This is a genomic window from uncultured Clostridium sp. (genome assembly GCF_963527835.1).
In the GTDB taxonomy this organism is placed as follows: domain Bacteria; phylum Bacillota; class Clostridia; order Clostridiales; family Clostridiaceae; genus Clostridium.
In genome coordinates, this window is record NZ_CAURTC010000018.1 from 1 (window position 1) to 57,671 (window position 57,671).

The 57,671-nt window shown below is 27.9% G+C and carries 60 protein-coding genes, 1 other RNA gene and 1 pseudogene (1 of these 62 running past the window's edge); 4 read left to right on the plus strand and 58 right to left on the minus strand.

Going from position 1 to position 57,671, the window contains the following annotated elements:
- Nucleotides 1–134: 134 nt before the first annotated feature.
- The 5 genes and pseudogenes from RYM86_RS09945 to RYM86_RS09965 all read right to left on the minus strand — a co-directional run bounded on the left by RYM86_RS09945 (nt 135) and on the right by RYM86_RS09965 (nt 5,640).
- Complete coding sequence (locus RYM86_RS09945; protein WP_315080110.1) at nt 135–1,154, minus strand: LacI family DNA-binding transcriptional regulator; 1,020 nt, start codon at nt 1,152–1,154, stop codon at nt 135–137.
- A 161-nt stretch (nt 1,155–1,315) separates the two neighbouring features.
- Nucleotides 1,316–2,257, minus strand: a complete 942-nt coding sequence (locus RYM86_RS09950; protein WP_315080113.1) for a helix-turn-helix domain-containing protein — start codon at nt 2,255–2,257, stop codon at nt 1,316–1,318.
- Nucleotides 2,258–2,278: 21 nt separating this feature from the next.
- Nucleotides 2,279–3,388, minus strand: a complete 1,110-nt coding sequence (locus RYM86_RS09955; protein ID WP_315080115.1) for a sn-glycerol-3-phosphate ABC transporter ATP-binding protein UgpC — start codon at nt 3,386–3,388, stop codon at nt 2,279–2,281.
- A gap of 152 nt (nt 3,389–3,540) precedes the next feature.
- Nucleotides 3,541–4,578 carry a hypothetical protein gene (locus RYM86_RS09960; protein WP_315080117.1) on the minus strand — a complete coding sequence of 346 codons (1,038 nt, stop codon included), beginning with the start codon at nt 4,576–4,578 and terminating at the stop codon, nt 3,541–3,543.
- 18 nt (nt 4,579–4,596) lie between these two features.
- Nucleotides 4,597–5,640: pseudogene (locus tag RYM86_RS09965) on the minus strand (phosphodiester glycosidase family protein).
- Nucleotides 5,641–5,948: 308 nt separating this feature from the next.
- On the opposite strand from RYM86_RS09965, the gene RYM86_RS09970 reads away from it, so the two are divergent.
- A complete protein-coding gene (locus RYM86_RS09970; protein WP_315080118.1) occupies nt 5,949–6,521 on the plus strand; it encodes a GNAT family protein in 573 nt (190 codons plus the stop codon).
- Nucleotides 6,522–6,530: 9 nt separating this feature from the next.
- Here the strand turns inward: RYM86_RS09970 and RYM86_RS09975 are convergent, their stop codons facing one another.
- From RYM86_RS09975 to RYM86_RS10070, 20 genes are all read right to left on the minus strand, one after another.
- Nucleotides 6,531–6,701 (minus strand): surface lipoprotein-related protein, encoded by a 171-nt coding sequence (locus tag RYM86_RS09975; RefSeq protein ID WP_315080120.1) that lies wholly within the window; start codon nt 6,699–6,701, stop codon nt 6,531–6,533.
- A 148-nt stretch (nt 6,702–6,849) separates the two neighbouring features.
- Nucleotides 6,850–7,644, minus strand: coding sequence for a GH25 family lysozyme (locus RYM86_RS09980; protein WP_315080123.1), 795 nt, complete (start codon nt 7,642–7,644; stop codon nt 6,850–6,852).
- Nucleotides 7,645–7,782: 138 nt separating this feature from the next.
- Nucleotides 7,783–7,983 carry a BhlA/UviB family holin-like peptide gene (locus RYM86_RS09985; protein WP_012423645.1) on the minus strand — a complete coding sequence of 67 codons (201 nt, stop codon included), beginning with the start codon at nt 7,981–7,983 and terminating at the stop codon, nt 7,783–7,785.
- Between the two features lie 122 nt (nt 7,984–8,105).
- On the minus strand, nt 8,106–8,258 hold the full coding sequence (locus tag RYM86_RS09990; protein WP_315080126.1) for an XkdX family protein: 153 nt from the start codon (nt 8,256–8,258) through the stop codon (nt 8,106–8,108).
- A gap of 3 nt (nt 8,259–8,261) precedes the next feature.
- Nucleotides 8,262–8,570: a hypothetical protein gene (locus RYM86_RS09995; RefSeq protein WP_315080127.1), complete on the minus strand. Its 309-nt coding sequence runs from the start codon at nt 8,568–8,570 to the stop codon at nt 8,262–8,264.
- 12 nt (nt 8,571–8,582) lie between these two features.
- Complete coding sequence (locus RYM86_RS10000) at nt 8,583–9,758, minus strand: phage tail protein (RefSeq protein WP_315080128.1); 1,176 nt, start codon at nt 9,756–9,758, stop codon at nt 8,583–8,585.
- 21 nt (nt 9,759–9,779) lie between these two features.
- Nucleotides 9,780–10,301 carry a phage tail protein gene (locus tag RYM86_RS10005; protein WP_315080130.1) on the minus strand — a complete coding sequence of 174 codons (522 nt, stop codon included), beginning with the start codon at nt 10,299–10,301 and terminating at the stop codon, nt 9,780–9,782.
- A 6-nt stretch (nt 10,302–10,307) separates the two neighbouring features.
- A complete protein-coding gene (locus tag RYM86_RS10010) occupies nt 10,308–10,916 on the minus strand; it encodes a putative phage tail protein (RefSeq protein WP_315080131.1) in 609 nt (202 codons plus the stop codon).
- A complete protein-coding gene (locus RYM86_RS10015) occupies nt 10,906–11,952 on the minus strand; it encodes a baseplate J/gp47 family protein (RefSeq protein ID WP_315080132.1) in 1,047 nt (348 codons plus the stop codon). The genes RYM86_RS10010 and RYM86_RS10015 overlap by 11 nt, the downstream gene beginning before the upstream one ends.
- Before the next feature lie 2 nt (nt 11,953–11,954).
- Nucleotides 11,955–12,362, minus strand: a complete 408-nt coding sequence (locus RYM86_RS10020) for a DUF2634 domain-containing protein (protein ID WP_315080134.1) — start codon at nt 12,360–12,362, stop codon at nt 11,955–11,957.
- Nucleotides 12,355–12,684: a DUF2577 domain-containing protein gene (locus tag RYM86_RS10025; RefSeq protein WP_315080135.1), complete on the minus strand. Its 330-nt coding sequence runs from the start codon at nt 12,682–12,684 to the stop codon at nt 12,355–12,357. Before RYM86_RS10025 ends, RYM86_RS10020 begins: the two co-directional genes overlap by 8 nt.
- A 3-nt stretch (nt 12,685–12,687) precedes the next feature.
- A complete protein-coding gene (locus RYM86_RS10030; protein ID WP_315080138.1) occupies nt 12,688–13,659 on the minus strand; it encodes a hypothetical protein in 972 nt (323 codons plus the stop codon).
- An 11-nt stretch (nt 13,660–13,670) separates the two neighbouring features.
- Complete coding sequence (locus tag RYM86_RS10035; protein ID WP_315080139.1) at nt 13,671–14,333, minus strand: LysM peptidoglycan-binding domain-containing protein; 663 nt, start codon at nt 14,331–14,333, stop codon at nt 13,671–13,673.
- Nucleotides 14,333–16,276, minus strand: coding sequence for a tail length tape measure protein (locus RYM86_RS10040; RefSeq protein ID WP_315080143.1), 1,944 nt, complete (start codon nt 16,274–16,276; stop codon nt 14,333–14,335). Before RYM86_RS10040 ends, RYM86_RS10035 begins: the two co-directional genes overlap by 1 nt.
- Nucleotides 16,277–16,471: 195 nt before the next feature.
- Nucleotides 16,472–16,885, minus strand: coding sequence for a phage tail assembly chaperone (locus RYM86_RS10045; protein WP_252224265.1), 414 nt, complete (start codon nt 16,883–16,885; stop codon nt 16,472–16,474).
- Between the two features lie 376 nt (nt 16,886–17,261).
- Nucleotides 17,262–17,729, minus strand: a complete 468-nt coding sequence (locus tag RYM86_RS10050; RefSeq protein WP_012450094.1) for a phage tail tube protein — start codon at nt 17,727–17,729, stop codon at nt 17,262–17,264.
- Between the two features lie 18 nt (nt 17,730–17,747).
- Nucleotides 17,748–19,058: a phage tail sheath family protein gene (locus RYM86_RS10055; RefSeq protein ID WP_315080150.1), complete on the minus strand. Its 1,311-nt coding sequence runs from the start codon at nt 19,056–19,058 to the stop codon at nt 17,748–17,750.
- Nucleotides 19,059–19,214 (minus strand): hypothetical protein, encoded by a 156-nt coding sequence (locus RYM86_RS10060; protein WP_252212563.1) that lies wholly within the window; start codon nt 19,212–19,214, stop codon nt 19,059–19,061.
- Nucleotides 19,204–19,620, minus strand: coding sequence for a DUF6838 family protein (locus RYM86_RS10065; RefSeq protein WP_315080155.1), 417 nt, complete (start codon nt 19,618–19,620; stop codon nt 19,204–19,206). The genes RYM86_RS10060 and RYM86_RS10065 overlap by 11 nt, the downstream gene beginning before the upstream one ends.
- A gap of 461 nt (nt 19,621–20,081) precedes the next feature.
- The gene (locus RYM86_RS10070) at nt 20,082–20,594 is read right to left on the minus strand and encodes a helix-turn-helix domain-containing protein (protein WP_315080156.1); all 513 of its coding nucleotides are present in this window, start codon (nt 20,592–20,594) and stop codon (nt 20,082–20,084) included.
- A gap of 260 nt (nt 20,595–20,854) precedes the next feature.
- Between RYM86_RS10070 and RYM86_RS10075 the strand changes: the two genes are divergently transcribed.
- Entirely contained in the window at nt 20,855–21,220 is a 366-nt protein-coding gene (locus tag RYM86_RS10075) for a helix-turn-helix domain-containing protein (protein ID WP_017353978.1), read from the plus strand.
- Between the two features lie 5 nt (nt 21,221–21,225).
- Nucleotides 21,226–21,699, plus strand: coding sequence for an ImmA/IrrE family metallo-endopeptidase (locus RYM86_RS10080; RefSeq protein ID WP_315080159.1), 474 nt, complete (start codon nt 21,226–21,228; stop codon nt 21,697–21,699).
- 231 nt (nt 21,700–21,930) lie between these two features.
- On the opposite strand, the gene rnpB is transcribed toward RYM86_RS10080, so the two are convergent.
- The 7 genes from rnpB to RYM86_RS10115 all read right to left on the minus strand — a co-directional run bounded on the left by rnpB (nt 21,931) and on the right by RYM86_RS10115 (nt 28,677).
- Nucleotides 21,931–22,275, minus strand: an RNA gene (gene rnpB / locus RYM86_RS10085) — RNase P RNA component class A.
- 103 nt (nt 22,276–22,378) lie between these two features.
- Entirely contained in the window at nt 22,379–22,615 is a 237-nt protein-coding gene (locus tag RYM86_RS10090; RefSeq protein ID WP_315080161.1) for a hypothetical protein, read from the minus strand.
- A gap of 56 nt (nt 22,616–22,671) precedes the next feature.
- A complete protein-coding gene (locus RYM86_RS10095) occupies nt 22,672–23,463 on the minus strand; it encodes a Nif3-like dinuclear metal center hexameric protein (RefSeq protein WP_315080162.1) in 792 nt (263 codons plus the stop codon).
- 249 nt (nt 23,464–23,712) lie between these two features.
- Nucleotides 23,713–24,399, minus strand: a complete 687-nt coding sequence (locus RYM86_RS10100; protein ID WP_315080163.1) for a class I SAM-dependent methyltransferase — start codon at nt 24,397–24,399, stop codon at nt 23,713–23,715.
- A gap of 92 nt (nt 24,400–24,491) precedes the next feature.
- Entirely contained in the window at nt 24,492–25,616 is a 1,125-nt protein-coding gene (gene rpoD / locus RYM86_RS10105) for an RNA polymerase sigma factor RpoD (RefSeq protein WP_315080164.1), read from the minus strand.
- 5 nt (nt 25,617–25,621) lie between these two features.
- Entirely contained in the window at nt 25,622–27,400 is a 1,779-nt protein-coding gene (gene dnaG / locus RYM86_RS10110) for a DNA primase (RefSeq protein WP_315080166.1), read from the minus strand.
- A gap of 248 nt (nt 27,401–27,648) precedes the next feature.
- Nucleotides 27,649–28,677 (minus strand): deoxyguanosinetriphosphate triphosphohydrolase, encoded by a 1,029-nt coding sequence (locus RYM86_RS10115; RefSeq protein WP_315080167.1) that lies wholly within the window; start codon nt 28,675–28,677, stop codon nt 27,649–27,651.
- Between the two features lie 187 nt (nt 28,678–28,864).
- On the opposite strand from RYM86_RS10115, the gene RYM86_RS10120 reads away from it, so the two are divergent.
- A complete protein-coding gene (locus tag RYM86_RS10120; protein ID WP_315080168.1) occupies nt 28,865–29,932 on the plus strand; it encodes a CotS family spore coat protein in 1,068 nt (355 codons plus the stop codon).
- Nucleotides 29,933–30,107: 175 nt separating this feature from the next.
- Here RYM86_RS10120 and ppdK read toward each other — a convergent pair whose 3' ends face one another.
- From ppdK to gpr, 26 genes are all read right to left on the minus strand, one after another.
- Nucleotides 30,108–32,735, minus strand: a complete 2,628-nt coding sequence (gene ppdK, locus RYM86_RS10125) for a pyruvate, phosphate dikinase (RefSeq protein WP_315080169.1) — start codon at nt 32,733–32,735, stop codon at nt 30,108–30,110.
- Nucleotides 32,736–32,823: 88 nt separating this feature from the next.
- Nucleotides 32,824–33,456, minus strand: coding sequence for a helix-turn-helix transcriptional regulator (locus RYM86_RS10130; RefSeq protein ID WP_315080171.1), 633 nt, complete (start codon nt 33,454–33,456; stop codon nt 32,824–32,826).
- 42 nt (nt 33,457–33,498) lie between these two features.
- On the minus strand, nt 33,499–34,116 hold the full coding sequence (locus RYM86_RS10135; RefSeq protein ID WP_315080173.1) for a DUF4342 domain-containing protein: 618 nt from the start codon (nt 34,114–34,116) through the stop codon (nt 33,499–33,501).
- A 6-nt stretch (nt 34,117–34,122) separates the two neighbouring features.
- Complete coding sequence (recO, locus tag RYM86_RS10140) at nt 34,123–34,872, minus strand: DNA repair protein RecO (protein WP_315080174.1); 750 nt, start codon at nt 34,870–34,872, stop codon at nt 34,123–34,125.
- Nucleotides 34,873–34,896: 24 nt separating this feature from the next.
- A complete protein-coding gene (gene era / locus RYM86_RS10145; protein ID WP_012425102.1) occupies nt 34,897–35,784 on the minus strand; it encodes a GTPase Era in 888 nt (295 codons plus the stop codon).
- Between the two features lie 481 nt (nt 35,785–36,265).
- Nucleotides 36,266–36,967 carry a diacylglycerol kinase gene (locus RYM86_RS10150; protein WP_315080175.1) on the minus strand — a complete coding sequence of 234 codons (702 nt, stop codon included), beginning with the start codon at nt 36,965–36,967 and terminating at the stop codon, nt 36,266–36,268.
- A 24-nt stretch (nt 36,968–36,991) separates the two neighbouring features.
- Nucleotides 36,992–37,492, minus strand: a complete 501-nt coding sequence (gene ybeY, locus RYM86_RS10155) for an rRNA maturation RNase YbeY (protein WP_315080176.1) — start codon at nt 37,490–37,492, stop codon at nt 36,992–36,994.
- A gap of 12 nt (nt 37,493–37,504) precedes the next feature.
- Nucleotides 37,505–39,565 carry an HDIG domain-containing metalloprotein gene (locus tag RYM86_RS10160; protein WP_315080178.1) on the minus strand — a complete coding sequence of 687 codons (2,061 nt, stop codon included), beginning with the start codon at nt 39,563–39,565 and terminating at the stop codon, nt 37,505–37,507.
- Nucleotides 39,566–39,599: 34 nt separating this feature from the next.
- Nucleotides 39,600–40,730, minus strand: coding sequence for a sporulation protein YqfD (gene yqfD / locus RYM86_RS10165; RefSeq protein WP_315080179.1), 1,131 nt, complete (start codon nt 40,728–40,730; stop codon nt 39,600–39,602).
- Between the two features lie 2 nt (nt 40,731–40,732).
- Nucleotides 40,733–41,011, minus strand: coding sequence for a sporulation protein YqfC (gene yqfC, locus RYM86_RS10170; protein ID WP_315080181.1), 279 nt, complete (start codon nt 41,009–41,011; stop codon nt 40,733–40,735).
- 252 nt (nt 41,012–41,263) lie between these two features.
- Nucleotides 41,264–41,713 (minus strand): GatB/YqeY domain-containing protein, encoded by a 450-nt coding sequence (locus RYM86_RS10175; protein WP_315080182.1) that lies wholly within the window; start codon nt 41,711–41,713, stop codon nt 41,264–41,266.
- A 29-nt stretch (nt 41,714–41,742) separates the two neighbouring features.
- Nucleotides 41,743–41,919, minus strand: a complete 177-nt coding sequence (gene rpsU, locus RYM86_RS10180; protein WP_003371500.1) for a 30S ribosomal protein S21 — start codon at nt 41,917–41,919, stop codon at nt 41,743–41,745.
- A 136-nt stretch (nt 41,920–42,055) separates the two neighbouring features.
- The gene (locus RYM86_RS10185) at nt 42,056–42,400 is read right to left on the minus strand and encodes a histidine triad nucleotide-binding protein (RefSeq protein WP_315080186.1); all 345 of its coding nucleotides are present in this window, start codon (nt 42,398–42,400) and stop codon (nt 42,056–42,058) included.
- Nucleotides 42,401–42,616: 216 nt separating this feature from the next.
- Nucleotides 42,617–43,921: a tRNA (N(6)-L-threonylcarbamoyladenosine(37)-C(2))-methylthiotransferase MtaB gene (gene mtaB / locus RYM86_RS10190; RefSeq protein ID WP_315080189.1), complete on the minus strand. Its 1,305-nt coding sequence runs from the start codon at nt 43,919–43,921 to the stop codon at nt 42,617–42,619.
- Nucleotides 43,921–44,685 carry a 16S rRNA (uracil(1498)-N(3))-methyltransferase gene (locus RYM86_RS10195; RefSeq protein WP_315080191.1) on the minus strand — a complete coding sequence of 255 codons (765 nt, stop codon included), beginning with the start codon at nt 44,683–44,685 and terminating at the stop codon, nt 43,921–43,923. The genes mtaB and RYM86_RS10195 overlap by 1 nt, the downstream gene beginning before the upstream one ends.
- Before the next feature lie 79 nt (nt 44,686–44,764).
- Nucleotides 44,765–45,706 carry a 50S ribosomal protein L11 methyltransferase gene (gene prmA / locus RYM86_RS10200; RefSeq protein WP_315080193.1) on the minus strand — a complete coding sequence of 314 codons (942 nt, stop codon included), beginning with the start codon at nt 45,704–45,706 and terminating at the stop codon, nt 44,765–44,767.
- Nucleotides 45,707–45,873: 167 nt separating this feature from the next.
- Nucleotides 45,874–46,533, minus strand: a complete 660-nt coding sequence (gene trmB, locus RYM86_RS10205; RefSeq protein ID WP_315080196.1) for a tRNA (guanosine(46)-N7)-methyltransferase TrmB — start codon at nt 46,531–46,533, stop codon at nt 45,874–45,876.
- A 390-nt stretch (nt 46,534–46,923) separates the two neighbouring features.
- The gene (gene dnaJ, locus RYM86_RS10210; RefSeq protein ID WP_315080197.1) at nt 46,924–48,045 is read right to left on the minus strand and encodes a molecular chaperone DnaJ; all 1,122 of its coding nucleotides are present in this window, start codon (nt 48,043–48,045) and stop codon (nt 46,924–46,926) included.
- Nucleotides 48,046–48,148: 103 nt separating this feature from the next.
- Entirely contained in the window at nt 48,149–49,999 is a 1,851-nt protein-coding gene (dnaK, locus tag RYM86_RS10215) for a molecular chaperone DnaK (protein ID WP_315080198.1), read from the minus strand.
- Between the two features lie 80 nt (nt 50,000–50,079).
- Nucleotides 50,080–50,691 carry a nucleotide exchange factor GrpE gene (gene grpE / locus RYM86_RS10220; RefSeq protein ID WP_315080200.1) on the minus strand — a complete coding sequence of 204 codons (612 nt, stop codon included), beginning with the start codon at nt 50,689–50,691 and terminating at the stop codon, nt 50,080–50,082.
- Between the two features lie 38 nt (nt 50,692–50,729).
- A complete protein-coding gene (gene hrcA, locus RYM86_RS10225; protein ID WP_315080202.1) occupies nt 50,730–51,761 on the minus strand; it encodes a heat-inducible transcriptional repressor HrcA in 1,032 nt (343 codons plus the stop codon).
- Between the two features lie 184 nt (nt 51,762–51,945).
- Nucleotides 51,946–53,085, minus strand: coding sequence for a radical SAM family heme chaperone HemW (gene hemW, locus RYM86_RS10230; protein WP_315080204.1), 1,140 nt, complete (start codon nt 53,083–53,085; stop codon nt 51,946–51,948).
- 169 nt (nt 53,086–53,254) lie between these two features.
- Nucleotides 53,255–55,057, minus strand: coding sequence for a translation elongation factor 4 (gene lepA, locus RYM86_RS10235; RefSeq protein ID WP_315080205.1), 1,803 nt, complete (start codon nt 55,055–55,057; stop codon nt 53,255–53,257).
- 142 nt (nt 55,058–55,199) lie between these two features.
- Nucleotides 55,200–55,580, minus strand: a complete 381-nt coding sequence (locus tag RYM86_RS10240) for a hypothetical protein (protein ID WP_315080206.1) — start codon at nt 55,578–55,580, stop codon at nt 55,200–55,202.
- A gap of 293 nt (nt 55,581–55,873) precedes the next feature.
- The gene (locus RYM86_RS10245) at nt 55,874–56,941 is read right to left on the minus strand and encodes a stage II sporulation protein P (protein ID WP_315080208.1); all 1,068 of its coding nucleotides are present in this window, start codon (nt 56,939–56,941) and stop codon (nt 55,874–55,876) included.
- A gap of 342 nt (nt 56,942–57,283) precedes the next feature.
- Nucleotides 57,284–57,671 carry the 3' portion of a GPR endopeptidase gene (gpr, locus tag RYM86_RS10250; protein WP_315080223.1) on the minus strand. It continues 587 nt past the right edge of the window, so only the last 388 of its 975 coding nucleotides appear in the window; the start codon falls outside the window, past its right edge; the stop codon is at nt 57,284–57,286.

A 57,671-nucleotide genomic window follows, 5' to 3' on the forward strand; every position in this document is an offset into this window, starting at 1 on the left:
CCAATTTTAGCTTGCTCCCAATATAAAATTGAGACAAGCAGTAAATGTGACAATACTCATTAACTATTCTCAAAGTCCAATTACAATGCCACTTTTCCTATTGCATATATCAACCCCTATTTAAACATAGTCTATTATTTCTTTAATAAATCCTTACATGACTCTCTTTCTATTAATTTAGTATCTAGCAGTATTTGCTTATTTTCCTGTGTTCCATTAATTAATGAAAATAATAATGATATACTCGTTTCAGCCATTAATCTTTTTGGTTGATTTACTGTAGTTAGCCCTGGATTGTAATACTTACTTTCATCCATTCCATCAAAACCAATGATTGAAATATCATCACCAATTTTCAAACCACTATCTACAACTGCCTTTGCTACTCCTGTAGCCATAATATCTGAAAGTGCAAAAATAGCACTTACATCTTTTCTATTTTTTATAAGATTTATAGTTTCTTTATATGCTTTTTCACAAGAATAATCTCCAATTAATTCAAGTTCATCATCAATTTCAATATTATTCTCTTCTAAAGCATTTCTATATCCCTTAAGTCTCCACCAACTAATTCCTAAATCATTTTCATCGCCTAAAATAAGTGCTATTTTTTTATGGCCTTTTTCAATTAAATATTTAGTTGCATCATAAGAAGCTTTAATATTATCTATTCCTATTGAAGAATAGTGTTTCTTTCCTTTTTTAGATATAGTATTAACAGATGTTAAAACTATTGGAGTTCCTATGTCTGAAAAACTATCTTCTTTTATATCAATGAAGTTTCCACCTAGACAAATAACCCCTTGTAACTTCTTTTCTTTTATAAATCCCATAAGATTTTCTACATCCTGATAGAAGTTATAATCATTCTGCTCTAATATCATTGTATATCCTGATCTATCTATAATGTTACCTATAACATTTATCATCTGTGAAAAAAATGGATTAAACACTCCCTTTACTAGTACACCTATATTTTTAGTATTGTTTTGCTTTAATATTCGTGCACTATTATTAGGTATGTAATTATTTTGTTTTATAATTTCCCAAACTCTCTCTCTTGTACTCTCTTTTACATCTGGATGATTATTTATAACTCTTGAAACAGTACTTACTCCTACACCTGCAAGTCTTGCTATATCTCCTATATTCATGATATTCCTCCTAATATATATGTAAAATCTAATTAAAATAGTGGTAACGTTTCCGCAATGATTTTATTATACACCCATTTCAATTATTATATCAATAAACTAATAATTTTATCATACTGAATTCACTACACGGTATCGTTACCGGAATATCGAATATAAACTTATACCTTATTTTCTTTCCATACAAAAAATGCTATTTTAAATAGTATTGCTTCATTAAAGTTTCTAATATCATAAGATGTGCATTTCTTAATCTTATCTAACCTATAAATCAAAGTATTTCTATGCACATATAAATTTTTAGCTGATTCACTTAAATTTAAATCACAATTTAAAAATACTTCTATTGTATTTATTGTATCATCATCTAATTTATTAAATCCATCATTAAATTTAGATAATATTTTTACCTTCTTTTCTTCACTTAAACTCTCTACAATACTTTCAAATAATAAACTCTTTTCATTAAATATTCTATTTGAAATATTATATTTTTTAGCTAAGTTAATTTTATATATCCCCTCTTTATATAATGAACTTACATTATTATAATCTTCTACTTTATAGTAACTTATATAACATCTTTTATATAAGTTATTGTGTATAGTTTCAGTTATGCTTGATATATGGTCTTCAATATCCTCAAATGTTCCTAATAAAATAATATATTCATTATATTCTAATATAGACACTTCAGTATCTATATATATTGTCTTTAAAATCTCTATAGTTTCACTTATTTTTTCTTCTAAATTAATAGATATTAAATAGACCTCATTTAACTCAAACATAATATCATTTAATTTGTCACTTGATACATACTCATCTTTTAATAAAGAAATTATTATATTTTCCCTAACATCATGCTCATCTTTGCATCTATTTTCAATACAAAATTTAATAAGCTTTAGCGAATCTTTAAAATTGCTATAAGTTCTTAATATAAATATTTTATTATTTATATTAAATCTGGCTTCTATTATTTCTTTATCAGTGTAAAGAAAGGGATTAGTTTTGAAAACCATTTTATTATCAATACATAATTCAAAAGGTATTTCACATTTTTTATATAATTCATTTAAATATTCAACTAATCCGTACATCTCTTCACCCCAAAATAAAAATTATATTATTCTTAATTCATTTTCTTTATCAAATACATGGATCTTTTCGCTTTCAACATATAATTTTATTGAATCTCCAGTTTTTACATTAGTAGTTCCATTTACTCTTGCAGTCATGTTATTGTTAGATGCCACAAAGTAAATATAACTTTCAGCTCCCATAAGCTCAACTACTTCTACTTTTCCATTTATAATTGATGATGGATTTTCTTTTACAACTTCCATATCATCATCTAAATGTTCTGGTCTTATTCCAAATGTAACTTCTTTATTCACATAACCCTTAGTTTTTAATTCCTTAGCTTGTTGTTCTGGTAATAATATATTATTTTCTTCGAAGCTACAATATAACTCGCCTTCTTTTTCCACTATCTTACCATCTATGAAGTTCATTTGAGGACTTCCTATAAATCCAGCTACGAAAATATTTACTGGGTTATTATATATGTTTTGTGGCGTATCTACTTGTTGTATTATACCATCTTTCATTACAACTATTCTAGTTCCCATAGTCATTGCTTCAACTTGGTCATGAGTAACATATATGAACGTTGTTTGTAATTTATTATAAAGTTTAGATATTTCTGTTCTCATTTGAACTCTTAGTTTTGCATCAAGATTTGATAAAGGTTCGTCCATCAAGAACACTTTAGGTTCTCTAACTATGGCTCTTCCTAATGCAACTCTTTGTCTTTGACCTCCAGATAAAGCTTTTGGCTTCCTTGTTAATAAATGTTCTATACCTAATACCTTTGCTGCTTCAGTTACCTTTTCATCAATTTCTTCTTTAGGTACTTTTCTAAGTTTTAATGCAAAAGCCATGTTATCGTAAACACTCATGTGAGGATATAATGCATAGTTTTGGAATACCATTGCTATATCTCTTTCTTTTGGCTCAACATCATTTACTAATTTTCCACCTATATATAATTCACCTTTAGATATTTCTTCTAAACCTGCTATCATTCTTAAAGTTGTTGATTTACCACAACCAGATGGTCCAACAAATACTATAAATTCTTTATCTTCTATTTCTAAATTAAAATCGTTTACTGCTGTTACATCACCTGAATATATTTTATAAATGTGTCTTAATGACAATTCTGCCATGTTAACCCCTCCCATTTAAGTCAAATTAATTGTTTATCTTGATTATATTGTACAATTGTAATCCTTTAAACTCTATATGAAAAACTCACAAAACTATATTATTTTTTTTGTGAAATGCTACTAAAGTTAAATTTAGTAGCATTGTTACTTTCTTATATACTGTTTTTTATTAATTTATCTCCACTCTTAGATATCACACCTTTAGAGTAAGTTTGGATTAAATCACCTTTATACTTAATTACTTTTTTACTTGTAAGTTCTGTTACACATTTCTTTTCATTATCATTAATATAAATTTTTCCACTATAATCTACTAATACATCTTCTTTATTTACAGGATTATTTAATTTAATTTCTTTCCAATCTTTATAATTATCAGATGAAACTGCATAATATATTTTTGTAACTTTGTTATCCACTTCTGATGCAAAATAAACATTATCATTTATATCTGTTCCTAGTAACTTTGGATTTTTTGTATTAGGTATCAATAAGTTATCTGGTTTATCTAATATTGTTACTTGAGTTCCCATCTCCATTATTGCATTAGCACCTGTAGTTGGGATAACAATATTACCTATTTCTTTATTACTTCTCTTCTTCTCTAATTGATTCATAGTGTTTGCATAATATAAATCACTTTTTTCATTACTTTTTTTAATCTTAATATATAAACTATGGGTACCTATTGAAAACGGAATATCTTCTACTTTATCTTCACTATTTTCAACTCTTACTCTTAATTTATTTAAATCGAAGTCTGCAAGTTCAATTTGTTCCCCATTTTTAGCATTAAATGCTACTGGTTCAAAATAACTTCTTCCTTTTTCTTTTATTTTTTGTATAGCAATTATACGATCGGAATTTGTAACCCATTTGTAAAATACAATATTACTATTAACATTATTTTTAATATCTTTATATTTATTTTCATCACTATCTAATACTTTTAATCTTCCATTTTGAAGTCCTGCAACATATCTACCATTAGAAGATACTTTTAAATCATCTACATCTTCTTTTAATTCAACTTCTTTTTGCTCATTTTTACGAACTTCACTATCATCAGATTTTTCTATTTTAATATCCATATTTGATGATAAGTATATGTTTTCAATATATAAAAATATTCCTTGTTGAATTATAAATGCTACAAATGTAAAAATTAATAATTTATTTAAAACTTTCATAATGTTTCATCTCCTAATCTACTGTTCAACATAAAATGCTGTTGCAACAGTTCTCTCTCCATCCCAAGCATTAGGAGAATTAATTACATCACCTTTATAATACATGGTTGTTGAATATCCTCCATCAAGCATACCTGCATTTATAGCTCCACGATTTTTCATAATTTCTTGAACATCATATAAACTAGCTCCAGGTTTAGATAATTTTCTTCCGTCTAAAACTAAAAATAGTACTGTTCCATCTTCTTTTTGTCCTACAGCAGTTCTAGGATTTACCCCATCTTCAAACCTATCTTTAATTTGTTTAATTCCATTTATTATAATGTTAGGTTTTCTAAAACACATAGCTTCTTGTACATCTAATTTTTTTAATTCTGCAAGAGTATGATCTCCAACTATTAATTGTCATTTTTTAGTAAAAGCAATTACATTTTCAAAAGAATGCTCATCATATCCTGATGTAGGATATATAACCTTTCCATTAGAAATAACAAAACCTCCTGGCTGACCACCAGTGCCTGCATATGTTACTCCATCAGAAGACTTATCTAAAAAAGTCCCACCATTAATAGCAGCTATTGCATTATGTTCTTCTGCCATCTCACTTGTCTTCTGACCTAATTTTCCAAGATGTTTGGTCATTGTTGCTTTTACTTTATGTGGGTTTTCTATTTCTAACATATAGCCATCATATCTTTCTGTATGTATATCATATTTAGTTACCTTATTTCCAGAATCATATTTAACATCTATTTTATTAAGATCTATTGAAGTATTAGCCTCAACAGCTTCTTCTTCAATTTCACTTTTTCCTAATATACTATCTAATGTTTTTTGTGGTATAAAATCATAAACTAAATAAGAATGTCTAGTAGCTATAACTGTTGAAATTAAAACTTTCTTCGTCTTGTCATATGGACCATAAATTAATACTAAAGGTGTTGTTATTACTAAAAAAGTAATAACATATATTAATCCCATAAATATTGAAAGAGATTTCTTCTTTTTAATTTCCTTTCTCTTTTTTTTTCTTGTTGGTTTCTTTTTAACTTTTTTATTCATAATTTCTCCTTACTTTTAAGGCGCTAATGTTCTACATAAAATTTTACCATATATATCTTTGCATAAATATTACAAAATAGTTAAATTACCCTCATATTTTTGAATAATGTTCTTTCATTTAACAATATGTCCAATAAATTCTTAACTATACCGTAATTAATATTATTATTACATTTTTATAAGTATATAGTTGTTTGATAATAATTTTACAAAATATGTTATAATTTATATTTAGTGAATTATCTAATAAAATATAGTTTACTTAAAAATAAGAACTTGATTATATGATAGTAAAGGAGTAAATTAAATTGACTGATGTTAATTTAAAAAATTTAACAAATAACCATATACCTGTAAATAGTTCACAAATTTTTATTGATAAAATTGATTTAAATAAATTACTTTATATATACAATTGGAGCAGTAAAGAAGTTCAAGAAAAGATGACTTGTAGACCTATTATAAATAGAAATAGAAATGAGTCAATAAAACTATATAATGCACTGTTAAATTCTGATACTGTTTATATATTTGGCTTATACAATTTAAATAATAAAGAATTATTAGGTAAGATAACCTTGTTTGATTATAATAGTAGAAATAAAAGTTTAGAGATTGGTTATTATCTATTGCCTGAATTTAGAAAGAAAGGTTATATGAATGAGGCCATTAAAATGATACTTAATTTATTATTTTCAAAAATAGATATAAATAAAGTATATGCTCAAACTGCAAGTTTTAATAATGATTCTAATGCATTATTAAAACTAAACAATTTCAAATTAGATGGTGTTCTACGTGAACATCATGAATTAAATGAAGTGTTTTATGATGATTATATTTATAGTATTTTGAGAAATGAATTTATACTTTCAATTTAGTGAAAAATATTAATTGTAGTTAGCAACTGATGACATTATTGTAACTATTGCTATTGTAATTAATATTTTAGCAATTTTATTGATGCTTCTATATTTCCACATCAAGTATAATCCTGCTGGCCAAAAAACAAATAAAAATAAAACTGTAGCCCAAGCTTTCTCATACCATTGTTCTTTCATATAATATTTCTCCTAACTTAAATTTTACTTTACATAGTTTTTTCAACTTTATAAGCATATATTATTTTACCATATTTTAATTAAATTTTTAAATAAAGGATAGATTATTGTAACATATACTATCCCTTATTTAAAATCTATACTTAATTTATTTTATTGTATAAAACCAATTACCTAATTTACCTTTTAATTCTTGACATTTACTCATAGATAAAATTTGAGTTTCTACCCAAATGCCTTTGCCATCTCCTCTAACATAGCATCTAATATCATTGAAATAACTTAACACATATTCTAGATCAACACCCTTAAATTCGTTATTTCCCCTATACCCATCTGGCAAATAATTAGTAACTATATATCCTATTTTCTTATGTTCTACTAATATAGCTTCTGTGAAATTATTTATATCTACATTAGTATTAATTCCTTTTATCTTACCACTTTCAGTGAATTGATGTCCTGCATAACTCTCTCCCCATATAGTTGTTTTCATAGGCCTTTCAACATCGTAATGAGCCATCCAACATTTATATTTAGATAATCTAGAATCTAAATTTTCATTTGCAAAATAAGGTGAAGTGTATATGCACAACTTTAATTCACATAAATTTTCGAATTTATTTATAAATCTTAATGCATAATCCATCACATTAAAGTTATCTACTTCTATATCTAAGCATGGTTTTAAATCATTATCTTTATCCTTTATATTATTATAAAAATTTTCTGCCTGAGTTTCTGGCTCAGAAGAGCCAACTAAAAAATGATAAAAGCCAGTCTTAAGACCAGCTTTTTTAGCTTCATTATAATTTTTATTTAAGTAAGGATCTTCATACGTTGTCCCCTCAGTTGCTTTTATATATATAAGTTCTATATTATCTTCTTTTACTTTATTAAAATCTATATCTCCATTATGATTACTTACATCTATACCTCTCATACAACCTCACCTTTCATAATTAATAAATAATTTTTAGTTTCATCAATACTCTATTTTAAATATATATTGATATATATTCATAAGTAAAATATCATTACATATATCAACTTATTTATAAAATCTAATCTATTTTTATTTCTAACTCTCAATTTTATTTTTAATTTCTTTTACATCTTCCTTTATATCCTCAACAACATTAAACTTTTCTGCTAATGCATCCAACAAAGTTTGATATTTATTTTCTCGTTCCCCAGTTGTTTTTAAAACATATAATAATAAAAAAACGAATAATGCATATCCTAACCCCTGACTTAAAGCCATTTTCATTATTTCATCCAAATATTAAACACCTCATCTCTGAATTGAATTATTATAAAAGGTAATAAAAAAATCACCACTTTAGGTGATTGGTATTGCCTTTATGCTTTTATTTATAATTCACAATTTATTCCTATTGCGAACTAAGCTTCTGGTCTTACCTCTGTATATTCTACTTTAGTTATTTCTGTATATTGCTCTGTTGTTATTTTCTTATAACTTACAAAATCCCATACATCAGTATTGCTATAACATCCCCAACAAAAATATCTTTGTACTTTTTCAAACCAATTCATACTCTATTTACCTCCTGCTATTTGTTTTGTTAAATCTGCTAAGTCTTTTTGTAGTTGCTCTATAGCTAAATCCTTCTTAGCCATTTCTTTCGTATTTTGTGCGAGTTCTTCTTGCAGTAATTCTACTTGTGTTTTTGGTATATCTTCTAAAACAAGTTCTTTTGTTTCTACATTTACAGATTTTAATATCTTATTTTTGTATAACTCTAAATCTGCTTCTAAATATTGTATGCCGCCTTCTGGTACTCTATAAGAACCTGTTTGTTGAAATATTATATATCCTTCATTATCATAAATTATCAATGTTTTCATTTAAAAACCTCCTTAAAATTTAAGTGCATAATAAGTAAATGATGTTGCATATCCTGTAGTAGCAACTGCATAAGTAAATTTTGAACCATTTGGAACTATATCTAATATTATTCTAGGGCTACCACCTATATATCTAACTTGATAATATCCCCTAGCAAAAGTTGTCGGTGTATAAACCCCATATACGTCCGCTCTTGAACTCATACAAACTACCATGTCGGGTACAAATGGGAAATTAACTGTAAATGATTCTCCCAAATTAGTTAAATTGAATGTTCCGGTTGAAAACTGAATACCACCCATAGATGTAATACTAATGTTTCCTACTTTATCTACTAAATTACTTAGACCCTCAGTATTAGTTGCATTAACACCCTTATTAACTAAGTTGTTTCTTAAGTTATCTTTACACAATTGTACATGATCTTTTAGCTGTGCAAATGTACTACTAGCCCCTATATTACCAATAACGTTGGCTATAAGTGTTTTACCGTTATTGGCATATTGAAAAGCTTCATTTGCCTTATTTAATGCCTCAATCCCTTTGTCATATGCTTGTTTAGTTGCACTTGGTGTTGTGGCTTCTGTTTGACTTGTACTATTAACAGCATTATTTAATTTAACTATTCCTTTAGTTGTTGTAGTTCCATCTGCAATTTTAATATTATCTACTTTATTCACAATTTCTTTCAATTGTGAAGTAACATCATCAACTTTTTTATTTACCTCATCTACTTCTTTCTTCTTTGCTAACATTATATTAGGATCAACTTCAAAAGAAATACTCTCAGTATTACTAACTGAGAGTATCATTTTTATTATTAATTCCTTTATACTTCCATTAGATATTAATGGTTTATAGGTTTCTGGACATTTTGCGATTGCCAATAAATTATTTTCATCATCAAATGCCCCATACTCTCTAATTGTAAAGTCGCCGATTTCTGGTGGAATTATGGTTTCTAGAACTATCCAGTTAGGATTATCTTTATCTAATTCAATATTTCCTATATCTCCTTCCCAAACTACATTTACTAAATCTTTTTGTTCTTCTGTTGGATTATAGTACTTTCCATTACCATCTCCAATTTTTAATTTAATAAACTTTACCTTTTCTCCATTTATTCCAAAGTTAGCAATTTTACTTTTTCCTATTTTAGTTAATATAGTGTAAAACTTTTCAGACATATATTAATTCTCCTTTCTATATTATATGTGCTTCTTATTTTCTTTCATTTGTGAACTAATTTCATCAACTCTAACATTAACTTTCTCAACATCACTTTTCTTTGCAACCACTATTGTTGGATCTACTTTTAATGAAACATTTTCTGTATTGCTTACTGATAGCACCATTTTTATTAATAATTCCTTTACGCCTCCATCCGATATTATTGGTTTATAAGTTTCAGCACATTTTGATATTGCTAATAAATTGTCTTCTTCATCGAATACTCCAAATTCTCTAATTGTAAATCCGCCTTCATCTGATAGAATTATGGCTTCTATCTCTATCCAATTAGGATTTTCTTTAGACACTTCAGTGTTTCTTATATTACCTTCCCAAATAGTGTTTGCTAGCTTTGTTTGATCTTCTGTTGGCTCATAGTATTTTCCATTTCCATCTCCAGCTTTTATTTTTGTAAAATTAACCTTACTTCCTAGTACACTGCTATTAGCTATCTTTGCTTTCCCTATATTCATTAATATTGTATAAAATTTTTCTTCCATTTATATTCACCCCTTTGGATATATCATTAAACTTTCTAAACTTCTATTTTGTATAATTTGAATATTAGCTTTGCCATTTGATTTAACATCACTAGAGCTCCATGGATAACTAGTTAAGATTTCTCCATCCATAAGTGCTATTCCGAAGTATACAGAACTTTCATTTATAGCTATAAGTTTATATTTTGCTTTTAAATGTGCTGGTTTTACTTCTTCTATAGCTGAATATAACAGCTCTAGCATTTTTGAAAATCCATCTCTTGATTTTAGATATACTTCAAAGCTATAATCATCATTTTTTTCTTTTACCTCAACATCACTTATAAAACTTTTAGCAATTTGTTTTATTACCTCTTTTGATGTTGTTCCTTCTCCTCTTAACCTTGCTAATACATTTGATCTTCTATTTTCTATTGATTTAGAATCATCTGGAATAATGTTAAGAAAGTTTTCCCAATATTTTATCCCCCATGTTGATGTTTCTACAAAACATTGATTTAATAAATCTTTTATATTTAAAGTTATTTTTTTGATTTCATCTTGCTCAAGATTATATATTTCAGCGAATTCTTTAATTTGTGATATAAAAAAAGGTACATAGCTCTTAATTGACACTATCTACCACCACACTTTCCAATATTGGAATGCTATCTTCACTTAAGCTTATATCATTTTGTTCTCCATTTACAGTGATTTCCTTGTAATCTTCAATTCCATCTACGTCTAGAATGCAGTTTACTATTCTATTAAATCTTATTATGTTAGTTTTTAAACTTATCTTTTTAAAATAAGAGTTAATATTACAAATAATCATATCCTTTATTGCTTCTAAAACACTACCCTCTTGTAAAATAACTTTTGTAGAAATTTTAATATTAACTTCTTTTATTCCTGCAACTGTAACGGTTGCCCCTATAGGCCTTTTTTCTTCTATAACATCACTTACTTTTCTTATTAAATCTTCCACAGGTGCTCTACCATCAGTATCTGTTATTAATACTTTTACAGTTCCATTTCCATTCCACAATGGTTTTACTAATGCATCTCCAACTCCATTAACACTTAAAGCCCAATTTAAGTAATCATATTTATTCCCAGATGTTGATGGTGTTCTTACTTTTACCATTAATCTATTAAATAAGCTTTCATTACTTTCTACATCCACACCATCTAGTATTGTTTCTCCTAAAATTCCTTTTCCTAATCCTTCAACATATTCAATAGGAAGTAAATTCCCACTTGGATAATTTCCTTTAGTCCCTATAAGTTCACATTGCATTTTATATTTTCCTTTTTCAATTCTTTCTGTTGCAATGTAATTAGTCTTATCTATAGAGAATCTAGATTTCAATGGAATATCAATTAAATTCTCTTCTGTATCATAAAATGTTCCTAACTTTATTGCATATGTTGCTGGCTTTCTTTCAATTCCATGTTCAACACATCTTTTATCTAAATATTCGTCAGGTATATTAGGCGATGCAAAAGTATATTCTAAAAATCTATCCATGTCAGATCTTAGTCTTGATATTTCTTGTGCTGCTGGAGCTAAGGCATTGTAAATTAAACTACTGCCTTCTCTTTTATCCAAATCATTAGGTATTTTATCTAGCATCTCTTTTAATAATGCTTCTTCCTTTACTTCAAACAAATTTAAATCACCACACTTTCATATAATTTTGAGTAAATAGAAAAGACAGTGAATTTTACTAATACACTGTCTTTTTCATATTCAAATATAAATTCATCTACATTTTCAATCCTATCATCTTGCGTTAATGCTTCTTTAATTCTACGCTTTAGTTCACTCTCTGCAATATCTCTGTCCATTTCTATAGTTTTTCTAAATTCACTTCCATAACCATCAGGATATATTAAATAATCATATCTTTCTGTATTTAATATAAAATAAATTGTTTGCTTAAGTGCTTCTATCTCATCACAAAATCCAATTATTCTATTTTCTTTGATCTTATAAGTTTTACTAGAATGCTTTTTCTCTTTTATAGTATCAATATCTTTTATTATTCCTCCCTGAGGCAATATACTAAAATTATTCATACTTTCCCACCTTATCAAGAATTAAAAATCTACTTCCCTTTTCAATCATTAACAATGCAAGAATATCTCCTTTTTTTAATCCTTCTCTAATAACTATTATACCAAGAGCAGATGATATTTCTGAATGAGAATGTTTTAAATCTATTTCATATCTTTTTAAGCTTTCTGGAACAACAAAAAAATCTTTTGGTAATATTCTTTTCTGATCTATCCTAACAGTTAAATTATCATCTATTATAGTTCCAAATTCTATATCTAAAGGATTTCCAGCATTAATTGCATTTACACTTGCTTGTTTTATAATTTCTATCATACTAGCCAAACTCTACACCACCTTTAAATCAAAATCCATTATGTGTCCATCCTTAGAAAACTTATGTGTAGCTTCTTCTATCAAATATACTTGATTTATCCCATATCGCTTTATATCAACCCGCACACCAGATCCCCCTCTAAGTTTTGCCTCTAATTCAATATCAGTTCCTAAAACATCTTTAAGTTTTAATGACTTCTTCTCTTTGTTCTTCAATATTAAATGAGCTTTAAGTATTTCTTCCATTTTAGCTTCATTTACTTTATCATCAATGCTTTTAAAAAATTGAAGCTTACCCCATTTATAAATGTTGTCCTTGTCTTCTTTGGTATATACTTTTTCTTCTCCTGAATCTTCACTTTTTCTAACAAGCTTTATAGCATTGTAACTATCCTCAATTGAATTACTCCAATCGTATTTTCCCAAATTAGTATTTTCAGATATTATTAATTCTTCTCTCATATTATTTATATCTTTAAGATTAATACTTCCAAAATCATCATATAAAACAAAAGTTCTTTTAGTTGAACCTAATGTTTTTTCTAATGCTTTATAAATAATATCTAATAATTTTTTATCTTTTTCGTTAAATCTAGGAATTACATAGCCAGTATCTTCAATAACACCTTTTTTCAGCCCTAGGTTATAAAGTATCCTTTCAACTATTTCACTTGCTTTTAGGTTAACATCTGAGAAAGTGTCATTATACATTAAATATTTAATTTGATCATAAGCTGTTAGTTTTATTTCTTCCCCTTCATTACCACTATGTTTGAATACATAGCCATAAAAAATATTGACCCCATCAACTTTAAACCTTATGATATCACCATTTGATACACCTAATGTTTCATCTGTTAACAATGTTACTTCTAAGCTTGAAGGACTTCCTTTTCTTTTTGTTTTCCATGTTACTTGCTTTATAAGATTGCTAAGATTATAGATATTACTTTTTTTATCATCAATTAATAATTCTATATTCACGTTAACCTCCTTTATGGAATATTAAATACTTGTCCAGGATATATTAAATCTGGATTTGATATATTATTTAGTTCTGCTATTTCTTTATATCTATTTCCATCGCCTAAATATTTTTTTGCAATGTGCCATAAAGTTTCACCTTCAACTACTCTATGGGTATTAACTTTTACATTATCATTAGGTCTAATTGTCGTATTATAGTTTTCAACAATTACACCATTTTTTGTTTCTATTACAACTGCCCTATTAGCATAATAAGGTTTATATCTTTTTAACTCTATTGAATAATATATATCTCCTACTTCTCCGCCTTTTTCAGTAAATTTAAGATTTTCAATAGAAAATAAATCATTTATTTCAAATTCTGAACCTATAAATATAAATCTTATTTTTTCTGCATTTTGACGCCATTCATTTAGTCTATTCATATATTCATATGGTCTAAAAAAATGCTTATCAGTCACATAAGGGCCATTATTTCTTGGGAAATAGCTTTTAAATGATATTTTTGTTAACTTAGGTATATTTATTACATTAACTTCACCTATATTTATTACATTATGAGTTTTGTTATCTCCACTATCACTTATTTCAATCTCTTGTGGAAGAACTGGTAAAACAAATCCTTCTCTGCCTTCATTTACACTTAATCTCATTTTATATCTTTTACTCATTACGCATACAGCCCCTCTGCACTATTAGTCATTTCATTTTCCATATAGGATTCTATTCTAGATATAATTGTATCTATATCTGCTTCTTCTTTTATATCTCCTGTGGTTACTTGTACAGTTGGAGTTAATGTTATGAAATTTTGGATACTTTCAAGTTCTGCTAAATCATTCATTAAGTCTAAATTTTCATTTGAAACCTCTACACTATCATTTATACCCTTAAGTGATTCTGATCCACATTCTACATTTTGTCCCATATTAGTATTGTCTATTGCAGAGGTTAAAGCATCACTTCCTCCCCCCATGGGACTCGGAATGCCACCTGAATTATTTCCACCTTGATTTAATAGAGAATTATTAAAATTATTTCCCATGTTATCTTCATTATATGAATTTAAAATAGTATTATCATTTTTCATTCCATCTAAATTCATAGCCCCTTTAATTTTAGCTTTAATATTTTCAATACTAAAATTTTCTATTGCATTCGCTCCAGTATTACCAATAGATTGTATCTTATCTTGCCAATTTTGCTTAAAACCACTAAAATCTACTTTATCTATATGAAGATCGGTTCCTGAACCTCCCCATAAACTTGCTGCTGTTCCAGTTATATTATTAATTCCATGTAATAAATCATTAATCTTATCTATAATCCAGTTTAAAACACCTTGTATACAGTCAACTACTATTCCAAACGCTTTTGAACATGCATCAGCTATACCTTGAAAGGCTCCAGCAAATGCTTTTCGAAATGGTTCACAAAAAGCAATAAGTGCACCTATAGCTATAATAACACCTAATATTAATGCAATTATCCACACTAACGGACATCCATACATAGCTGTATTTAATCCTAATTGTGCTAATGTTGCTTGTCCTGTGACTACTGAAAAAATTCCTTGTACTAAGTTAACTGCTCCTTGATATAATGCTATAGCTAACAGACATCCTCTCCATATAGCTAATGCTCCAATTATCCCCAAAATTATAGGTAAAACTATTGGTAATGATGTTTGAATTGCATTTCCTATCCAAAATATTAAATTAATTATTCCTTGTATTCCTATTGATATTGCATCAAAAAATACTTGAAATGATCCATTTGAAAACATTTCATTTAACATTTGCATAACAGGAGTGAATGCCTCTAACAAGCCTCCACCCATGTCTCCTAAACTACTATTAAAATTTTCTTTAAGATTATCAAATTGAGCTGAAGCTGAATTATTAAACCCATCTAACATTGATGCATCCAAACCTTTGTCATTTAATAATTGATCAAATTTTGATGAAAAATCATCTAAATCTTTACTTGCTTGTAAGATACCTATGTCTTCACTATTGAATCCAAAATCACTTTGAAGTGAATCTCCATCTCCAGATAGCATACTTTTAATAGCATCGCCTGCCCCTGACATTCCTGCTCCTGAATTACCAAGTGATAAACGTTCTGATAAATTAGCTAGTTTATCTAAGCTTTCTGTATTTTTAGTTACTCCCATAAATGATTGTGCATTATTTTTAAGCTCATCAAATGAAAATCCTGATTCATTAGCTTGTTTTTGAAGATGATTAAAGTATGCTGTTCCAGCTCCTTTATCTCCAAGCATTCCTTGTACTGAAATCATTTTATCTTGCATTTTACTTGCTTCGCCTATAACTGTCTCTATCCCTTTTTTCAATGATTCCGTATTAAAAAAGCTTTTAAATGTCTCTGATGCCTTTGCTGCCAAAGCAGACATACTAGATGTACTTTTGTTTACATTTTGATTTAATTTATCTTGTTCATCTGCTGCTTTTTGAACATTTATTTGTAAAACATTCGTTAATGATATTTGTTGCTGTATTAATTGTATTTGTTGCATTTGGATTACTGGTTGCCTCATGGGCTGATTCACCATACCATCCATTACCATTAATCCTGTTTCCATTGATGCCATAATATTACCTCCTCTCTTTTTATCTTTTTCTCTTCATCCTATTTGCTTCTTTCTTTTCCTTTTCTACATGTAAATCTATTGAAGCATATATAAACGCCTTTTCTTGTCTAGATAAATTCATTAATTCATGAGGTAGTATTTTTAATTTATGGAGGGCATAGTGAGCATATGATGCTTCACCATCTCCCTCCTTAATTAGTTTTTTGCTTCTTCAATTAAATCATTAACGCTTTTATCATAGCCATTAACCTCTCCTACTATTGATGACCAATCTGAAAATTCTCCATCTCTCATCTTAGATTTCATTGCACTTAGTAGCTCTTCAGCACCAAGAACTCCCCATGAAGCTTGTAGTTCTGAATTTTTTAAATCAGGACAAGTTGTAGTTTCAATTATTAAATCAGATACATATTTATCTTGATCTGTTTCCATTATTCTTTGACCTTTTATTAATTTAGTTTTTCTATTTCTCTTTCTTATCATATCTCCCATTTCAGCAGAAATAGGTCTAAATTTCATAAGCTTTTTCTTACCACCTATTGTTACTTCTCTTTCAATTTCTTGTGTGTCCTCAAAACTATCCATTAAAAAATCTTCAAAATTATTCATTATTCTATACTCCTTCACTAATCATTTCTTTGTTTTTACACTAATATTTAATACTCAAAGCATAAATAAGACTCTGTTTTAGCAAAATATTTGATATATGCATAAATAAAGTGGACTTAGCAATTGAACTTAGGAATACTAAAATGATTATAGTCCCATTTCAGCTTGCTCCCAATATAAAATTGAGACAAGCAGTAAATGTGAATTAAAAGAGGAAACTCGACTCCTGCATAGTCGCTGAGTAAGTTCGAGAAACAAAATGTAAAATTTTGAATCTCACTTAACGATTCTCAAAGTCCAATTACAATGCCGCTTTACCTATTGCATATATCAACACATATCTAAAACAAAGTAGATTTATAATATTAACTATCTATTAACCAATTACTGGTTTACCGAATTTATCTAATAAATCAACATCCTCATAAGTAAAGGCCATTTCTTCTTCTAAAACTTCACTTTCTACATCAAACATAGCCATGCTTACTTTATCAAAGTTGCATTTTTTTAATACAATTGTTTGCTTTCCAACTGTAGAAGTTGCATCTTCATTAGTAACTGTCATATCAAAATATACATCTTTTCCTGTTTTAATATACTTTATCATCATTTCTCTAAATAAAGATGTTACATAATAAATTGTAAGTGTTCCTGTTCCTTTCCAACCTGTAGCTTTATTTTGTTCAACTCTACTTCCTAAAGTTTTACCAGTTGTTTTAGTTTTTTCTGCATCTGATTCTAACTTTTTAGCATAAAACAATTCCTCATTTCTACCATTTACAGTTATGAACCCCTTTGCTTCTGTTCCACTTAAAGTATCACTAAAATTTAAAAAATTACTCATTTAATCTTCCTCCAATCATTATATAAATACAGTCATATATATTTTTTCCATACTATCCACTGGTTGTGCATTAACATTTACAACAATAGAATCATTAGAATTTCCTTTAAGTACCTCAATATCATCTACAATTACATTTTCTAATGCTCCTTGTCCTTGTAATATTTCTAAAATATTTAATATATCTTTCTTAAATAAGTTTCTTCCATCATCATTATTGCTTACTTTGCCAATATAAGATTCTTCCCACTTATATTTAATCTTGTCATTTATTCCATCTAAAACTCTTATAACTCTGTTCTTTCTAAAGTCAGATTTTTTATCCTCTGTAAAAGTCTTTAATGTGTTAATATCTTGTTCAATTAAAACTTGTTGATTATTATTAATGAAGATTATTTCACCTTTTTTGATTATCTCTTTTATTTCGCTATCTGCATATCTAACATCAACATTGCTTGCACCTTCATATAAAGCATAAGTATTAGAATTAGCATAACCTGAGCTTGCTGTTAACGCTGCTACATATGCTGTTGCTTGTACATTAGTTACATGTACATTATCTTTAAGATACACACCATTCTTTATAGATATAATTCCTTCATAGTCTGCTTCTGCAAAGTTTGGTAAAACAGCTTGAACTTTTCTTCCTTCTGATTCTCTTAATCTTTTAATAAACTCTTTTACAACCAACTTAGTATCTGACTCATCATACGGTATTGCTACTGTATTGAAATCAAATAATTCTAATTCTGCTAAAAAGTCTACATAATCCTTTCCTGTAATAGGTTTATCTTCTCCACCTTCTAGTTTTGCTCCAGCAGATAAAGTAAGTGCACCTGATCCTTTAAAGTCTACAAGTGTATTAGATACTAACTCATCAATATTTTTTACAGTTTGTGTATCTAATTTTGTATATTCTAAGAATGTGATTACATCAAATTTAGTTTCATCATTTACATTCGTTTGAATTTGAATTCTTATATCATTTCCTTTACTTCCACTCCATTTTGATGTTACTGTTAATTCTCCTAGTGTCTTCGTAGCTTTAACACCTTCATTAAGTCTGTATAATAAAACTGTTTTCGCTTTCTTTAAGGCTTCTTTCAACATTAGAATGCTTTCTTCATTTATTTCTATACCTATAGCTCCTAACAAATCTGTTTCATTATCTATTTTTACTATTGTTTTTTCTGGTCCAAAAGGTAATACTAACGGTAATGCCATTACCCCTCTTTCATTATTACTACTATCATTATTTTTTCTACTTTTAAAATTAACATAAGCCCCTGCTCTTATTTTGTCTTGTTTTTCCCATGTTCCACCTGCCATTTATTTGACCTCCATATTATAAAATTTGTTTATTACATCTCTTGCATCATTTATGCTATATTCTTCTTTTGTTAATAATGCATTTAAAATGTCCTTTTCATTTCTTGTAAAATGTTTAGATTGTACTAATTGCTCTTTTGAAAATTTACTTTCCAACAATATCTACCCCCATCTTTTTCATATTTACTTCTTCAATTGTTTTTAATATATTAAACTTTACTTGAAACTTAAAATGTAATATTCCTTCTGATATTTCATGCTCTTTATTAGATACTCTGTACTTTTTATTATCAACTTCTATATATTCAAGTGTTTTATATAAAGTATCAGCCATATTAAAATAATCTAAATTAATACTTTCTTTATTACTTAAATAATTTACATCAAAATATATGACTTCTTTATATCGTCTATTTAGTTCTTTTACTTGTTTTGAAGATAATACTTGCACAAAAAAACAAGGCTTCATAAAACCTTGTTCCATAACATCATCATATATATTTATCTCATGAAAATTTTGAGATAACATTTTATTAATTTCAAGCTTTAATTTACTTATCATTCAAATTATCACCTCCCTTCAAGTAGTGCTTTGTTTTGATTTAAGGTTATGTTTTGATACATGTATAAGCAAAATGGACTGAGTAATTGAACTTTTCCTATTGCATATATCAACACATATTTAAAACAAAGCCTTAATAATATAAGATTTTTAAATTTATATATATTTTAGGTACCTAAAATCATATGTCATGGTTTACTTTTCCACAATATCATTATCTCATGGTTATTATTTCATTAAAATAACATCTTTTTTTCATCTATTTATCAAGACAATATTTCATCTATGCAATTTAACTTTATTATAATTAAAAGCACCTATATCTTCATACAAGTACTTTTTTAATATAACTATATTTAAATTGTTATCTTTGTGTTTTTTTACTTTTCCACAATACCATTATCTCACGTTCATTATTTCATTAAAATAGCATCTTTTTTTCATGTATTTGTCATTGTATTTTAACATACCTTTATTCCTTCTATTCCAAATAAGTATATTCCTAGTTCTTCTAACATTTCTTTAACCCATCTTCTAACTGTAATAACACCGCAATTAAGTTCTTCAGCTACTTCTTCATATGTTTTTTCGTCTATAAAAATCTTTTCTAATGCTAAATACTTCTCTATAACACTTTTTTTTCTTTGTTCTTTTTTTAATACTTCTAATGAAGAATCTATATGTGACATCATTATTAATGTTTTTACTTTACTTTGCTTTATACTTAATATATATAATTCATCATATTCTTCTTTTTCTAATTCAATCTTATCAGTATTTGTTATATCATTTATATCACATATTGAATAAATTATATGCGCTTTTAAATCATTATAATGTTTCATTAATAACTTAGTATTATGAAAAACTTTTTTCTTATCTAGTACTTTTTGCTCCTTATCATATTCTTTTATTGCTGTTTTAACCGCCAGTTCTATAATTCCTTCTATATTCATTTCTTGTAATTCCATCATTTTTTTGTTCCCCCTCAATAAAATTTAAATTTTGCTTTAAAACATGTCAAAAATTAAAACTCTAATTAATCTATAAATATATCTTATATTCGGTTTACCGTTTATGCAAATCTATTTTATTACGTTTTTCCGGTATTTAAGTTTGATTTTTATACATTTCCTCTTATTTATTCGGTTTTCTGTATACCATTGTTTACTTTTTCCATATTAAGTGATATTATATTCCTGTAAACCGGAATAAACATAAAGGAGTGATTTCTATGAGTTATATAGGTAACTTTTTAAAAAATAAAAGAATTGAAAAAAAACTCACATTAAAAGACTTATCAGATTTGAGTGGTGTTGGACCAAGTACAATTTCAGATATAGAAACTGGTAAGGCCTTAAATCCTAGAATGATAACACTTCAAAAACTAGCTTCTTCTCTTGATATATCCGTAAATGATTTTTTTGAAGAAACAAAAATTGATATTATAGATGAAAATTTAATAAAAAATGTAGATATTGAAAAACAAAAACAAATTGATACAGTTGCAGCACATTTAGAAGATAAACATTTAACTCCAAAAAAAGTCAAATTACTAAAAGATTACATAGATGCTTTATTTGATGATGAAAATTGGTAACTTATATGAGTAATTTAATGACATATGAAGATTTGCTTATATATGCTCAAAATAAGGGGTTAAATATTAAAGAAAAGAAATTAAAATTTAATTTTAAGGGATTATATAAAAATAACCGAATACTTATTAATGCTGATATTGACACAGATATCGAACGTAAATGTATTCTAATTGAAGAGATAGGACATCATGAAACATCCTTTGGAAATATAATTGACTATAATAATCTTAACAGTAAAAAACAAGAACTGAGAGCTCGTAGATGGGCAAATGAAAAACTTATTGAAATAAAAGATCTAATTTGTGCTTATAATTATGGTGTAAAAAATAAATATGAATTAGCTGATTTTTTTGGGGTAACTGAAGAATTCTTAAATGATACCATTATTAACTACAGAAAAAAATATGGTATTTGTTATCAGATAGATTCTTATTTAATATATTTTGAACCAAACTTAGGAATATTGAAATTAGTTTAAATAAAAAAATCGCCAAGGCGACTGTAGAGCCGTCGATTTTTTTTAGCCATTCACCCTTTCCAAACATAGTTCAGGAATAATGGTGCGGCATATGATTATTTTTTATTCTTTAGATTTTAATTCTTAGCCTTAAAACAAAATTATAATTTGAGTTATCTACAAATTATTCAATAATATAATTTTCTAAAGAATAAAAAGAACACTAGACGTTAACCTAGTGTTCTTCATATTTGTACGAGACAAGCCGTAAGCGGGGTTCTGTATTAAGCAATCATCTATCTAGGCTCATTGTTGCCAATGAGCTCAAGCGACGCACCCGGAGGCGGGACGGGCAATCCCTTAATGCCTCTCTATTCGGTCTTGCTCCAAGTGGGGTTTACATAGCCGTGATGTCACCATCACGCTGGTGAGCTCTTACCTCGCCTTTCCACCCTTACCTAAGTAAACTTAGGCGGTATATCTCTGTTGCACTATCCTTCAAGTCGCCTTGACTGGACGTTATCCAGCACCCTGCCCTATGGAGCCCCGACTTTCCTCTCCTGGGTCAAGCCCAGCAGCGATTGCACGTTTTGCTCGCAAGATTTATATTATCACACATCTTATAACTTTACAAATAAAAATTTAATATTTTTTTTGGTAATTATTAAAATAAGTGATAAAGTTACTAAATATTATTATTTTATACCAAAATAAATAATAATATTAATAAAATTATTATTAATACACCATAAATATTAACCCCACATAAAAGTAGTGATACAAGTATCAGGCATCCTACTACAGATTTAGGACAAAAGTACCAAGGACAAGGACCTGAAAAGAATGGAAACCATCCGCCTCTTCTTCTACCACCCCTAAAACATCTCCTCATATTTTTGCACATATGTTTAAAACTTTTATTATTCTCATCTCCCATAATATCCACCTATAAATTGCTTTCACAATAATATATGCATATGTTGTTTGATTTAGTTAAATAAAATCATATGGATCTTCACATTTTTCTGAAACTATGAATTTTATTTCTTTAAATTTGTCTCTTAAAAAATCTAAACTCTTTATAAATGCTAGCCATTCAGTTGAAAAATGTCCTGCATCTATTATATTAATTCCATATTCTTTAAAATCAGATGCAAAATGATATGTGGTATCACCAGTTATTATACAATTTACACCTAGTTCCTTAGACATATAGAAAAAATCTTGACCACTACCATTAATTATTGCTAATTTATTTATATCATTATTACCTTTTACAACTCTCATATTTTTCATACTTAATTTATCTTTAAGAACATTTACTAGTTCTTCAAGATTAGTGTTTTTTTCTAATTCAACAATTCTACCTAGTCCACATTCTTCAAATCCTTTAACATTAGAACTCTCAATTATTCTACTATATTTCAAATCTAACAATTCAAGTAACATATCATTAATTCCATCCTTAGCAGAATCTAAATTTGTATGACATGAATATAAACTTATATCATTTTTTATTAATTCTATAACTTTATCGCCTAGTAAATCTCCATTAACTATACTTTTAGGCTTCTTAAATATTAATGGATGATGAGTTATTATTAAATCCACTCTATTTTCTATAGCTTCTTTTATAACTTTTTTGGTACAATCTAAAGCTAATAACACTATTTTTACTTCTTTATTTTTATCACCAACCATTAAACCTACATTATCAAAATCTTCTTTTAAAAATTTAGGAGCTTTTTCCTCAATGACATTTGAAATTTCTTTTACCGTAACCATATAATCCTCCTTATATTTATAGTTTATCTTTTAATTTATTATTCATATTTTAGAGTTTTTAAAGTAACGTCCTATTTCCATAAGCTTTGTCCTCTAGTTGGAGCCACCTATATTTCTAACCAATGCGTTATTAATAACATACTCCAATATTTTTTTCTTTCAAAGCAACTTGAGAAGCTTTGAAACTTCATTTATACTGTAATATTAACTTTTAATTAAAACATGTAGCTATTTTTTTATGTTTTATCATTACATAATAAAATCTTCTAACATCTTTATTTTATTATGTAATTCTTCTTTTCTTAATTTAGCAGATTCAGTTTCTTCTTTTATAAAGCATAAAATTTTATTGTATTTTTCAATTTTACTCTTTATATAATCCTTTATTAACTTATTATTGTCTTTTAACATTATTGGACTTATCTCGTAAAATATAGAATCTAATTTAGTGTTTTCTCCCATCTTATATCTTACCTTAAACAATTCATAAAATTGTCCTTCATCAAAACATAAGTCTTCGTTTAAAATCTCATAATTACTGTTATATAAGTATTCTCTTAAAACCTCAGGGTTTTGTGCTGGTTGAAGAATTAAATAATCTATTTTTTTAACTTTATTAATATCTTTTTCCAACATATCCCTTATTAGATTTCCACCCATTCCAGCTATTATCACACCTTGTACTTCATCCCTCTTTAAAGGTGAAAGACCTGCCCCTAAACGTAAATCTATTTTATCTATAACTCCATCTAATGAAGCATTAATTTTTGCTTTTTTAAGTGGATCTTTATTTATATCACTAGCAATTGCTTTTTCTACTATTTTATTTTTTACTAAGTAAATTGGTATATATCCATGATCAGTTCCTACGTCCATTACAGCATCACATTTATCAACATATTCTAATATCCAATTTAATCTTTTGCTTAAATCCATAATTTATCTCCTCTTCTATTTATCATTTTTTTAATTTCAAAAAATTCTATAATTTTTTATACTATAAAAAAGAGCACCTGTAAAGGTGCTTTTTAATCTAGATAATCTTTTAATTTCTTGCTTCTTGATGGATGTCTAAGCTTTCTTAATGCTTTAGCTTCAATTTGTCTAATTCTTTCTCTTGTTACATTAAACTCTTTTCCTACTTCTTCAAGTGTTCTAGCTCTTCCATCATCTAATCCAAATCTTAATCTTAGAACTTTTTCTTCTCTTGGAGTTAAAGTATCTAATACATTTATTAATTGCTCTTTTAACATTGTAAATGCTGCTGCTTCTGCTGGAGCTGGAGCTTCATCATCTGGTATAAAGTCACCTAAGTGAGAATCTTCTTCTTCACCAATAGGTGTTTCTAATGATACTGGTTCTTGCGCAATTTTTTGAATTTCACGTACTTTATCTACTGGCAATTCCATTACCTTTGAAATTTCTTCTGGGAAAGGATCTCTACCCAATTCTTGTAATAATTGTCTTTGAACTCTTATTAACTTGTTGATAGTTTCTACCATATGAACTGGTATTCTAATAGTTCTAGCTTGATCCGCAATAGCTCTAGTTATTGCCTGTCTAATCCACCATGTTGCATAAGTAGAAAATTTAAAACCCTTTCTATAGTCAAATTTCTCTACTGCTTTTATAAGACCTAAATTTCCTTCTTGAATTAAGTCTAAAAATAGCATACCTCTACCAACATATCTTTTAGCTATACTTACTACCAATCTTAGATTAGCTTCTGCAAGCTTCTTCTTAGCTACTGGATCGCCCTCTTCAATTCTCTTAGCATAATCTATTTCTTGTTCTGATGATAATAAAGGCACCTTACCTATTTCTTTCAAGTACATTCTAACAGGATCATCTATTGCAATTCCTTCTAAGACTGTTAAATCTATCTCTTCTTCAACTTCTGGTGCATCAGTTGCTCCACCTATTACTTCAATTCCCATCATTTCAAGTACTTCATAAATTTTTTCTATTTGTTCTGGATTTAAATCTATATGATCTATTTCATCCATAATTTCCTTATAAGTCAAAGAACCACTTTTCTTACCTTTATCAATCAGACCTTTTACCATGGCCATTTTAGCATTTTTGTCTTCTTTTCCTTTTTCGGCCTTCTTTTTAACTTTTTGATCCATACTTTCCTTACCTCCTTCTGCCATGACCATTAACCTCTCTTTCTTTTTTTCAATATTTCTAAGTTTGTTAACTTAACTGCAAGCTTTATAGACTCCTCAATCATTCCCTTATCTTCCAATCTTTTTTGTTCATTTTTTAAATCATTGATTTCTAACTGTAGTTTAAAACATTTTACTTCATTTAAATAATCATTAATTAACTTATCTTTGTTATTTAAGTCTAGAATTTCAAGTTCTTTTATTGCAATCCATTCTTTTGAACTTTCAATTTCATCACATCTATTTTCCACATATGATTCTATGTTATTAGAACTTTTATTTTTAGATTCTAATATTAAAGAATATATTCTTTTATGAGAATCTAATATAAAATCCTCTGAGCTCATACCATCTTTAATTTGGTCATAAATTTCTTCGTTTAACATTAATTTAAGTAAAGCTCTCTCTGCTTTTAAATATGCAGGCTCTACATATAATTTTGTTCCAAAATCTTCCTTTTTATTCACATAATTGCCTTCTTTTTGGTTTTTTGACATTACTTGTGAAAGCAAATCATATAGTGCCTGTTCTTTTATACCAGTATCTTCTGAAATTTTCTTTATATAGACATCTTTTTCTACTGGATTTAAGTCTGCTAAAATTTTCGCTACTTTTTCTCCATACTTAATTAAATTGTTTCTATCCTTTAAATTTATGCCTTCTCCTATTCTTTTAATTCTGTATTCAATTAAAGGTAGTGCTTCCCTTGCTAGTTTTAAAAAAGCATCTTTTCCATTACTTCTCACAAACTCGTCTGGGTCTTTTCCTTGTGGAATTATAAGTACCTTAACTTCAAATCCAGAATTTCTAAGTATCTCAAGACCTCTTAAAGTAGCTGTTTGCCCTGCAATATCTGCATCATATGATATAATAACATTGTTTGTATATCGCTTTAAGAGTTTAGCTTGATTGGTAGTTAGAGCAGTTCCTAATGACGCAACAACATTTGTTACCCCATACTGATGAAGCGTTATTAAATCCATATACCCTTCAACAATTATCATGTAATCCTCTTTAAGCTTATTTTTCACTGCAAAATTTAACCCATAAAGATTAATTCCTTTTTGAAATACTGTAGTTTCAGGTGAATTTAAATACTTAGGTTTTGAATCATCTAATACTCTTCCTCCAAACCCAATGACCCTACCTTTTACATCAAAAACAGGAAACATAACTCGATTTCTAAATCTGTCATATATATTTCCTTTTTCTTGATTTTTTGAAACTAATCCTGCTTCTATTAAAAAGTCATCTTTATATCCCCTGGCTCTTAAGTAAGTAATTAGATCTCTCCAACTATTCTTAGAATATCCAAGACCAAACTTCTTTATAGTTGCTTCCTTTATTCCTCTATTAAGAAAATAATCTTTTGCTAAATGTATTTTTTGCAAATTAGTAAAGTAATATCTTCCAGTTTCTACATTAATTTTATATAATATCTCCCTCTTTTTAATAAACTGAGGCGTTTCATTAGAATGTAGATTTATAGGAATATTAGCTTTATTAGCTAAATACTTTACAGCCTCTACAAATGTAAGATTTTTTTGTTTCATAATAAAAGTTAAAACATTACCAGCTTCTCCACATGCAAAACACTTATATATTTGTTTTTCTTGTGAAACACTAAATGATGGTGTTTTATCACTATGAAACGGACATAATCCTATATAATTTTTTCCAGTTCTCTTTAATCTTACACTTTCTGATATAATATCCACTATATCAGTTTGTTCTTTTACTTTTTCGATAATTTCTTGTGGAATTTGCAAGGAGACATCTCCCTCCTTACTTAATTTTTCAACAATTATATAATATTCGACATCATAATCACTTTTCCTTCTTATTTATCCAAAAAAATTTTTTTATCATGCCACTGAATTACTAATTCTTTTTTTTACCTTATAATCCTCTTTTTTCATTACAAAATTTATTTGCCCAATTTATTGGTATTTTATACTCTAAGAATACATTAAATATTCTTGGTTCTAGCTTTACCATTATAACTTTATTTAAACAGCTAATATATTACTAATTTAGGAACATACAATCTATTAAACAAAGATAAACAATAATCATCACTCATTCCAGCTATATAATCTGCAACACCTCTTTTTAGACCTTCTTTTTCTACTATATTCTTATATAATTCAGGCATTTCTTCTGGTTTATTACTATAATAATTTAAAAGTTGCCTTAATATAAATTTCGCCTTATCTCTTTCTCTCTTTAATGTATTTCCTAAATATATATTTTCAAACATAAATTTTCTAAGTTTAATCATAATTTCTTCAATTTCTTCATCTAAAGAAACTTTTTTAATTCCATTTTCAATATTATTATTTGATGTTTTTATAAAATTTTTAATTAATGTTTCCATTCTCTCATTTGAAGAATTACCTAGTAATCTTTTTATGTCACTTGGAATATCACTTTCTTTTAATAATCCAGCTCTTATAGAATCATCTATATCATGATTTAAGTAAGCAATTTTATCACTATACTTTACTACAGTTCCTTCTAATGTTAATGACTTATTACTTTTACCACCAAATCCACTATGATTTAAAATTCCATCAATAACTTCTATACTTAAATTAAGTCCTTCTCCATTATTTTCTAACTTTTTTACAACTCTAACACTTTGCTCATTATGCCTAAAACCTTCTTTTAAATATTCATTCAGAACCTCTTCTCCATTATGTGCAAATGCAACATGACCTAAATCATGTCCTAACGCTATGGCTTCAATTAAATTTTCATTTAAGCCAATACCAACGCCTATGTTCCTAGCTACTTGTGCAACTTCTAAGGTATGAGTTAATCTGGTTCTATAATGATCACCAAATGTTTTTATATATACCTGAGTTTTATGTTTTAATCTTCTAAATGATTTACTATGAATAATTCTATCTCTGTCAAGCATATAACAAGTTCTAATATCATCCTCTTCTTCTTTTTTATCTCTTCCTAAAGAACAAGAGGAAAAAGAGGCTTCTTTAATAAATGTCAAGTTTTCAAAATACTCAATTTTTTCCCTTATCTTCATATACTTCACCTCTTCTTATCTATTCTATATATATCATTAAAATCCTTTATAAATTCATAAAATTATTATTTACCAAAACCTCACTAATTATTGTTATACTTTAATTTTTTATTTCCTTTATTTATGTATATTTATAGTTTTCCATTAATATCATAATAATAAATAAATTTATAAGGAGAAGTATTTTATGGAACCAGAATTAAATTTATTAGAAAAATCAAATCTATCACCTGATATAATAAAAAACACTGTTTTAAAACATTATAATTTACAAAATGCTAAGGTAGACATAGTTAAATTTAAAGACACGGCTAAACAAAGAGCTGTATATAAAGTAAATGATAATAATAAATGCTATTGCTTAAAAAAAGTTTATTATGATTTGCCTGATTTACTATATGTATATTCTGCTAATGAATGGGTTTACAGATATGGTATACAAGTTTCAAAATTTATTCCTACCATTGATAATAATAGATTTGTATATTATTCAGACATGCTATTTATACTAACACCTTGGATAGATGGTGTGAAATGTAATTTTGATGATCTAAACCACGTTATACTTTCTATAAAAAAGCTTGCTAATATGCATCTTATTTCAAAAGATTTCCAACCAATTTTAGGAAGTTCATATAAGGTAGGTCTTGATGATTACTACATATCAACCTTAAAACATTTTGAACAATTATTAACTATATCTAATCAAGCTTTCAAATATAAAGATGATTTTTCTAAAGAATTTATATCTAATTTTGATGTTAATTTGTATCTTGCAAAACTCTCTTTAGATATAGCTTATAATATTGATAATAAAGAGCTAAGCACTTCATTATGTCATGGTGATTATGTAAATAAGAATATAATTTTCACTAAAGATTTAGAAACTTGCATAATAGATTTTGATAAATGTAAGGTAGATTATTGTGCTAAAGATTTAGCTTATTTTATGCGTAGACTTCTTAAACGTGAAAATACAAATTGGAATGTTAATTTAGCTTTATCTATAATAAAAACCTATAATGAAATTTTCAAATTAACTCCTTCTGATTTAAGATATTTATTAGCTTATATTTGTTTTCCTCAAAAATATTGGAGAATTTCAAGGGATTATTATAGGAATATATCCAAATGCAACAAAACGGCTTTTTTAACACTTTTAAAAAACACAACTTCAAAGAGTATTGCTCAGTATAACTTCGCATTAGAGTTACTTATGAATATAAAAAATGAATTTAATATACTTTTGATATAAAAAAATGAATACTTTACGTTTTAAATTATTAAAGTAATCTATCATTTTCTTATATCTAATCAGCTCTTTAAACTAAAAAATTTTATAATTTCTTAAAAAATAAAAAACACGCAATGGAATTTACCATTACGTGCTTTTTTATCTTTTAATTTAACATATAATTTATTTTCTGCTATTACCTACTATTTCTTACTTGAGCTTGCGCTGCTGCAAGTCTAGCAAGTGGCACTCTAAAAGGTGAACAAGAAACATAATTAATTCCCATATCATGACAGAATTCAATTGATGATGGATCTCCACCATGTTCTCCACATATACCTAATTTAATATCAGGTCTTGTTTCTCTACCTTTTTCTACTGCAATTTTAATTAAAGCTCCAACACCACTTCTATCTAACTTAGCAAATGGATCTTGCTCATATATCTTCTTATCATAATAATCTGTTAGGAATTTAGAAGCATCATCTCTTGAGAATCCAAATGTCATTTGAGTTAAATCATTAGTACCAAATGAGAAGAATTCAGCTTCTTTAGCAATTTCATCAGCTGTCAATGCTGCTCTTGGTATTTCTATCATTGTTCCTATTTTATATTCTAAATCAATATTCTTTTCTTTTAATACTGATTCTGCTGTATTTTTTATTACGTCTTTTACATATTTTAATTCCTTCAAATCACCTATTAAAGGTATCATTATTTCTGGAACAATATTATATCCTTTATTAGCTTTAACCGCTATAGCAGCTTCTATAATAGCTCTTGTTTGCATCTCTGCTATTTCTGGATATGATACAGCAAGACGACAACCTCTATGACCCATCATTGGATTAAATTCATGTAAATTATCAACTGTAAGCTTTAACTCTTCAAAAGTTAATCCAATTTCATTAGATAGCGTTCTTATATCTTGATCTGTACTCGGCAAAAATTCATGTAGAGGTGGATCTAATAATCTTATAGTAACAGGTCTTTCTTCTAAAGCTTCATATATACCTATAAAATCTCCTCTTTGCATTGGCAATATCTTGTCAAGTGCAACTCTTCTTTGTTCTTCATCTTTAGCTGTAATCATTTGTCTTACTGCCATTATTCTATCTTCTGCAAAGAACATATGCTCAGTTCTACAAAGTCCTATTCCTTCTGCACCAAATTCAACTGCTTGTTTAGCATCCTTTGGAGTATCTGCATTAGCTCTGATTTTTAATTTTCTTATTTCATCAGCCCAACGCATAAATATTGCGAAATAACCTGATATTTCAGGTATAACAGTTTTAATTTTTTCTCCATATACATTTCCTGATGTACCATCTATTGAAATAAAATCATCAGCTGTATATACTTTATCTCCAACTTTAAGAGTTCTCTTAACTTCATCTACTTTAAGAGTTCCACAACCTGCTACACAGCAAGTTCCCATTCCTCTAGCAACTACTGCTGCATGAGAAGTCATTCCACCTCTTACTGTTAGAATACCTTTTGCTGCAACCATGCCCTCTATATCTTCTGGAGATGTTTCAAGTCTTACTAAAATAACATCTTCATCTAAAGCTGCTCTATCCTTAGCTTCTTCAGCTGTAAATGCAATCTTACCACAAGCTGCTCCTGGAGATGCTGGTAAACCTTTAGCAATAGGATTTGCTTGTTTTAATGCCTCAGTATAGAATGTAGGATGAAGCAACGTGTCTAATTGTTTTGGTTCAACTTTTAATACAGCCTCTTCTTTAGTTATCATTCCATCATTAAACAAATCAACAGCTATTTTTAATGCTGCTTGAGCTGTTCTCTTACCATTTCTAGTTTGTAAGAAATATAACTTTCCTTCTTCTATAGTTATTTCCATATCTTGCATATCTTTATAATGATTTTCTAATTTACTTACAATATTAACAAATTCATCATAAATTTTAGGATCTTGTTCTTTTAATTTTGATATTGGAAGTGGTGTTCTTATACCTGCTACAACATCTTCGCCTTGCGCATTCATTAAGTATTCACCATATATAACATTTTCACCTGTTGCTGGATTTCTTGAGAAAACAACACCAGTTCCAGATGTTTCACCCTTATTTCCAAAAACCATTTCTTGTACATTTACTGCTGTACCCCATTCACCTGGAATATCATTAAGTCTTCTATAAACAATAGCTCTAGGATTATTCCATGATCTAAATACTGCAGTTATAGCTTCAATTAGTTGAGTTTTGGGATTTTGTGGGAAATTTTCCCCTTTTTCCTTTTTATATATTGCTTTAAATTCAGATACCAATACTTTTAAATCATTCTCATCTAAATCAGTATCAAATTCTACCCCTTTTTTATCTTTAATTTCTTCAATTTTATTTTCAAATAATCTGTTCTCTATACCCATAACAACATCTGAAAACATTTGAACAAATCTTCTGTAAGAATCATAAGCAAATCTAGGATTATTAGTTAATTTAGCCATACTTTCTACTACTTCATCATTTAATCCTAAATTTAAAATAGTATCCATCATTCCTGGCATTGATGTTCTTGCACCAGATCTTACTGATACTAATAGTGGATTTTCATTGCTTCCAAATTCTTTTCCACTAACACTTTCAAGTTTTTGTAAACTATTATAAATTTCATTTATAATTTCATCTGAAATGGCTTTACCATCTTCATAGTACTTGTTACATGCTTCAGTTGTAACTGTGAACCCATAAGGTACAGGAATGCCTAAATTAGTCATTTCTGCTAAATTTGCACCTTTACCTCCTAGTAAATTTCTCATTGAAGCATTTCCTTCATTGAAAAGATAAACATACTTTTTGGTCATATCAATACTCCCCCATTCTTAAATTTTTATACCATATATTTACTATCGAGAAAAAATATCTCGTAGCTAGCACTGATTAACCTTATTATTATTGTTTTCCTAATTTAACAAACAATTTTGTAATATTAGTCTTGGAAACCTTTCCTATTATCTTAAATTGTTCCTTATCACCTATCTTTTCTAACGATTCTACAATGGGGATACTATCAATTTCATGCTCTATTATTTTTTTAGCTAAATCATATGCATTATCATCTTTATTACCACATATAATGTTTGGCATACGAGTCATTATTACTCCAATCGGTACCTTATGAATATCTGTTCCTCCTATAGCAATTTTAAGAAAATCCTTTCTTGAAACAGCTCCAGTTAAAACACCTTCATTTTCTACAAATAATGTACCAACATCATTAAGGAATAAGAATACAATTGCATCATATACCATAGTTTCTTCACTAACTGTAATTGGCTTAGACATAATTGCATTAGCTTTAATTTCAGTTATATAGTCATGTAACATACCACTAGAAGATTTGCCTGAATATATATATCCTACCTTAGGTCTAGCATCTAAAATGCCTATCATTGTAAGTATTGATAAATCTGCTCTAATTGCAGCTCTTGTTAAACCTAACTTTTCTGCTAAAGCCTCACTTGTGATTGGTTGATGCTCTTTTACTAACTTAATTATTTCTTCTTGCCTATTTGATAACTTCAAAATTCTCCCTCTTTCCCTGAAATAAAAGAACTACTTAAGCTTTTAATCTTGGTCATCAAAATCAACTTTATACGTATAAACTGTTTCATTTCCAGTATATACTTTTGATTTATCTTCACCATTATTTGTTTTTACTTTATTCTTTACTTCATCTACTTTAGATTTCATTTTATCTGCAATATCAACGGCTTTGTCTTTCACATCATTTGAAACTTTATATACATATTTATTTATAACTTCGACTGAACCATCTTTTTTAGTTATTTCTATTGTTATTTTTGTTGCAACTGCTGCAATTACACTTGCTACCAATATTGGTGGAATTAATACTGCAATAACTCCAGCGGCTATTCCTGCATTTACAGGAATATCTATTAATTCAGTATCCTCCTTCTTAATCTTTATTCTTGTTATATTCCCTTTATGAATTAAATCTTTAATAAAATTTTTTAATTCTTCTATAGTCATATTTTGTTTATCTTCTTTATCATCATAAATGTTATAATCTACATTTTCTTCATCGTTACTTGCTTCTTCTAAATAAATTAATGCTTCTAAAACATCTCCATTACATTCTTCTAACGCTTGTTTAGCTATTGCATAGCTAACCCCTGTTCTTTCTATTATCATATCTACTTTTTCTAATGTAATATTAGTCATTATTTATCACTCCTTAATAAATTTTAACATTTCTAAGCTTTTAGGCTTTTTAGAATAGTTATTACATATTAAATAACTTGTTATTTTTTCTAATTCTTCTTTGATTTTATCAGTTAAATTGAGCCTATATACCTTATCTATTTTCATCTTTAATAAAAATTTCAAAGCATTATAAGTAGCTTTTGAAATATATAATCCATATTCTTTAGGACATTCATCACATACCCCACCATAATTAGATAAACTTATATAATTAGATGATGGAATTTTCTTTTTACACATACAGCAATTCTCTAATTCTAAAGAATATCCCGTGTTTTTTAATAATTTCAATTCAAATGCTCTTACTAATAGTTCATACTCTAAAGCATTTGTATCTAAAAGATAAAAAGTAGTAACTAAATCTATAAAAATCTGTTTATTTTTTTCATCATCAGGTGTACATATATCTATGAGTTCACATAAATAAGATGAGTAAGTAAGCTTATCTAAGTTTTCTAACAATCCTTGAAAAGAGTTTATAATTTTCCCTTCTTGAATCGTATACAAATTTTTACCTTTATATAACATGTACTCACCATAGCATAAAGGCAGAGTAATAGAAAAAGACTTATTTTTACTTTTCTTTGCCCCTTTTGCTATAGCAGCAATCTTACCCAACTCTTCTGTATAAAGCCAAACTAATTTATCATTTTCTTTAAAATCCTGTGATTTTATAATAACAGCCTTACTTTCAAAAAGTGCCAGAAAGATCATCTCCTAATTTTAGAATAAATATATCTATTTTTTCTTATATCCTAATTCTTTTAACAGATTTTGATTATCTCTCCACTCTTTTCTTACTTTAACCCATATTTTAACATTAACTTTTGTTCTTAAGAATCTTTCTAACTCATATCTTGAAGTTTCACCTATTTTTTTAAGCATTTGTCCGTTTTTACCTATTATTATTCCTTTATGGGAATCTTTTTCACAAATTAAATCAACTTCTATATGATATGTTCCATTGTCACTTTGCTTCATTTGAATTATGTCAACAGCAATACCATGAGGCACTTCATCACGTAAACATCTTAAAGCTTTTTCTCTTACAATTTCAGAAACAACAAATCTTTCTGGAACATCTGTTATCATATCTTCCGGATAATATTTAGGACCTTCTGGTAACTCAGTTTTCATTAAGTCAACTAATGTGTCTACATTTTTTCCTTTTATTGCAGCTATAGGAACTATTTCTTTAAAGTTAAATTCACTTGAATACATTTCTAAACTTTTAGCTACTCTTTCAGGCGTGCTTTCATCTATCTTATTTAAAACAAGGTATACAGGACATTTTTTATCTTTTAAAGACTCTAAGATAAACTTATCTCCTTTACCTATTTCTTCGTCTGGATTAGTTAAAAATAAAACTAAATCAACATCATTAGTAGAATCCTTCGCAGAATTCACCATATATTCTCCAAGCTTATGTTTTGGCTTATGAATTCCTGGCGTATCCACAAAGACGATTTGATAATCTTCACCTGTTAATATTGTTTGAATATTATTTCTAGTGGTTTGAGGCTTATTAGAAACTATTGATAGTTTCTCCCCCATTATATAATTTAATAAAGTTGATTTACCTACATTAGGTCTACCAACTATTGTAACGAATCCTGATTTAAACATTTTTCCTCCTTCTATAACTTAATCACACTCAAATACTCTAATTAAGTTATACGTTAATTATAAATTTAATTTCATCTTTAGATAAAGTTTATTTCCCTACATAGAAAACAAATATATCTTATCTAATCATAATATAGTTTACAAATAGTATACTCTATTTATTCTATTATGTATATTATAATTAATAATTAACACCCTTTCGCTAATAAGACTCTATATAAAAAATTATTAATCAATATTTCCCAACTACTAACTCATTAATTCTTATTTCTATGATTATAATTAAAATTTTTATACTATATAACATAAAATCTTCTTAACTAAATATAGATATTTTTTATATTACAAATGCTCGTAAAATTTTCAAATGATATTTTACGAGCATTTACTAATTTATTCGAAAAAATTTATCTTAAAAACAAGATAAACATATAATTAATTATAACAAACCCTATACTTTTCTAGGCATTAATTTCATTATTTATATTCTAAATACTACAAATATAAACATAGTTAACAAAATTCCAAAGAGCGCTCCTACAATGACTTCTATAATCGTATGAACTTCAGAGTCAACTCTACTTTGAGCAGTTATAAGAGCCATGAGATAACTTAACATAACACATATAGGTTCTTCTGTAATTAATGAAATTGCTGTGGCAATTGAAAAGGCTAACGCACTATGTCCACTTGGCATTCCACCTTTTAGTGGCGTTCCTTCTCCAAATATAGCTTTTACTATGATTGTAGCTATACATACTATTACGAGCACAATAAAAATTGTGTATGGTTCTGATTTTTTCACTTTATTAATTAAGTTATATGAAAAATACGATAATTTATCCCAAAATATTATATATCCTACTAATACAGCATTTATTGCAGTAACTAAAACAGCTCCCGCAGCTGCATTTTTAGCTATCTTAGCTAATGGATGATAATAATTTGCTTTTAGATCTATCACAGCTTCTATAGCTGTATTAATTATTTCTGCACTTATAACCATAGTAATTGTTATGGTTAATATAAGAAATTCATATTTTGTTACATCAAAGAAAAAACATGCTATCAATATTAACAACGCTACTATTAAATGTATTTTCATATTACGCTCTGTTCTTACTGTTTCTATGATTCCATTTATAGCATTATTAAAACTATCTAAAACCTTTTTAAGTTTCATCGTTATTTTTCACCTGCTTTTCTACTATCTTCTTATATCAAGTGCAGTTAATATTTCTTCCTCTCTTTTTCTCATTTTCACCTTATCCTCTTCTTCCATATGATCATATCCTAAAAGATGTAATATGGAATGTACTACTAAATAAGATGCTTCTCTTTCATAAGAATGATTATACTCTTTACTTTGTTCTAAAGTTCTCTCTAAAGACAGTACAATGTCTCCAAGTACTAAATCATCTCCATCAAAGTCTGCTTCTGAAAAATCATTTTCTGTATAAACTTCTTTAAAGACTTTCTTTTCTGGATAATCCAACATAGGAAAAGATAAAACGTCTGTAGCTCTATCTATATTTCTTGTTTCATTGTTAATTTCTCTGATTTCTTCATTATCAACAAATAATAAAGATATTTCACTTGAAATATTGACTTCTTCTTCTTTCAAAGCAAATTCTATAACTTTTTCTAGATGATTTGTAAATTCATCACTTACTTCCATTTTTTCTTGTCTATTATCAACATAAATCATCTTGCACACTCCCTATAATTTTTCTTTTGGATATTCAATTCTTTGATGATATATACCATTTAATGCATTTAAAAAGCATAATCTTATCTTTTCAATATCCTTAAGTGTTAAATCGCAATTAATTAATTGATTGGAATTTAACTTATCCTTTATTATGTTATTAACCATTTCCTCTATTTTATCTTTGTTAGGATCTTTTATTGATCTAACTGCTGCTTCTGTTCCATCTGCAAGCATTACTATCCCGGCCTCTTTACTGCTTGGAATAGGCCCTGAATACCTATAATCTTTTTCTTTTATATCATCTGGATTTTCAGCATTATTTTTCATAGTATAATAAAAATATTTCACTAAGGTAGTTCCATGATGCTCTGCTATAATATCTTGAATTATAGGAGGTAAATTATGTTCTTTGGCTAACCTTAATCCATCTTTAACATGTGATATTATAATGTGTGTACTAAGTTTAGCACTTATCTTATCATGTGGATTTTCTCTACCAATTTGATTTTCTCCAAAGAAATAAGGTCTTTCAGTTTTACCTACATCATGATAATAAGCTCCAATTCTAGCTACTACCGGATTTGCACCTACTTCTTCCGCTGCCATCTCTGCAAGATTTGAAACTAACATACTATGATGATATGTCCCTGGTGCTTCCATAAGTAACTTTTTTAATAATGGATTATTAGGATTTGATAATTCTAATAACTTAATCGTAGTAACTTCATTAAATGTCCCTTCTAAAAATGGTAGTACCCCTAATGCAAAAATTCCTGATAATACTCCTCCGATTATAGAGAATAAGCTTACCATAAAAATTTCCTTTAAATTACTAGATATAATTACACCTGTAGATAATGTTAGTATGGCACTAACAACTGATATATATAATGTTGCATATATAAGCTCATTTCTTTGCTGCATTTTCTTTAACATAACAGCACCTAAAATAGCATTTATAAATACTAACAACATCACTTGTGGATCAAATTCAACCAATGCACTCATTATAACTGAATTGAAAATACTTATTACAATTGATATTTTATAATTTAAAAGTAGTGTGAGCAACATTGATCCAAATGCAAATGGAATTAAAAAAGCTGAAACAGCACCAATACTTCTTGCTAAGATAAGAGAAAGTATATTAATTAAACTAATAAGAACTAATCTTTTAGCATTAAAAAATATATCCTTATAATTTAAATATATATAGCTATATTGTAAAAACAATATAACAAATAAAAATAGTGCTAAAGATAGATATACATATATATATTTACCCTTTATTCCATTATCAAGAAGTCCTAATTCATTTATTATTGCGATTTGTTCCGCTGTTACAGGTTCTCCTTCTTTTATTATAATTTGATTTTTTTTTATTATAACTTTAGAAGTACTTTTTTGAGCTTCTTTTTGCATTTCTTCAGTTTTTTCACTATCATAAAATAAATTTGGATTTATTTGTGATTTCGTTATATCAACTAATATTTCTTTTAACGGACTTGCTATATTTAGTTCTTCAATAGCATTTATTCCTTCTTTTTTTGCATTTTCAAGTGAACTTTCATTATTTTCTTGAATGTCTTTCTTATAAACACCATCAACTACATTAACTATTTTCCATTCTAAATCAATTAATGTTTCTTTAGGTGTATTTATTAACTCCTTATATTCATTATCTGTTAATTTAAATTGTGTTATTTTTCTTAGTTCAGTTATTTTACTTGCTTCATCCATATTTGTTGCATTTAAGTTTAATACTTCATCAAATAAAGACTTGATATTATCTTCTGCTTGAACTTTAACTTCATTTTTTACTGTGTACTGCTTATCAACTTTTTCTATAGCTTCACTTTCTTTTTCTTTTGTTGCCTTTTGATCTATTGTATCTCTTGGCGCTTTTATATCAACCCTAGCTATGTCCCCTTCTTGTAAATTAAACTGCTTCGGTGCTATCGCTGTTAAAAGCAAAATATATGACACAATAAATACAGTACCAAACAAAGCCAAATACTTTGATTTTTTTAACTTTAACTTCTCTAGTTTCTTATTATTTTTTGATTTCATGTTAATCACCTTCTCATCGCTAACATTGAAAGTATTAAGATATATTTTCAGCTATATCTTGTTCAACCGTAAAAATCACCTTTATACATATGGTATCTTCAGAAATATTTTCTATATCTACTTTATTATCTATTATTTTAGCATCATTAGTTAAGTCCTTTTGTAACGATTTTCTTAATTTTTCTACTGTATCTTCTACAACTTTATCCTTATCTAAATTAACACTTTTTCCTTCTTTTCTAAAATATATTATTTGATTTAATAAACCACCGGTTTCCTCTATTTTATCATAATATTTAAAATCATTTATAGCTTTTTTTAGATAAATTTTCTTATCCCCAAAATTCAAATAAATATCCCTATCCGTTTCCCCAGTTCTTTGGACTTTTTCTCCACTTGTTTGTATTTCCATTGACTTTTCATAAAAAGTGTTAGCTATTACACTGCCACTTGGCTTAACCTCTTTTTCAAAGCCTTCCTTACCTTGTATTGGCAAAATTAAAACATCACCCGTTTTTACTATATCTCCAGGTTTCACTGATGGATTTCCTGAAAAAGTAAATACTCTTTTAATTTCTCCATCCATCTTAGCCAGTACTTGTTCTGGTAATACTTTTTCTGTAATTGGTGGATTAACCTTTTCTGCTACAATTACTCTTAACGTAGACCCCTCTATTCTAGCCCTTACCCACATAACTTCCGAATCTAAATCTTCCATCTTTTTTTCTATATTATATACATTTATATCAGATTTCTTCAATCCTGGTTTTATACCTATAGATGTAAGTTCTTTCCTAACTTCAAATGGTGATAAATTATTTCTAGTTTGTATGTCTATGGCCCAAATGTAATTAGATAATACGTATAAAACCAATAAAAATACTGCTGCTCCAATACACAATGATAATTTTCTTTTTATTGATAACAGTAAAACTATTATACCACTTTTCCCAACAATTCTAACTTTTCCTTTAGTTTTTTTGACTACTTCTTCTACTTCTTTATATGAATCAAAAGGTATTTCAAACCTTACCGTAGTTATATTAAGTTTAACTATTTTACTTACATTTATTCCTCTTTGCCAAAGTATGTTCAACATCTTTTCTGGTATTAGACTGTTAACTTCTATTTTTATTTTTCCTATTTTCAACTTATCTAATATCATAATTATCCCTCATAAGATATTCCTCTAAAAATTCCACTTATAGTAATGGTATTATCCCCTATAAAAAGTATTTCAAATTTTTCACCTTCTACTATAACTGCACCAATTCTAGAGTTTATCTTAATCATGTTATTGTCAAAAACCATAATACCCTTATGATTTTCAATGGTTATTTCCTTATTTCCTACAACAATGATCTTTGGCAAATCTAAAACAACATCTGTGGGAAAATCTAATTTATCAAGTACTTTTTCTCTTCCTCTTTGAAACTTATCTTCCATCTTCTCCTCCTCTATACCCAAATACTCTGCTATTGTAATCTATGATTAAAAATTTAAATTAATTCATTAAAATTTTCTATAAATTGAACTTTATATGTAAAATAGTTTTGTAAATATAATATAGATTCTTAGAGAATTTTCTCATAATTATTTAGACAACAAAAAAATCCTTATGTTTAACAAAATATTAAACATAAGGATTTTTTGTATAGTTTATAAATAATAAAAGAACTCAAAAAAAGAGTTCTTTTATTATTTATTTAAATATTCTTTAACAATCTGACTTACAAGTTTACCATCAGCTCTGCCTACAATTTTAGGTCTTATAGCCGACATAACTTTACCCATATCTTTAATGCTACTTGCACCCATTTCTTCAGCTGAATCTTTTACTATTTGTTTTATTTCTTCTTCGCTTAACTGCTGAGGAAGGTATTCCAACAAAATTTCTAGCTCAGCATTACACTGATCCACTAAATCTTGTCTATTTCCTTTTTCGAATTCAAGCATAGATTCTCTACTTTGCTTAACTTCTTTTGCTAAAATATTGATAACTTCATCATCCTCAAGCTTAACATTATCAGTTTTTTCAACTAATAATATAGCAGATTTAGCTGTACTAATTGTATTAGCTCTAAATTTATCTTTAGCCTTTAAAGCGGCTTTCCAGTCTTCTTGAAGTTTTTCCTTAATTGTTGGCATTGTTATACCTTCTTTCAAAAGAAACCATTTTATTTAAACTTTCTCTTTCTAGCAGCTTCTGATTTTTTCTTTTTCTTAACGCTTGGCTTTTCATAATGTTCTCTCTTTCTTACTTCTGAAAGAACCCCAGCTCTAGCACACTTCTTTTTAAATCTTCTTAAAGCACTTTCAAGTGTCTCGTTTTCTCCAACTTTAATTTCTGACATTTACTATCCCTCCCTCCGCTAGCTTAAATTAATTAACTCAGCTATGGGCTTTATAACACACGGTATATTATACAATATTACACTGATTAATGTCAACAACTTAGAATAAAATGTCTGACTAATTATATTGTAAATTTTAACCTGGTGGCCATTGCAAGTTTCTACCAGCTAAAATGTGAAAATGCATATGATTTACCGTTTGGCCACCATCTTCTCCACAATTATTCACTATTCTATATCCACTTTCAGCAATGCCAAGCTCTACTACTAGTTTATTAATTACTTTAAAGAGGTGTGAAACTACATTAATATTTTTTTCATTTAACTCATTTACACTTTTTATATGTTCTTTAGGAATAATTAAAAAATGAACTGGTGCTTCTGGATTTATATCATAAAAAGCATATACAAGTTCATCTTCGTATAACTTTTTGCTTGGAATATCACCTTTTATAATTTTACAAAATATACAATCTCCCATAAATTCACCTCCTAAAAATATTATCAAAAGGTTCTGCTTTAATACAATATCGATATATACATAAATAAAGTTCTGGTCAGAATTCAAAAACTCTAATTATAACTCCACTTCATCTGTTGTATATATCAATATATATTTAAAACATAGCCTATTAAAAAATATAATTTTATAGTTAATTATATTTTCTTATTTTCATACATTTATTATACCAAATTTCTACTTTATTTTCCCAACAATATAATTATCTTCGTAATCTTCTATATTACAATTCATAATTTTACCTATGATTTCTTCATTTGCACCAGAAACTTCAGCTTTTACATAATTCTTAGTATATCCTTCAAAAAAGCCTGGCTTATTTGAACATTCTCTTTCTATTAAAACACCCATATCTCTACCTAGTAATTTTTTAATAAACTCTGTTTCATTTTCTTTGTTTAGTTCTGATAATATTTTACTTCTCTTATCTTTAATAGTACCATCTATTTGATTTGGCATTTCTGCTGCTTTAGTTCCTTTTCTAGGACTATACTTAAATAAGTGAACTTTAGTTAATTTCAATTTTTTTAAATATTCATATGTTTCATTGAATTCTTCTTCAGTTTCACCTGGGAAACCTACTATTAAATCAGTTGTAATTGATACATCTTCAATATTATCTCTTAATGTTTGAACTGTTTTAGCATATTCCTCTGCTGTATACCTTCTATTCATTCTTTTTAAAGTCGCATCAGAACCACTTTGAAGTGATAAATGAAAATGAGGACATAATTTTTTCATATTCTTTATTTTATTTATAACTTCATCAGTAAAGAAAGCTGGTTCTATAGAACCAATTCTAACTCTATCTATTCCGTCTATCTTCTCTATATCTTCAAGTAAGCTTATTAGCGTCACTCCTGTGCCTAAATCCACGCCATAAGAAGCTGTATGTATCCCAGATAAAATAACCTCTTTAAATCCATGCTCTGCTAACTTCTTTACTTCTTCAAGAACCTTTTCTGGTTTCTTAGAACAAGTAGCCCCTCTTGCATATGGTATTAGACAAAATGTACAAAATCTATTACACCCATCTTGTATCTTTAAGAACGCTCTAGTTTTATCTTGATATTCTTCTATATTAAGTTCTTCGAATTCTTTATTTCTAAGAACTTCATTAACACTTACTTGTATTGATTTTTCATCTCTAGCTTTATTAACAAAGTATACTATATCACCTTTATTTCTTGTTCCTAAAACAACATCTACACCTTCAATTTTAGAAACTTCTTCTGGAGCTATTTGAGAATAACATCCAACCACTGCAATTATAGCATCACTATTAATTCTTCTAGCCTTGCTTATTATTTGTCTTGATTTTTTATCGCCCATGTTTGTAACTGTACATGTATTTATAACATAAACATCAGCAAAGCCATCAAAGTCAGTAACGCTGTAACCCTCTCTTATAAACTTTTCTGTCATTGCTTCAGTTTCATATTGATTAACTCTACACCCTAATGTAGCAAATGCAACTTTCATTAAACATTTCCTCCTAAATCTGCTAATTCATATTGTATTAAAGAAGTAGCTACAAATCCTGCTGTTTCTGTACGTAAAATTCTATTGCCTAAAGTTATTATATAAGCACCTTTGTGTTTTAAAGTTTCAATTTCACTTTCTTCAAATCCACCTTCTGGTCCTATTACAACTCCTATATTTTTTATAGAATTTAAATCTACATTTTTATCACTTAGTTCTTTCACAAGACTTTTGAAACCAAAATTTTCTGCGTTTTCATAAGGGACTAAAATTAGATCTGACCTTTGCAGTTCATTTAAAGCTTCGTCAAATTCAACAACTTCTCTTACGTTTGGTATAATACTTCTTTTTGATTGCTTAGCTGCCTCTAAAGCAATTCTATTTAGTCTTTCAAGTTTTTTAAATTCGCCTTTTAATTTAACATCTACTCTATCTGTTATTATAGGCACAAATTCTTTTATACCAAGTTCCGTTCCTTTTTGAACTATCAAATCCATCTTTTGTCCTTTAGGTAATCCTTGAAATAAAGTTATATTTACTCTACTTTCATTATTAGTACTTAATTCTTCTAATATGCTTACTATTACCTCTTGTTTTCCAACAGATTCAATTTCTCCTAAGTATTCTTTACCTTCACAGTTATTTAAAACTACTTTTTCACCTTGATTTAAACGTAAAACCTTGTATATATGTTTTACATCATCACCAAGTATTTTTCCCTCTTTTTCTGTGATATTGCATGCTGAAGTAAAAAACTTATGCATAAAAATCTCCTTCATTAAATAAATTCAAAATTATTTTTAGCTTAATTACTTTGCTCTATTTTAATAAATGTTAAAAACATTATTTTAATTTAGCAACTATACAATTCCATTCCCCATCTTTGTTTACTTCCATAACTTCAAATCCACATTCATTAAGCTTTGAAGTAACCATATCTACTCTTTCATGTATTATTCCTGAAGTAATAAATAATCCACCTTTATTTAGAGCTTTACTAACATCATCTGTTAATATACAAATAATTTCTGCTATTATATTTGCTACTACTATATCAGCTTTTCCATCAATTACATCAAGAAGATTTCCTTCTAATATTTCAATATTATCTAAATCATTTAATCCTACATTTTCTTTAGCAGATTCAACTGCTACTGGATCTAAATCAACTCCTAAAGCTAATTTTGCTCCAAGCTTTGCTGCAGCTATAGCTAAAATACCAGAACCACAACCAACATCAAAAACAGTTGAATCATGTTCTACATACTTTTCTAACGCTTTAACACACATTCTTGTAGTTTCATGTGTTCCTGTACCAAATGCCATTCCTGGGTCTAATTCAATAACTAACTCTTCATCTTTAGGTGCATACTCTTCCCACATAGGTTTTACAACTATTCTTTCTGTAATATTTGATGGCTTATAGTACTTCTTCCAGTTGTTTGCCCAATCTTCTTCTTTTATCTTGTCACATTCAACTATACCTTTTCCTATATCGATTCCCATATCTTGAATTTCTTTAACTTTTTTCTTTGTAATTGAAACTATTTCCTCTAAATTATCATCTCCAGAGAAATAAGCTTTAACTACTGCAAATTCACCTTTATGCTCTAATACGTTTATGTCTGCGAAATCCCAAGTTAATGGTCCTTGATCTCTTGTTAATAAATCGTTTGGGTCTTCTACGGCAACCCCTTGGCTGTTTAGTCCATAAAATATTCCTGATACAGGTTCTATTGCTTCGCAACTTGTTATTACTCTAACTTCTATCCATACTCCGTTCATGTTAAATCACTCCTACACTTATTTTAATAATAGCTATGTTTTAAATAATCATTAATATATTAGTAAATATCAATCTGGTAAAAATAACTTTCTTTGACTAATAGCTTTGCACTATAATATCAATACAATTTTAAAACACAACATATAATAGATATTATGTTAATTTTTTAGTCTTCTTTTATTGCTATTAAAAACTTAGTTTTTATTCCTTGTTCAGTAAACATTCTTTCATGTTCAGTTTCAACATTTCCTTCAAAGCCACTAGTATGTAAATCATAAGTTATATATTCAATTCTAAACTTGCTTTCTTTAAAATATTCAAGAGATTCTTCAAATAATTCATCATCATCTGTCTTAAACCAAATCTCTCCATTCTCTTTTAAAAAGTTTCTATATTGAGCTAATTGTCTAGTATGTGTTAATCTTCTCTTCTTATGTTTCTCTTTAGGCCAAGGATTGCAAAAATTAATATAAATTCTACTTACATTATCATTTTCATCTAACATTTCATTAATAAGACCAATCTCTTGAGCCATCAATTTAATATTATTTAATTCTTTATTTTTATCATTATATGCTTTTTCTATATTTCTTTTAGCTAAACCTAAAACTTCATCTTTTATATCAATTGCAATATAATTAATATTTTCATTATCAGAACCATGTACAGCTACAAACACACCTTTACCGCATCCAAGTTCTAAGTAAATAGGATTTTCATTATTAAATGATTCCTTCCACTTACCTTTGTTGTCTTTAGGATTTACAATAAAAAAGTTACAACTTTCAAGTTCTGGTCTTGCCCATGGCTTTTTTCTCATTCTCATTGCTAATTCACTCCATCTTTTATGTAATATCTTATAAGTTTAATATCAAACAAATAAGACCTATGTATTTCCTTAATAAAAAAAGAATTCTTTTGCTTATTTTAGCATTAAAATTCACTTTATCATTCATAATAATTATACATATATCGAAATATATTGCAATTATATAAAATTTGGGACTCTCCCGTTGCATAATTTACTCTCTTCCTCTTTCCTGTAAATCCAATTAAAGCAACTTCATGAACATCACATGAATTTCCACAACCTTATATATGAATTTTAGGCAATACATCCTTTCTATAATTTTTCTTTTTATGTATATTTCTCTTTATTATGCAAAAAAATCGTTCCAAATTATATTAAAATTTGAAACGATTTTTTATTTAAAAATTATTTTTTTCTTCCGAAAAATGTTTTCTTAGAATTATGAGTATTTTCATCCATTTCTTCTCCACAAGATTCCATGAACATATATAGAGCTTCTTTTTGCTTTTGATTTAATCCTTTTGGTATATCAACAATAACTCTTACATATTGATCACCTTTTCCAGTAGAATTAACTCTAGCAACACCTTTACCTTTTAATCTAAACAGTGTTCCTGATTGTGTTCCTTCAGGAATAGTATATTTTACATTTCCTTCTACTGTTTTAACTGTAATTTCTGTACCAAGAGCTGCTTTAGCCATTGATATATGAGTATCTATATAAATATCATTTCCTTTTCTTGTGAATTCCTTTGATGGAGCTACATTTATTCTAATATATAAATCTCCAGGACTTCCCCCTCTCAATCCATGTTCACCTTGTCCTCTAAGAGGCATAACATTTCCAGTATCAACTCCAGCTGGAATGTTTACATTTATCTTTCTTGTTTTTCTAACATTGCCATTTCCTCTACAATGTGTACAAGGTTTCTCAATTATATTTCCTGTTCCACTACATCTATCACAAGTTGATGTTGATACAAAACTACCAAGTGGAGTTTGTCTTTGCACTCTTACTTGACCTGTTCCACTACAAGTTGGACAAGTTTTTTTAGAAGTTCCAGGTTCAGCACCTGAACCATTACAATGTTCACAACTTTCACTTCTATTAACTGTAATTTCTTTTTCAACACCAAAAACAGCTTCTTCAAAAGTTAATGTCAATGTATATTCGATATCATTACCTGTAACTGGTCCATTTTTTCTACGTGTACTTGAACCACCACCAGTAAACATATCAAAAATATCTCCAAAGCCTCCCATATCAAAGCCGCCAAATCCACCTGATCCGAATCCACCGCCATTAAAGTCAGCACTTCCAAATTGATCATAGTTAGATTTTTTTTCTGGATCAGAAAGCACTTGATACGCTTCATTTATCTCTTTAAATTTTTCTTCTGCTTCTACATTTCCTTTATTCTTATCGGGATGATATTTAATAGCTAATTTTCTAAAAGCTTTTTTTATTTCATCATCACTTGCACCTTTTTGAAGTCCAAGAACTTCATAATAATCTTTATTTGCCATTTATTAATGTTCACCACCTAGTTTTGTTTTCTACCTTAAAGAGGGAAGACGAGCATTGCCTTCCCTCTGAATTATTATATTAGATAACTAGAATATAGTAAAATTATTTATCATCATCTACTTTAAAATCAGCATCTACAACATTATCATCATGTGGTGCTTGCTCTGCTCCACCTGCTGCATTTGGATCAAATCCGCCAGCTTGAGATGGATCTCCACCTGCTGCTGCATAAACTTTAGAAGATACAGCATAGAATTCTTGAGTTAATTCTTCTGTAGCTTTCTTTATAGATTCTAAATCTTCTCCATCTTTTATAGCTTTAAGAGCTTCTAATTTTTCAGTAACTTTAGCTTTATCTTCTGCTGGTACTTTATCTCCAAGTTCAGTTAAAGCTTTTTCTGTTTGGTAGATTAATTGATCTGCATTATTTAAAGTTTCTACTTTTTCTTTTCTCTTCTTATCTTCTTCTGCAAATTTTTCTGCTTCTTTTACAGCCTTATCTATTTCTTCATCATTTAAATTAGTTGATGCAGTAATAGTTATATTAGCTTCTTTTCCTGTTCCTTTATCTAAAGCTGATACTTTAACAATACCATTAGCATCAATATCAAAAGTAACTTCGATTTGAGGAATTCCTCTTGGTGCTGGAGCTATTCCTGATAAAGTAAATCTTCCTAATGATTTATTATCCATAGCCATTTGTCTTTCACCTTGAACTACATTTATTTCAACTGATGTTTGACTGTCTGCTGCAGTTGAGAATGTTTGGCTCTTTTTAGTTGGAATAGTTGTATTTCTTTCAATTAATGGAGTTGCTATTCCACCAGCTGTTTCTATTCCTAAAGTTAATGGTGTAACGTCTAATAATAATACGTCTTTAACTTCTCCTGTTAATACTCCTGCTTGAACTGCTGCTCCTACTGCTACACATTCATCTGGATTAACGCCCTTTGATGGATCTTTTCCTGTAAAGTTTTTAACTGCTTCTACAACAGCAGGTATTCTTGTTGATCCACCAACTAAGATTATTTTTTCAATCTCATCTATAGAAATTGCAGCATCACTTAATGCTTTCTTCATAGGTTCAATACTTCTTTGAACTAAATCATTAGTAATTTCATTGAATTTAGCTCTTGTTAAGTTTAGGTCTATATGTTTTGGACCTGTTGCATCAGCTGTTATAAATGGTAAATTGATGTTTGTTTGCATTGATGAAGATAATTCAATCTTTGCTTTTTCTGCTGCTTCTTTTAATCTTTGAAGAGCCATTTTATCTTGTCTTAAATCAATTCCATTTTCTGCTTTAAATGTTTCTGCTATATAATCCATAACCTTTTGGTCGAAATCATCTCCACCAAGTTTTGTATCACCATTAGTAGCTAATACTTCAAATACTCCATCTCCTAATTCTAAGATAGATACATCAAAAGTACCACCACCTAAATCATAAACTAATATTTTATGATTTGAATCCATTTTATCTAATCCATAAGCTAAAGCTGCTGCTGTTGGTTCATTGATTATTCTTAATACTTCTAAACCAGCAATTTTACCTGCATCTTTTGTTGCTTGTCTTTCACTATCATTAAAGTAAGCTGGTACTGTAATAACTGCTTGTGTTACACTTTCACCTAAATAGCTTTCAGCATCAGCTTTTATTTTTTGAAGTACCATAGCTGAAATTTCTTGTGGTGAATAGTTCTTACCATCTATATCTACTTTGTAAGAAGTTCCCATATGTCTCTTTATTGAGATTATAGTTTTATCTGGATTTGTTATAGATTGTCTTTTTGCGACTTGACCTACTAGTCTTTCTCCTCCAGCTTGAAAAGATACTACTGATGGAGTAGTTCTTGCTCCTTCTGAATTTGTTATAACAACAGGTTCTCCACCTTCCATAACTGCAACACATGAATTAGTTGTTCCTAAATCAATTCCTATTATTTTTCCCATAATATATTCCTCCTAAATTCGATTTAATTTATTTGTATATTTTATTTAAATGTTCGCCTCTTTTTATAGGCTACTTATAATTAGTTAGCTACTTTAACAACTGTATATCTAATTACTTTATCTTCTTTTTTATATCCCTTTAAGAAAACTTCTGCAATTTGATTCTTTCCCATATTCTCATCTTCTATATGCATTACTGCTTGATGAAGATTTGGATCAAAATCTGATGATGCATCTATTTCTTCAACTCCTAGTTTTTCAAAAGAACCTTGGCAAGATTTTATTGTCATCTCTACACCTTTTTTTAGGTCTTCCAGACTTCCTTCTGCCGCAACTGCTCTTTCAAGATTATCTAAAACTGGAACTAATTCTTTTAGTACATCTACACATGCATCTGAATATATGCCTTGTTTTTCCTTAGTTGTTCTTTTTCTGTAATTGTCATATTCAGCAGTAATTCTTAACACTCTATCATTTAAAGATTCTATTTCTTGCTTTAACTTCTCATTTTCTTCTTTGTGTTTTTTCATCATGCTAAGTTCATCCTCTTCTTCATTTAAAGATTCTTCAGAAGCTTCATCAGTTAAATTTTCGCTATCATTATTTTCAATATTATCTTCTTTCTTTTCATTTTCTTCGATAACATCTTCAATTACTTCTTCATTTTTTAATGTTTCATCATTATATTCCATTTCTGAAATTACACCTCTTCTCTTATTGATTATAAAAATTATTTACTCTGATTATTTAATATATTATTTAATTCTTTTACAATTTCAGCCATTATTGATATTACTTTAGAATAATCTATTCTTCTAGGACCTATTAATCCAATAGTTCCAATGGGTCTATTTTCAAAAGAATATTCTGCAGCAATTATACTACATTCTTTAGCTTGAGGCTTATAATTTTCCTCACCTATTCTAATAGTTATATCTTTATTAGTTTTAAGTAAATCTCTTAATGATTCTTTATCATTAAGAAGAGATAACATTTCCTTAGCTTTTTCAATATCATTGTATTCTGGATAGTTAAATATATTAGTAGTGCCCTCCATAATTAAATCAGGTGAATCTGCTGCATTTTTTAATGTTTCATATAATGGAGTTAAAAGAGCATTAAATAATTCATCATATCCTTGTAAATCTTCTTTTAATTGATTGATAACTTGCAAATTTATTTGTTCTATACTAAGATTTACGAGTCTCCTATTAATAACTGCATTTATCTTATTCAACTCCTCAATTGTAGGAGTTGAATTAACTCTTATTATATGATTTTTCATTACTCCAGCATCTGTTATTATTACTGATACTAATGTAGTACTATCTACTTTCATCAACTGAAGTGATTTAATAAAACTTTTATTTACTGATGGAGTTTGAATTACACAAGTTAAATTAGTAAGTTCTGATAATAGTGAACTTGTTTGTCTAACTATCTTATCTACTTCTAACATAGCTGTATCTATAATATATTGCTTTATTTTTAAATTTTCTTCAGGTGTTAGCAATTGATTTTCCATCAAACTATCAACATATAATCTATATCCTTTATTAGATGGAACTCTCCCTGACGAAGCATGAGGCTGTTCTAAATAACCCATATCTTCAAGATCTGCCATTTCATTTCTAATAGTTGCAGATCCCACTCCTAAGTTATACTTTTTAGCAATAGTTCTAGAGCCAACTGGATCTCCAGTATGAATATAATCATTGATAATAGCTTGGAGTATTTTTATTTTTCTATCATCAATAGTCATAATCTCACCTCTTTTGTTAGCACTCACTATGTTTGAGTGCTAATGACTATGTTTTTAATATAGTATTTATCGTGTTTTTTGTCAATTCTAATTATATTTAATATGCACATCTTCACTTCTTTTATTTGATTTTTTATTGATTTCTCTCCACTTTTCTCATTTTTACTCTAATTTGCTATAAAAGTTATATTATAAAATCACTCATAACACTATTTGATACTTCTATTCCACGAGATGTCAAATATATTCTACCCCCATTACGAACTAATAATTCTTGTTTAATATTTTTATCGATAACATCTCCATATACTTCATTTATGTCTTTTTCAAATCTCTCTTTAAAGTCTCTTTCTTCTATTCCACTAATCATTCTAAGCCCCATAAACACAAACTCTTCCATATTATCATTTATATTATTTTCATAAATTTCATCTTCTACACTTTGATTACTATTTATATTTTTAATATAGAGTTCTATATCATCTATGTTTTTTATTCTTTTACCATCAATATAAGAACTTGCCGAAACTCCAAGTCCCAAATATTCGTTTAATTGCCAATAAACTATATTATGGCAACATTCTTTTTCATCTTTTGAAAAATTAGAAATTTCATATTGACTATATCCATTATATTTTAAAAGTTCTTTTGTAAGCAAATACATATCTCTTTCTTTTTCTTCGGACGGTAAGTTTAATTTATCTTGATTATATAAATTATAAAAACAAGTTCCCTCTTCGATTATTAAACTATATGCAGATATATGTTCTGGATTAAATTCTATTATTTTCTCTAATGTTATTCTCCAATCCTCTAAACTTTGATTTGGAAGTCCAAACATTAAGTCTATATTTATATTTTTAAATCCTACTTTTCTTGCCAATAAATAATTGTTTTCAAACTCTTCAATAGTATGAATTCTTCCAATTTCTTTTAAAAGAGATGGTTTTGTAGATTGAAGTCCCATACTTATTCTATTTACCTTATATTTTTTCATTATTTTCAACTTATCTTCACTTAAGCTACCTGGATTACATTCCATAGTAAATTCTAAATTTTCTTCTAATCTTAAAGTATTAATGCATTTTAAAAGTTTCTCTAATTCTATTTCATTTAAATAAGATGGTGTACCACCACCAATAAATATACTTTTAATTTTATAACTATTAGCTTTAGCTTTAATTTCTTTGTTAAGTGCATCTATATACTCACTAATAAATTTTTCTTTTCCTGAATATGATGGAAAATCACAATATAAGCATTTTTGCTTGCAAAACGGAATATGTATATACAAAGATATTTCTTTTAAAAATAGTTCTTTCATCTTTTCTCCTCCTAATTAATACTTTTTAATATTTTAGATAGACTATGTTTTAATAGAATGTTGATGTATGCACATATCAACAAATACTTTAAAACATAGCCTTTAGACAAAAAAAGCTGACGCATTTGTCAGCTTTTTTTATGTTTAATTTTTACTGTATTTTAATTTTTTAATCTACTTTTAATACTGCCATAAATGCTTCTTGTGGTACTTCAACAGAACCAACCTGTCTCATTCTCTTCTTACCTTCTTTTTGCTTTTCAAGTAATTTCTTCTTTCTTGAAATATCTCCACCATAACACTTAGCTAATACATCTTTTCTCATAGCCTTTACGGTTTCTCTTGCTATAATTTTTGAACCAATTGCAGCTTGAATTGGAACTTCAAACATTTGTCTTGGAATTATTTCTTTTAATTTCTCAGCTATGCCTCTTCCTTTGTTATAAGCTCTTTCATCTGGAACTATCATTGATAATGCATCAACTACATCCCCATTTAATAAAATATCAAGCTTAACTAACTTAGTTGTCTTATATCCTTTAAATTCATAATCTAAAGATGCATATCCTCTAGTTCTAGATTTTAATGTATCGAAAAAGTCATAAACTATTTCATTTAACGGCATATCATAAGTTATTACCGCTCTTGTTTCTTCTATATATTCCATTTCTATATAAATTCCACGACGTTCTTGACATAATTCCATAACAGCTCCAACATAATCAGTTGGTGTAATTATAGACGCTTTTACCACTGGCTCTTCCATAAAATCTATTTCTGTCATTGGTGGTAAATTAGTTGGATTAGTAATATCGAATACTTCACCATTTGTCTTAGTAACCTTATATATAACTGATGGTGCTGTAGTGATTATATCTAAATTAAATTCTCTTTCAACTCTTTCTTGAATTATTTCCATATGCAATAATCCTAAGAATCCACATCTGAAACCAAAACCTAATGCGATAGATGTTTCAGGTTCAAAGTTTAATGCTGCATCATTTATTTGTAATTTTTCTAATGCTTCTTTTAATTCATCATACTTTGCTCCATCTACTGGATATATTCCTGAATAAACCATAGGTATTGCTGGTTTATATCCTGGCAATGCCTTTTCTGTTGGTCTACTAGCTTCTGTTATAGTATCACCAACTCTTGCATCTCTAACATTTTTTATTGATGCTGTTATATAACCAACGTCTCCTGCACTTAATTCCGGAACTGCAAGTGCACTTGGAATAAACACTCCTACTTCAGTTACATCATAAACTTTGTTAGTTGCCATAAGTTTTATTTTATCACCTGGTTTTACTTTACCATCAAGTACTCTTACAATAGATACAACACCCTTGTAACTATCATAATAAGAATCAAAAATTAAAGCTTTTAATGGTGCTTCTTCATCTCCATTAGGTGGAGGTAAAGTTTCAACTATACTTTCTAAAACCTGTTCTATATTTAAACCTGTTTTTGCAGAGATCATAGGTGCATTTATTGCATCTATTCCTATTACATCTTCAATTTCTTGTTTTACTTCTTCTGGTCTAGCTGAAGGTAAATCAATTTTATTTATAACTGGTGAAATTTCTAAATCATTATCTAAAGCTAAATAACAATTTGCTAAGGTTTGTGCTTGAATCCCTTGAGTTGCATCAACTACTAATAAAGCACCTTCACATGCTGCTAAACTTCTAGAGACTTCATATGTAAAATCCACATGTCCTGGAGTATCTATAAGATTAAATATATACTCTTCTCCATTTTCTCTTCTATAAACCAATCTAGCTGCTTGAGACTTTATTGTTATGCCTCTTTCTCTTTCAATATCCATATTATCTAAGATTTGTTCTTCCATTTCTCTCTTAGTTAACGTTCCTGTTGTTTCTAATAATCTATCTGCAAGTGTTGACTTACCATGATCGATATGTGCTACTATTGAAAAATTTCGTATATATTTTTGTCTTTCACTCATATATATAACTACCTTAATAAGGTAGTTTAGTCACCCCCATTGTATTTAAATAAAACCTTTTATTTTTTCAAGTGCCTAAATTATATCATACATGTATTTAATATTTCCATATAAAACTTTCTCAAACCCTTTTATCTAAATATTATTCTTTAAATTTATGAGTAAAATTATACGCATTTTCTTTTAAACCAGTAAAATTAATACTAATTTTGTTATATAAATTTTTTAACTTCTGTGTAAAAATAGATTCTTCATTAATCCTTAAGTCCTTATTGCCTATTCTGATCAACAATTGTTTATCTTCTTCTTTATAAATTTTAATTGTTGAATTATCTTTTATAAAATTTGAAAAGTCTTCTCCAAACTCTTCACTAACTAATTCGTAATTTTGCTTTGTATTTCCAAGTGGAGATAATGATTTTGTATTAATAATATTCACTTTTATAAGTCCACCTAGTACAATTAAAATTAGCATAATTAATGGTAACATTCTTCTAAATATCCCCTGTTTTTTTTCTTTCATTAAAAAGACCACCTTTAGATATATTTATCTAAATAATGGTCTTATTTCATTAATATTATTCATTATTTTTTAGGCTTTGTTTTAGAAGTCACGTTATATATGCATAAGTAAAGGTGGACTGAGTAATTGAACTTAAGACCACTAAAATTAGTATAGTCCCATTTTAGCTTGTTCCCAATATAAAATTGAGACAAGCAGTAAATGTGACAATACTCATTAAGAGTTCTAAAAGTTCAATTACAATGCCACTTTCCCTATTGCATATATGAACACGCATTTAGAACAAAACCTTTTTATTTATTTAATATTTCAGCAAGTACTCTTGCCATGCATCTTGCTGTAACTTTTACTTCTTCAATTGAATTAACATTAGACCCCATTTCAAAAAGCAAGCTTCCATCACTTTTACTTTGATTGAATGCATTTTTCCCTCTAGTATAAGTAAATATCTTTCTTGTTAATCCTGGAAATAATTCTTCTGTCTTTTTAAATACTCTTTCTGTTAATTCTTGATTTTTATTATATTTAGTACTATTTTTAGCATTTACAAACATAATTTTAGCTGCGTCTGCGCCCTCTACCTTTGTTGTCATAGCACTTTTGTCAGGCACAGAATCTCTGTGCAAATCTAATATAATTTTAAAATCTCCATACTTCTTTAAATATTTATCTACTGTTTCACTTGATCTTGAGTAACTATCATTATATGAAACGCTATGATTTGTTTTATCATGTATTACTGAAATTCCATAATTCTCTTCTAATTCCTTTGCTAGTACATCCCCAACTCCAACTACATTAGCATTTTCATCAGTAGTATCAGCAGAAGCCTCTGCATAATTTTCCGTTGTATGAGTATGATAAATCAAAACTTCAGGTTTAGATACATCTAATTCTTTTTTTAAAGATGCATCATAAATTTTACTATTTAAAGATTTTTCATTTGATGAAAATTTTAATATACTATCTTCATTTACGCTAAATTGATTAAACGTTAATGCAGATTCATCATTTTTATCTATATTATTAAAAAAGCCAACTTCGCTTTTTAATATATTTTCATATGTTAGCCCATTCAAACCAACTGATTTTAATAAAATATTTTTTAAAGATAAGTTACTTTCCGCATAACTTTCTTCATTATAAACTTGTTCTTTTACTATTGGCATCCCTAAATTCAATAATTGAACATATGCATATCCACCTCTCTCATTGCATTGCTTCAATACACTGCCAACCCTAAAAAAAAATATAAACACTATAATAATTAATAATATTAGTCCACTGTTAATTCTGGAAAGAAACTCAGTTCTTGCATTCTGTTGTTTAAAATTTTTTCTTCCTAATGTAAGTTTATACAAGTTAATCCCCCCTTGCTTCTTTTATATTTATATTAATAAATTTACATAATTATTATCTTTATTTATAAATTTATTAATTTTACATAACAAAGGCTATACTTTAAATCTGTGATAATATATACATAAGCAAAGTTGCATATACTATCACTCTACTAAAATATAACCTAAAAAATCATGAAAATAAAAAGATGGCTACTCCCTTTAGTGTTGCATCAATTAAGTATAGACTTGTTAACACTAAGGTAATATACCACCTTTTAATATGTAATTTATATTTTTAATAACATCAGATCATTTCTTATTGTCTCAATTATTTGCGTTTATTTTTCACTCAATCCCTTACTAATTTAAAAATTTATTTATGTCTTCCATCTCCATATCAGGTTGAAGCGCCATATTTACACCATTAGATATAATTTTAGATAATGCTTCTATTATCATATCTACCTCTTTTGGTGCTACTATTAATTCACCAACATTTGCAGATAAAACCTCTTTTATAAGAAGCTTCTTTTCTGATTTATCAATATCTTTTAACATATTATAAAATTCTTTTCCTGATGAAGATTTACTTATTAATTCATCTATAACTAAATCTATTGAGTCACTAGCAATTGTAGCTGCATCAACAACTGTTGGTACACCTACTGCAATTACTTTTACACCTAAAGTTTTTTGACTTATTTCTTTTCTATTATTTCCAACACCTGCACCTGGAGATATTCCCGTA

Bases quoted from the DNA above. Each gene is read 5' to 3' on its own strand.
- RYM86_RS09945 (WP_315080110.1), bottom strand. From the start codon at position 1,154: ATGAATATAGGAGATATAGCAAGACTTGCAGGTGTAGGAGTAAGTACT.
- RYM86_RS09950 (WP_315080113.1), bottom strand. From the start codon at position 2,257: ATGTACGGATTAGTTGAATATTTAAATGAATTATATAAAAAATGTGAA.
- RYM86_RS09955 (WP_315080115.1), bottom strand. From the start codon at position 3,388: ATGGCAGAATTGTCATTAAGACACATTTATAAAATATATTCAGGTGAT.
- RYM86_RS09960 (WP_315080117.1), bottom strand. From the start codon at position 4,578: ATGAAAGTTTTAAATAAATTATTAATTTTTACATTTGTAGCATTTATA.
- RYM86_RS09975 (WP_315080120.1), bottom strand. From the start codon at position 6,701: ATGAAAGAACAATGGTATGAGAAAGCTTGGGCTACAGTTTTATTTTTA.
- RYM86_RS09980 (WP_315080123.1), bottom strand. From the start codon at position 7,644: ATGAGAGGTATAGATGTAAGTAATCATAATGGAGATATAGATTTTAAT.
- RYM86_RS09990 (WP_315080126.1), bottom strand. From the start codon at position 8,258: ATGAATTGGTTTGAAAAAGTACAAAGATATTTTTGTTGGGGATGTTAT.
- RYM86_RS09995 (WP_315080127.1), bottom strand. From the start codon at position 8,570: ATGAAAACATTGATAATTTATGATAATGAAGGATATATAATATTTCAA.
- RYM86_RS10000 (WP_315080128.1), bottom strand. From the start codon at position 9,758: ATGTCTGAAAAGTTTTACACTATATTAACTAAAATAGGAAAAAGTAAA.
- RYM86_RS10005 (WP_315080130.1), bottom strand. From the start codon at position 10,301: ATGGAAGAAAAATTTTATACAATATTAATGAATATAGGGAAAGCAAAG.
- RYM86_RS10020 (WP_315080134.1), bottom strand. From the start codon at position 12,362: ATGAATAATTTTAGTATATTGCCTCAGGGAGGAATAATAAAAGATATT.
- RYM86_RS10035 (WP_315080139.1), bottom strand. From the start codon at position 14,333: ATGAGTAAAAGATATAAAATGAGATTAAGTGTAAATGAAGGCAGAGAA.
- RYM86_RS10040 (WP_315080143.1), bottom strand. From the start codon at position 16,276: ATGGCATCAATGGAAACAGGATTAATGGTAATGGATGGTATGGTGAAT.
- RYM86_RS10045 (WP_252224265.1), bottom strand. From the start codon at position 16,885: ATGAATAATTTTGAAGATTTTTTAATGGATAGTTTTGAGGACACACAA.
- RYM86_RS10050 (WP_012450094.1), bottom strand. From the start codon at position 17,729: ATGAGTAATTTTTTAAATTTTAGTGATACTTTAAGTGGAACAGAAGCA.
- RYM86_RS10055 (WP_315080150.1), bottom strand. From the start codon at position 19,058: ATGGCAGGTGGAACATGGGAAAAACAAGACAAAATAAGAGCAGGGGCT.
- RYM86_RS10065 (WP_315080155.1), bottom strand. From the start codon at position 19,620: ATGATAAGTAAATTAAAGCTTGAAATTAATAAAATGTTATCTCAAAAT.
- RYM86_RS10070 (WP_315080156.1), bottom strand. From the start codon at position 20,594: ATGATGGAATTACAAGAAATGAATATAGAAGGAATTATAGAACTGGCG.
- RYM86_RS10075 (WP_017353978.1), top strand. From the start codon at position 20,855: ATGAGTTATATAGGTAACTTTTTAAAAAATAAAAGAATTGAAAAAAAA.
- RYM86_RS10080 (WP_315080159.1), top strand. From the start codon at position 21,226: ATGAGTAATTTAATGACATATGAAGATTTGCTTATATATGCTCAAAAT.
- RYM86_RS10090 (WP_315080161.1), bottom strand. From the start codon at position 22,615: ATGGGAGATGAGAATAATAAAAGTTTTAAACATATGTGCAAAAATATG.
- RYM86_RS10095 (WP_315080162.1), bottom strand. From the start codon at position 23,463: ATGGTTACGGTAAAAGAAATTTCAAATGTCATTGAGGAAAAAGCTCCT.
- RYM86_RS10100 (WP_315080163.1), bottom strand. From the start codon at position 24,399: ATGGATTTAAGCAAAAGATTAAATTGGATATTAGAATATGTTGATAAA.
- rpoD (WP_315080164.1), bottom strand. From the start codon at position 25,616: ATGGCAGAAGGAGGTAAGGAAAGTATGGATCAAAAAGTTAAAAAGAAG.
- RYM86_RS10115 (WP_315080167.1), bottom strand. From the start codon at position 28,677: ATGAAGATAAGGGAAAAAATTGAGTATTTTGAAAACTTGACATTTATT.
- RYM86_RS10120 (WP_315080168.1), top strand. From the start codon at position 28,865: ATGGAACCAGAATTAAATTTATTAGAAAAATCAAATCTATCACCTGAT.
- ppdK (WP_315080169.1), bottom strand. From the start codon at position 32,735: ATGACCAAAAAGTATGTTTATCTTTTCAATGAAGGAAATGCTTCAATG.
- RYM86_RS10135 (WP_315080173.1), bottom strand. From the start codon at position 34,116: ATGACTAATATTACATTAGAAAAAGTAGATATGATAATAGAAAGAACA.
- recO (WP_315080174.1), bottom strand. From the start codon at position 34,872: ATGATCTTTCTGGCACTTTTTGAAAGTAAGGCTGTTATTATAAAATCA.
- era (WP_012425102.1), bottom strand. From the start codon at position 35,784: ATGTTTAAATCAGGATTCGTTACAATAGTTGGTAGACCTAATGTAGGT.
- RYM86_RS10150 (WP_315080175.1), bottom strand. From the start codon at position 36,967: ATGAAACTTAAAAAGGTTTTAGATAGTTTTAATAATGCTATAAATGGA.
- ybeY (WP_315080176.1), bottom strand. From the start codon at position 37,492: ATGATTTATGTTGATAATAGACAAGAAAAAATGGAAGTAAGTGATGAA.
- RYM86_RS10160 (WP_315080178.1), bottom strand. From the start codon at position 39,565: ATGAAATCAAAAAATAATAAGAAACTAGAGAAGTTAAAGTTAAAAAAA.
- yqfD (WP_315080179.1), bottom strand. From the start codon at position 40,730: ATGATATTAGATAAGTTGAAAATAGGAAAAATAAAAATAGAAGTTAAC.
- yqfC (WP_315080181.1), bottom strand. From the start codon at position 41,011: ATGGAAGATAAGTTTCAAAGAGGAAGAGAAAAAGTACTTGATAAATTA.
- RYM86_RS10175 (WP_315080182.1), bottom strand. From the start codon at position 41,713: ATGCCAACAATTAAGGAAAAACTTCAAGAAGACTGGAAAGCCGCTTTA.
- rpsU (WP_003371500.1), bottom strand. From the start codon at position 41,919: ATGTCAGAAATTAAAGTTGGAGAAAACGAGACACTTGAAAGTGCTTTA.
- RYM86_RS10185 (WP_315080186.1), bottom strand. From the start codon at position 42,400: ATGGGAGATTGTATATTTTGTAAAATTATAAAAGGTGATATTCCAAGC.
- mtaB (WP_315080189.1), bottom strand. From the start codon at position 43,921: ATGAAAGTTGCATTTGCTACATTAGGGTGTAGAGTTAATCAATATGAA.
- RYM86_RS10195 (WP_315080191.1), bottom strand. From the start codon at position 44,685: ATGCATAAGTTTTTTACTTCAGCATGCAATATCACAGAAAAAGAGGGA.
- prmA (WP_315080193.1), bottom strand. From the start codon at position 45,706: ATGAACGGAGTATGGATAGAAGTTAGAGTAATAACAAGTTGCGAAGCA.
- trmB (WP_315080196.1), bottom strand. From the start codon at position 46,533: ATGAGAATGAGAAAAAAGCCATGGGCAAGACCAGAACTTGAAAGTTGT.
- dnaJ (WP_315080197.1), bottom strand. From the start codon at position 48,045: ATGGCAAATAAAGATTATTATGAAGTTCTTGGACTTCAAAAAGGTGCA.
- dnaK (WP_315080198.1), bottom strand. From the start codon at position 49,999: ATGGGAAAAATAATAGGAATTGATTTAGGAACAACTAATTCATGTGTT.
- grpE (WP_315080200.1), bottom strand. From the start codon at position 50,691: ATGGAATATAATGATGAAACATTAAAAAATGAAGAAGTAATTGAAGAT.
- hrcA (WP_315080202.1), bottom strand. From the start codon at position 51,761: ATGACTATTGATGATAGAAAAATAAAAATACTCCAAGCTATTATCAAT.
- hemW (WP_315080204.1), bottom strand. From the start codon at position 53,085: ATGAAAGAACTATTTTTAAAAGAAATATCTTTGTATATACATATTCCG.
- lepA (WP_315080205.1), bottom strand. From the start codon at position 55,057: ATGAGTGAAAGACAAAAATATATACGAAATTTTTCAATAGTAGCACAT.
- RYM86_RS10240 (WP_315080206.1), bottom strand. From the start codon at position 55,580: ATGAAAGAAAAAAAACAGGGGATATTTAGAAGAATGTTACCATTAATT.